The organism is Actinomadura geliboluensis (assembly GCF_043197915.1).
GTDB lineage: Bacteria > Actinomycetota > Actinomycetes > Streptosporangiales > Streptosporangiaceae > Spirillospora > Spirillospora geliboluensis.
Genome location: NZ_JBICUA010000002.1, coordinates 317645 through 374570 on the forward strand (window position 1 = coordinate 317645; position 56926 = coordinate 374570).

The following is a 56926-nucleotide window of genomic DNA, read 5'->3' on the forward strand; positions in this document are numbered from 1 at the left end:
GAGGCCGAGCAGGCGCCCGTCGGCCGCCGCCGCGAACAGGTCGTCCAGGGGCGAGGTGGCCAGGATCGACGTCGCCAGGTACTCGGCCCGGTATGTTTCCGCTGTTTCCGAGACGAGGGTCTGGTTCCACAGGGGCCGCGTCGCGGCGAAGCCCTCGTCCTGGACGGGCGCCCGGTAGTCGGTCCCCGTGATCGCGAACGCGACCGTGTCGCGGTGCGGGACGAGCGTCAGCTCGATCGGGCGGGTGTTGACCGCGAACCGGTGCCGGCCCAGCCGGATCGTCCCGCCGTCGTCCCCGTACAGGTCGAGGCGGTCGCGCAGCGCCCGGCCCGCCTCCTGCCGGGCCGCCTTGACGCGCCCTTCCAGCTCCTCCGCGCGGACGCCGTCGTCCAGGCCGCGCAGCTCCTCGGCGATCGAGCGGAGCCGGGCCACCATCGCGTCGGTCGCGAAGTAGGTGTTGACCTCGTCCGGCGAACCGAGGGCGGCGGCGCGGCGGCGGACGCCCGCCAGGATCCGGTCCGCCGACTCGGTGAGCCGGTCGGTGCGGCGGGCGCGCTCGTCCAGCAGCGACTGCTTGCGGGACGAGAACGCCTCGTAGACCTCGGTCCGCTTGGTCTCCAGCTCGCCGAGGAACTCGTCCAGCTCGGCGAAGCGGGCCTGCAGCGTCTCCAGGCGGAGCAGCAGGCGGCCGAGCTGCTCGTCGCAGTCCTCGGGCGTGGCGGCGGTCGCCAGCGCGCCCGCGATCGACTGGTCCAGGAGGGCGAGTTCGGCGGCGAACGCCGCGCGGCCCTCGCGGCCGAGCAGGTCCCGGCGCCGGTTGTCGAGGACGGCGCGGGCCCGGTTGAGGCCGCCGAGCACCTCGCCGACCCGCTCCAGGATCGCCGTCCGCGCGGTCGCGTCGGTGATGTCGAGGTCCCCGACGACCTCGGTGACGACCTCCAGCCCCTCGTTCTGCGCGGCGAGCAGGTCGCTGAGGGGCGCCGCGTCGGCGGCGGTCTCGATGGCGCCGGCCGCCTCGGTGATGCGCTCGACCTCGGCGTGGTAGCCGGTGAAGGCGTCCTCGCCCTGGAGGAACGCGACCGCGCCCTCGCCCGCCTCGCGCAACTCGGCCTGGACGGTCTCCGACAGCTCGTCCAGCCGGGACGCGTCGACGTAGCGCAGGTCGCGCAGCGTTTCCAGCCGGCCCTGGGCGCGGCGGAAGGAGGCCAGCTGCGCCACCCAGCCGTCGGCCGTGGCCGGCGGCTCCGCATGGGCCCGGCGGATCAGCGCGGCGATGTCGTCCGCCGCCTCGGCGACGGCGGAGACCGCCTGCTCGGTGAGCGCCTGGACCTTCTCGAACTCGTCCAGCACCTGGCCCGCCGTCGCGCGGACGTCCGCCAGCGGCGCCGTCACCGCGCCGAGGTCCTCGTCGGCCAGCCAGTGGTACAGGTCGGCGGCCCGTGTGCAGGCGGAGATCAGCGCTTCGAACACCCGCGCGGACGGCGACATCTCGTCCACCATCCGGGTGACCGACAGGCATTCGGAGATGCCGCGCACGAGCTCGGCGTTCCCGACCCGCTCCAGCGGCCCGGTGCCGACCGGCTGCGCGGCGGCGTAGGCGTCCGAGACGTACGGGGTCGCCCAGATCTGCATGGGGTGCACCCGCGACGGCTCGTCGGAGAACGCCCGCATCACGACGAGCGTCCCGTCCGCGAACAGCGAGTAGCCGTGGCAGGTGATCGGCGTCGCGACCCGCTTGCGGATCACGTTGTACGGCAGCAGCAGCGACCGGCCGTCCTCCCGCGCGTGGAAGGCGTAGAGGACGTCCTCCCCGTTGGGGGAGCGGATGACCCGCTCGTACTCCAGCCCGGCCACGTCGGTGTCGAACGTCTTCGCGGTGCCGGTGTCGAGGTAGTAGCCGCCCGGGAAGATGATCCCGTGGTCGTCCGGCAGCCGCCGGCACGCCTGCGCGATCCCGTCGAGCCGCGTGACCTCCTTCGTGCGGACGTTGAACACCAGGTGCCGCCACGCCCGCTCGTTGTACGGGCGGATCCGCAGCAGGATCAGCGCGCCGACCCGCGCGTGCAGGACGTCGGCGTCCGCGAGCGACTGCAGCGGCTCGTCCACCGGCTCGGAGTAGATCCCCTCGCCGCTGTCGGTGTTGTCCTCGATCTTGACGGTGAGGGTGCCGCCGATCGTCTCGACGAACACCTCGCCCTCGATCGAGATGTGCGGGTGCCGGCCGAGGACGTGGTCGTCCCGGGTGGTCTCGACCCAGTCGACGTCGTGCGCGGGCGGGAACGCGTGGTCGCGCTCGCCCTGGTTGTCCTCGTAGGCGACGCCGCCGTCCGGGGCCGTCCGCCACCGCAGGACGCGCAGGTCCGACAGGCGCGGCCCCGTCTGGAAGACGGCGAGCAGCCGCCCGTCCACCAGCCTCAGCTGGAGCAGCCGCGCCTGCCGGTAGTACCGGTACATGTCGGCGAAGTCGCGCAGGAAGCGCGGGTCGTCCAGCAGCCCCGGCACCGCCTCCGGCCCGGCGGGGACGAACGCGATGCCGTCCTCCGTCCGGGTGAACCGGTGCAGCGAGAACACGTCGTCGACCGTCGTCTCCGGCTTCAGCCCGAGGAAGACGTTGTAGCCGAACAGCATCACCCCGCCGAGCGCCACCACGTCGCGGGGCACGCAGTTGTGCGCCGTGCGGATCCGCTCGGTGCCGGCCAGCCGCAGCTCCGTGCCGCCGAACACCTCCAGCCGCCGCGCGTTCAGCGCCTCCGCGCGCCGCGCCAGCTCGGCGGCCCGCTCGGCGAGCCGCGCCCGCAGCACCTCGTACGTTCCGTGGTCCAGCCCCGCCCGCCCGGCCCCGGCCCCGGCGGTCTCCGCCACGGCGGCGTCCCCGGCGGTCCCGGCGGTCTCGGGGGTCTCCGTCGCGGCGTCCCTGACGACCATGCTCACCCATCTCTCCCGTCTGCGTGTCGCTGTGATGGCGGCGCCTCGCCCGCGCACCGGTCGCGCGAGGGGGTTCGGTGGGCTGCGACGGGTCGCCGGCCTCGGCGGCCCCCGGTGCCGGCGACCCGTCGCAGGTCTTGGATCAATTCGCGGTCACGGCGGTTCCATTGAGCTCCGACAGCGGGGCGTCGGCGACGCCGAGGCGCCGCGCGGCGTCCAGCAGGTCCTGGAGGCCCTGCGCCTCCGGGCCGCCCGACTTGATCAGCCGCAGCAGCAGCGCCGAGAGGGTCAGGTCGCGGACGCCGCCGGTGTCGATCGAGCCGAGCAGCCGGGCCATGTCGTCGGTGAAGGACGACGTCCCGTCCAGCCACGGCCCGGCGAGGGACCGCGCCACCTCCGAGTTCTGCACGAACCCGTCCACGCTCTTGCCGAGCGCGATCGATCCGACGAGCCGGTCGAAGAAGACGCTGTCGCCGCCGACGATGTTGATGTCGGCCTGCTCCAGCCCGGTGGCGAGGACGGTGGCCTGCGCCTCCGCGACCTGCCGCTGCACCTCGATCCCGGCGAGCCGGACGTCCTTCTCCGCCTCCAGCCGCAGCCGGTACTCCTCGTGCTGGCGGGACGCCTCGTCCAGCGCGGCCATCGCGCCGGCCTTCTCGGTGAGGCCCTCGGCCTCGGCGCGCAGCGTCTCGCGGATCCGGGCGGCCTCCGCCGCCGCCATCTCCGTCGCGGCCGCGGCCTCGGCGCGGCCGACCTTCTCGATGGCGTCGGCGTCGCGCTCGCGCACCTGGACCTCGGCGAGCCCGGCCGCGGCGGCCTCCGCGCGCAGCCCCTCGGCCAGCCGGATCTTGGCCTGCGCGTCCATCTCCGCGGCCTCCTGCCGCGCCTGCGCCATCGTCAGCTCCTCGCGGGCGCGGTGCTGCGCGGCGGCCTCGGCCGCCTCCGCGGCCTTGATGTCCTTGACGAGGTTCTCCTGCGCCTCGGCCTCCGCGTGGATGATCACCGACTGGCGGGCGCGCTCGGCCTCCTCGACCGCGCGGAGCCGCTTGATGCCCTCCTCCTGCTCGGCGACGGTCCGCTCGACCGCGATGCGCTCCCGGACGACGTTCGCGATCTCCCGCTTCTCGGCCTCGACCTCCTTGTCGGCGGCGATGCGGGTCAGCTCCGTCTCCCGCTCGCGGCCGATGACCTCCAGCAGCCGGTCCTTCTCGATGCGCTCGCTCTCGATCGCGAGGACGCGCTCCTTGTTCTTCGCCGCGACGGAGATCTCGCGCTCCTTGTTCTCGTGCTGGACGCCGAGCTGCTCGTCGGTGCGGATGTGCGCGGTCTGCGCGCGGAGCCGCTCCTCGGCCTTGACCCGCTCGATCTCCGCCTGCTCGCGGGCCCGGACCGTCTCGATCTCGCGCTCCTGGCGGAGCTCGGCGTCGGCCTGGCGGCGCTCCAGCTCCAGGATCGCCTCGCGCGCCTCCACGTTCTGGCGGGTGATCTCCTTCTCCTCGTTGCGGGTGTACTCGTTGGTGCGGACGTGCTCGATCGCGGTCAGCTCGGTGATCTTCCGGATGCCCTGCGCGTCCAGGATGTTGGACTTGTCGAGCGACAGCAGCGGCGTCTGCTCCAGGTAGTCGATCGCCGCGTCCTCCAGGCTGTAGCCGTTCAGGTCCGTGCCGATGACCTGGATGATGTGGTCGCGGAACTCGTTGCGGCGGGTGTAGAGGTCGGCGAAGTCGAGGTGCTTGCCGACGGTCTTCAGCGCCTCGGAGAACTTCGCCGCGAACAGCTCCTGGAGCGTCTCCTGGCTGCTGGCGCGCTCGGTCCCGATGGCCTGCGCGACCTTGATGACGTCCTCGACGGTCTTGTTGACGCGGACGAAGAACGTGATGCGGATGTCGGCGCGGATGTTGTCCTTGCAGATCAGCCCGTCCCGGCCGGTCCGCTCGATCTCGATCGTCTTGACCGAGATGTCCATCAGCTCGGCCCGGTGCAGGACGGGCAGGACGATCGCGCCGGTGAAGGTGACGTCGACCCTCTTGAGCTTGGAGATGATCAGCGCCCGGCCCTGGTCGACCTTGCGGAACAGCCGGGTCACCATCAGCACGAGGCCGAGGGCGATGAGCAGGGCGAGCGCGAGGAGCACACCGGCTCCGATGGTGATGGTGTCCAAGGGGATCCCTCTCTGCTGGGGGGAACGAGGTCGCGGGGTCGAGGGCGCGGGGAGGCGCGCGGGGTGCGGGGTCAGGGGGACGGGCGGCGGGCCAGGTCGGACGCCGTGCCGTGCGGCATCACCCAGAAGAACCGGCCCTCCGGGTCGAAATCGAAGATCAGTGCGGTGCTGCCGGCGGTGAGGTCGTCGGCGGGGTCCGCGAGGTCCTTCGCCGCGCCGGCCACGGGCAGGTCGGACGCGGGCCGCCGCACCTGGACGATCGCGGACGACCCGTCCGGGGCGATCACCTCGGCCTGGCCGAAGTCGGGGCCGACCCGCCCGGTGCGGATGACGCACGGCAGCCCGACGAAGTCGCGCAGCGACGCACCCGCCTGGTCCTGGAAGACGCGGCGCAGCGGCAGCACGGCGAGGCGCGTCCCGGTCCAGGCCACCACCAGCGCCCCCGTCATGCCGAGGAGCCGCAGGGGAAGGCCGTCGGTGAGCGCCGACGCCGCCAGGCTCACGAACCACGCGAGCGCGATCAGCAGCGACAGCACGACCGTGACCGGGACGCCGCCGAGGCCGACCATCGCGAGCCGCTCGGCGACGAGCCCGTCCCCGTCGGCGTCGCCGCCGTCGGCGCCCCCGGCGCCGGCACCGGCCCCCGTATCGGCATCGGTGCCGGCGCCGAGGAAGTCGACGCCGAGGCCGCCGAGCAGGACGAGCGTCCAGTACCCGGCGACCACCAGGAGAGAGAAGCTGAACAGCGCTGTGGGAAAACCGAACGCGGCGTCGAGGAATTCGCCCATGGAAATGCACGCTCCCGCATCGAGACGTCATTGACCGACCGGGCCGCCGAAAGGGCGTTCCGGTAATGCGAACGGGTTCGCTGAGTGCGCGGGGGAGGTACGCGGTGGAGTACGCGGTGGGTCGTGCTCAGGTATCCGGGAAGGCGTGCGCCCAGGTGATGTGACTCAGGTCATAGGGCCTGACGTCCCGCGGGCGGGCGCGGAACGGCCGCGCCGGCGCGGCCGGCGGGGCATAGAAAAAGTGCCGGGGAGTCATCGAGCACCCTTCTGATCGGAGACACATCCTGTCTCGCCGACCAGGCTTCCCGGCACACCGATAGTTACTTTAGCTTATTTCTCGCCGAGAGGGAAGTCTTTAAACGACGGGTCGTCTGATAAGGCCCGCCGGCCGTGCCGTTCACGGCGAAAGTGATGATCCTCGCGGCACCGCGACGCCCCGGTTTTCGCGCTTCCGGGCCCCGCGAGGCCCCTGCCCGCCGGGGCTCCGCGGATGTTCAGGTTTCCTTGAGCCGCGCTGGAGCTTCGGCTCAGGTCCCGGGGGTACGTTCGCCCGCCATGACCAGGGAGTCCTGCCGGCCGATCATCGTCCTCGGGTGCCCGCGATCCGGGACGACGCTGCTGCAGCAGATGCTGCACTCGCACCCCGGGATCGCGTTCCCGTCCGAGACGCGGTTCGTGCACGTCGCCTACGAGCGCAGGCACGACTTCGGCGACCTGGAGCAGGAGGCGAACCGGCGGGCGCTGGCCGAGTGGATCACCGGCGGCGCCGACACCAAGTTCCCCGTCCTCGACCTGGACGCGGCGCGCGTCGTCGAGGAGATCGTGCACGGGCCGCCGACGCTCGGGTCGGCGCTGGCGGCGGTCTTCCGCGCCTACGCGCGGCGGCACGGCAAGCCCCGCTGGGGCGACAAGCGGCCGAGCTACTTCCGGCGGGTGCCGATGCTCCAGCGGATGTTCCCGGACGCGCAGTTCGTCCACCTCGTCCGCGACGGCCGGGACGCGGTGAGCTCGCTGATGCGGATGCCGTGGTTCAAGGGCGACCTGTACGCGGCGGCGCTGACGTGGCGGGAGGCGGTCGACACCGGCCGGCGCCTCGGCGAGCGCCTCGGCCCGGACACCTTCTACGAGTTCCGCTACGAGGACCTCGTCGCCGAGCCGGAGGACGCGCTGAGGGGCCTGTGCGCGTTCCTCGGCGAGGAGTACGACCCCGTCATGACGCAGGCGTACCGGCACGCGCGCCAGACCGTCCCGTCCTCGCGCAAGTGGCACCTGCGCACGCACGAGGCGCCCAACACCCGCCAGGTCGGCGCGTGGCGCGACCGGATGGCGGACTGGGAGGCGGACCTCGTCGAGCACGTCCTCGCCGACCGGCTGCGCCACCACGGCTACGAGCTGACCGGTGTGCCCCGCCCGGCCGCCGCGCACCTCGCGCGCTTCCACCGGCTCGCGACGCACCGCTGGCGGTCGCGGCACGCGCAGGCCGTCCGGGACCGGCTCGCGGAGGCCCGCGAGCCCAACCCCGTCGTCTCCCGCCTCACCGGCCCGGTGCCCCTGCCCGAGCGGTGACCGGACGGTGACCGCGCGCTGACCGGCCGCAGACCAGACGCCGGCCGGACGGACGGCCGCCGCCCCGGCTCTTTACCGGAAGGTGTGAGGACTGACACGGCGGGGTCAGGTGACCCTGTCTCCGGGGCAAGGGGGCCGTCGCGCGGCCCCGATGGACCCGTCTGGCCGGTTGTCCGAAATTCTCATGGAACGTGCCGGGCGGGCCGGCGCCCCGCCGCGGCGCGCCCGCCGGGGAACCGCGCAGGTGGCGTGCCCCGGTGCGCCCCGCGGGGGAGAAGCGGACCGCTGGGGCGGACGGGGACAGCGTTTTCCGATCATGATCGGCTGGGCCCCTTATCGGCAGGGGTTACCCGGCGGTAGCAAAGCGCCGTTTTTACCGCGCCGCTGACTTAATTTACGCGACGGAGACATGGTCGTGTCCGTTCGTTCACATACCGATCTGAGACACGCCCTGCTTTTGGTTGTATCTTGCGTGTTGCTCGTCACTCGATAGCTATCGCGATTGATTCGAGATCCTCTGACATAAGGAGGAGTGCGGTGACCAGTTCGGAAACAATTTCCCACGGCGAGCTGCAATCGTGGCTTCTTGACAGGATCGCCTTCTACCTCGACAGGCCCCCGGAAAACATCGACCCGGCGGTGGAACTCGCCCGCTACGGAGTGGACTCGGTCTACGCGATCAGCATCATCAGCGACATCGAGGACCATCTGCAGGTCGAGGTCGACGTGGCCGAGGCCCGGCGCCGCGAGACGGTGACCGCCCTCACCGACTACCTGCTCGAACTCGTCGCGTGATGGGCGGCCGGCCGGACGACGGGCCCGCGCTGGTCGTCCTCGGCGACAGCGTGGCCGAGGGCCAGGACGATCCGGACCCCGCCGGCGGGTGGCTCGGCTGGGCCGGGCGATTGGCCGCTCACCTGGGCATCCCCCGGGAGTTGATGCTGAACGCCTCCGATCCGGGCGCGACGGTCGAGGACGTGGTCCGCGACCAGCTGCCGGCCGTCCGGCACCTGCGGCCGGACCTGGTGGTGCTCGGCTGCGGCATGAACGACGCGCTGCGCGGCTTCGAGCGGCCGGCCGCGGCGCGGCGGCTGGACGAGCTGTTCGGCTGGGCGCGCGGGCGCGGCGCGGTGGCGCTGGCGATCCCGGTGCCGCGGCCCCCGCTGCTCGACCTGTCCCCGATCTCGCAGTTCCGCAAGAAACGCACCGTCCAGCGCATTCACGACTTCAACGCCGAGCTCGACCGCGTCTCCCGGGACCACGGAATGGCGTTCCCCGATCCGGAGACGGTGGCGAAAGTCGCTGACCGCGCGATGTGGAGTCCCGACGGAATCCACCTTAATCCGGACGGGCACGCCTATGTGGCGGAGGTGATCGCACAGCTAGCCGGAGACCTGCTCGGTGAGCGGGTGAGCTGAGCCTCGGGGGCCGATTCCAGCAGTGTGGGAAACAGATGAAGAGACCATTCGCGCTCGCGCGCGTCCCCCAGTCGATGATGCTGATTCCGCTGGCTCCCGTGCTGGCCTTCCAGGCGTGGCGGACGGTGCGCCGGACACCGCGGCTCGACCCCGCCGGCGGGGACGAGCACGGCTTCGTGCAGGGCGCGAACCCCGGTACCGGGCGGCCCGCGTTCCGCGTGGTCGTGATCGGGGAATCCACCGCGGTCGGCGTCGGCGCGTCCCGGCACACCGAGGCGCTGCCCGGTTGCCTGGCCGAGGCGCTGCGCGAGCGGCTCCGGCGCAGCGTCGCGTGGTCGGTCACCGGTGAGAACGGCGCCACCGCCCGGCGGATCACCAGCGGGCTCGTCCCGGCGGCCGGCGGCACCCTCAACGGCACCGCCGGCGGCGCGGGCGGCGGGACGGGCGGCGGCGCGGTCAACGGCACGGCCGGCGGGTGCGCGGCGGATCTCGTCGTCGTCACCGTGGGGATCAACGACCTGATCCGGCGGCGGCCGCTGCGCCGCTGGGCGGCCGACGTCAGCGAGCTGGTCGGCGTCCTGCGCGGCCGGTACGCGGGCGCGACCGTGCTGGTCGCGGGCATGCCGCCGGTGCACAGGTTCCCCGCCCTCCCGCAGCCGCTCCGGTACGTGCTCGGCGCCCGCGCGCGGGCCATGGACCGGATCATGCGGGAGGCGGCCCGGGCGGGCGGGGCGGTCCACGCTCCCATGGACGAGGCGATGGCGCGCGACCGCGGGCTGTTCGCCTCCGACGGATTCCACCCGTCGCCCGCCGGCTACCGGGCCTGGGCGCGCGACCTCGCGCACGCCGTGGCCGCTCCCCACTGAGACGACGCCGGACCGACACGACGCCGGCCCGAGACGGCACGGCGAGCGAAGGGAGCAGTTCGGATGACGGCTGCCGGAACGTTCCGAACGGCGGTGGAGGCCAAGGACCTCGCCGCCGTCACCCGCGCCCTGGACCCGGGCATCGAGTTCCGCAGCCCGGTGATGGTGCGGCCGTATCGCGGCCGCGACACCGTCACCGCGCTGATCGCGGTGCTGTTCGAGGTCTTCGAGGACTTCCGCTACCTCGACGACCTGGTCAGCCGCGTCCCGGACGGGCCCGGTCCGCCCGCGCAGGCGCTGATCTTCGATGCCCGGGTGCTGGGCAAGGAGGTGCAGGGGCTCGACTGGCTCAGGTTCGGCGACACGGGACTCGTCACCGGCCTGACGGTCATGGTGCGCCCGCTGCCCGCGGCGATGACGCTCGCCCGGGTGGTGGGGAGGCGGATGGAGGAGGCCGCGGGGGGAGCCGCGGCGAACGCCGCCGGGGTGGGCGGCGCGCACGGCTCGGGGGACACGCACGGCACGGCGCCCTAGGGCGCGCCGATCAGCGGGCGCGGCCGACGGTGCGGCCGGACGCCGCGGCCGCTGGAGCCGACCGAGGATCAAAGGGAGTGGAAGGAAAGATGGACAGTAAGGTCCCCGCACACCCCGTGAGCCCCGCACGCGCGGTTCCGGCGCTCGCGGACCCCGCCCCCGCCGGGCCGGCGTCCACGGACCCGGCACCCGCGCGGCCGGCACCGGCACGGCAGGCACCCGAACGGCAGGCGTCCGCGCGGCAGGCGTCCGGGAGCCCGCCGCCGCCGGGCCGGGCGCCCGCCGGGCTGTCCCCGGCGCACGGGATCGCCGCCGACCTGGACGGCTACCTCGGCGATCCGATGGACGACGAGGCCGGGCCGTTCTCCTACAAGGCGATCGTGGAGGCCGAGGAGCGCGACGAACTGCCGCCGGGCGCGGTGGACGCCGTCCGGGCCTGGGGCTTTCCTGCGTACCTGGTGCCGGCCCCGCTCGGCGGACGGCTGTCGACCCTGGAGGAGCTGTTCTTCGTGACCCGCGGCATCTCCCGCCGCAGCGTCACGGTGGCGGTGATGTACGGGTCGGGGCTGCTCGCGGTGAACCCCGTGTGGCTGTGGGGGAACTCCTGGCAGCGCAAGGCGGTCGCCGACGGGGTGCTGCGCGGCGACCTGGCCTGCTTCGGCGTCTCGGAGGCCGACCACGGCAGCGATGTGATGGCGTCGGAGTCGGAGGCCGAGATCCAGGGCGACGAGCTGGTGCTGACGGGCGTGAAGTGGCCGGTCGGCAACGCCACCCGCGGCCGGTTCGTGACCACCTATGCCAGGACCGGCCCGCGCGACTTCTCCCTCATCCTGGTGGACAAGCGGGAACTGGACCCGGCGGTCTGGTCGACGCTGCCGCCCGTCCGGACGGTGGGGCTGCGCGGCCACGACCTGTCCGGCGTCGCGTTCTCCGGGGCGCGGGTCCCGGCCGACCGGGTGATCGGGCGGCGCGGGTCCGGGCTCGTCCAGACGTTGAAGACGCTGCAGATCACCCGGACGGCGATCGCGGCGCTGTCGGTCGGCACGATGGACGCGGTCGTGCGGATCGGGATGGAGTACGCCCGGCAGCGCACCCTCTACGGCTCGGACATCTACAAGATCCCCGTCATCCGGGACCATCTGCTGAAGGCCCATCTGGACCTGCTGATCGCCGAGTGCGTCGCGATCCCGGTGGCGCGCTGCCTGACGGTGGCGCCGGGGCGGCTGAGCCTGTGGTCGTCGATCGTGAAGTACTTCGTCCCCGTGGTGGGGGAGGAGGTCGTGGCGAGCATCGGCACCGTCCTCGCCGCGCGCGGCTACCTGCGCGAGGGCGTGGCGCACGGGGTGTTCCAGAAGCTCCAGCGCGACCACGCGATCGCGAGCATCTTCGAGGGCACTACGCACGTGAACCTGGCGAACGTCGCCGGGCAGCTCCCCTACCTGATCGAGCCGCCAGAGGAGACCGGGCGCGAGGACGAGCTGCTCGCCGACCTGTTCTGCTGGACGCGCACCCCGCCCGCCTGGGAGCCGGACGGGCGGCTGCTCCAGCTCACCAACGAGGGGCGCGACGAGGTCGGGCAGCGGTTCGAGCAGCTCGCCGAGCAGGTCCTGGCGGCGGCGAACGCGCACGCGGCGCCCGGCGTCGCGGCGGAGCTGAAGGATCTCACGTCCAGCATCGGCGGGCTGCGCGCCAAGGTGGAGGAGGGCATCCGGACGAGCGAGGGCGACATCTCCTCGGTCGCCGCGCTCGCCCGCGCCAAGCGGTACTGCGAGCTGCACGCGATGGCCTCCTGCATGCTGACGTGGCTGCACAACAGGCACGCGTTCGGCGGGGCGTTCGCCGACGGCCAGTGGCTCGTGCTGTGCCTGCAGCGGCTGCTCCAGCGCGCGCAGCCCGACGCCGTCCTGTCGGAGGAGTTCCTCCCGTCGCTGGAGGACGCGATGTTCCGCGGCTTCGACGAACGGCGCTGGTTCTCCCTGCTCTCTCTCGCCGAGGACGAGTGATAGGCCGTGTACACGGATTTCGTGTCGCTGGTCCGGGACAACATCCGGACCCACGGTGACGACCGCTCGTTCACCTTCATCAGCGAGGCGTCTTCTTCCGGGGGGCAACCCCCCGCACCCCCCGGGGCCGGGCGCACCTATAAGGAGAACGTGCTCGGGTTCGCCGAACTCGACCGCAAGGCGCGCGCGCTGGCCCGCCGCCTGGAGGCGCGCGGGCTGCGGGACAGGGCCGTCCTGCTGCTGTATCCGGAGGGCCTGGAGTTCATCTCGGCGTTCCTGGGGTGCCTGTATGCGCGCGTCATCGCCGTCCCGGCGCCGCTGCCCGACCTGGACGCGGGACGGTTCGGGCGCACTCGCCGCATCATCGAGGACGCCGACATCGCGCTGATCCTCACCGACACCGCCCACCGGGGCACGCTCGACGCGTGGCTGCGGGCGGCGGGCCTGCGCAGCCGCCTGCACTGCCTCGACACCCAGGCGGGCAAGGACGTCGATCCGGGCGACTGGTCGCCGCCGGAGTTCGGCCCCGACACCCTCGCGTTCCTGCAGTACACGTCCGGCTCGACCAGCGACCCGAAGGGCGTGATGGTCAGCCACGGCAACCTGCTGTGCAACGGCGAGGAGATCAAGCGCCGGATCGAGGGCTCGCCCGACACGATCGGCGTCGGCTGGGTGCCGCACTACCACGACATGGGGCTGGTCGGTCAGTTCCTCCAGCCGCTCTACCTCGCCTGCCGGTACGTGTTCACCTCGCCGATCACGTTCATCAAGCGCCCCGTGCTGTGGCTGGAGCTGATCAGCCGGTACCGGGGCACGATCACCGTGGCGCCCAACTTCGGGTACGAGCTGGCCCTGCGCCGCGTCACCGACCGGCAGCTGGACGGGCTGGACCTGTCGTCGCTGACGGTGGTGAAGAACGGCGCCGAGCCGGTGCGGGCGGCGACCCTGGAGGCCCTCGCCGAGCGGTTCGGCCCGGTCGGGTTCCGGCCCGAGATGTGGATGCCCTGCTACGGGATGGCGGAGACGACGCTGCTCGTCACCGGCGCGCCGCTCGGCGGCGGCCCGGTGATCCGCGACTTCGACGCCGACGCCCTCACCAAGGACGAGGCCGTCCCCGGCACCGGACCGGGGCCCGTACGGCGGCTGGTGAGCAGCGGCCGGCCGGTCACGCTGGACGTGCGGATCGTCGACCCCGACACCCGCGCCGAGCGCCCGGAGGGGCGCGTCGGCGAGATCTGGGTGCGGGGCGGCAGCGTCGCACGGGGCTATTGGGGAAGCGCGGAGGAAAGCGCCGCGACTTTCCGGGCGAGAACGGACTCCGGGAACGGCCCCTATCTGCGTACCGGTGATCTCGGATTCCAGCTCGGCGGCGAACTCTTCGTCACCGGGAGGATCAAGGATCTGATCATCGTCAACGGCCGCAATATCCATGCCCACGACATCGAGGAGGCGGCGCGGGCGGCCCATCCGGCCGCATTGGTCGGCGCCGCGTTCGCCCTCGACGGCGCGCTGGACGGGGGGCCGGACGGCGGGCTGGACGCGGGCCGGGAGCACGTCGTCCTCGTCCAGGAGATCAGCACGCGGGCGGCCGCGGGCACACCCCTGGACGAGTTGGCGGCGCTCCTCAAGGCCCGTGTGGCACGGGCGTTCGAGCTGCCCGCGGTGAGCGTCGTGCTCACCGCGCGCGGCACCGTGCGCCGCACCACGAGCGGCAAGATGCAGCGCCGGCTGACCCGCGAGGCGTTCCTCGCCGGGGAGATCACCGCACTCGCGGACGACCTCGAACCGGGCGTCGCGGAACTCCGGCGGACCCCCGCATGACCGCCGTCCGCACGGCCGTCATGACCCCCATGACCTGCAATTCCGAAGATCCAGAAATTCCCCTCGACCAATCCTAGTCAAAAGCATGACTAATCATGTCTTTGTCTGATAACGTCGGTCGCAACCCTGAGTCAAGGCGGGGAGAGAAGGCCGATGGCGCTACGTCACGCGGTGCTGGCGGCGCTGCTCGACGGCGAGTACAGCGGCTACCAGCTGGCCAAGATCTTCGATTTGTCGGTCTCCAACTTCTGGCATGCCGTACCGCAGCAGCTCTACTCGGAGCTGTCGAGGTTGGAGACGGAGGGCCTGATCCGCGGACGGCAGATCATCCAGCACGACCGTCCCAACAAGCGGGTGTACACGGTCACGCAGGCCGGCGTCGACGAGCTCGAACGGTTCGCCGAGACGCCCGCGAAACCCGGGATCATCCGCGAGAACCTGCTCGTGATGGTCCAGGCCGTGGACCACATCTCCGCCGCGTCCGTCATCGCGCAGCTCGAGGACAGGGCGGTCGCGGCCGCCGCCAAGGTCGAGGTCTTCGAGCGCACCCTCAAGCACCTGCGCGGCGACATGGACGAGGAGGCGTTCCTGCGCACCGGGACGCCGCTCGGTCCGTACCTCACCTGCCTGCGGGGCCGCCGCTTCGAGCAGGAGAACTACGAGTGGTTCACCAGTACCGCCCGGCTGCTGCGCAGCCGGGCGGGCACCCAGGCCGAGGAGGGCGAGCCGTCATGACGGCCTCCTCGAACACGGCGCCGCAGGCGCCGACCCCCCACGCCCTCACCAGCCCCGCACCCCGGCCGGGCTGGGCCCGGGCGACACGCCTTAGTCAAGGAGGCGTTCACCATGTCGGGCGAACACCACACCATCGAACTCCCTAGCAGCCCACTCCCCAACACACTCCCCGGCGACGCGCTCACCACCGGCACGGCCACGACGACACCGCCGCACGGCCTGCCCACGATCGACGAACCGCCCCCGCTGCTGCTGGGCGAGCTGACGCTGCCCGCCGAACGGGAGTCCGTGCCGCGGGCGCGGCGGTTCAGCCGGTCCGTCACCGCCGCCTCCGGCATCGCGCACATCCGTGACGACGCCGAGGTCCTGGTCTCCGAGCTGGTCACCAACGCCGTCCGGCACGCGACGGGCTCCACGCTGCGGCTGCGGCTGCTGCGCGCCGGCACCCGGCTCCGCGTCGAGGTGCACGACCAGGGCGGCGGCGTCCCCCGGCCGCGCCAGGTCGACCTCATGGAGGAGACGGGACGGGGCTGGTTCCTCGTCGCGGTCATGGCCGACGGGCACGGCACCGAGCACACCCCGGCCGGAAAGTCGGTGTGGTGCGAAGTGCGCGCCTGGCCGCGGGACGAGTACCCCGGGCACTGAGCACCCCTTTCGCAGACCCCCGGTTCGGCGAATGGAAGTGCCATGCCCGAATACGCGCCCGCTGACCGCCGTCCCCCGCGCTACCACCGGTCGGACGGGACCCCGGCCACCGCAGAGGAGGCCCAGCGGCTGCTGCTGGACGTGCGGGGGCGCCTGCTCGCGCAGGACGTCATCCGCGTCGGCGCCGCCGTCGTGGTCGTCTCGACCTGGTTCACCGTCGTCGACCTCGGCATCGCCGCGAACGGCCGGCCGCTGCTGTGGCAGACGCTCGTGTCCGACCACGCGATGCACGCCGACATCGGGCAGTACACGTCCCGGGAGCAGGCGGCGCGCGGCCACGCGGAGGCCGTCGCCATGATCTCCGGCCGGCTGCGCGGGCTGGTCGCCCGCGCGGCCATGGACGAGGTACGCCCCCAAGCGAGGACATGACCCCGCGAGGAGATGACCCGTGAGGACGTGACCTCGTGAGGACCTGACCCCGTGAAGACCTGACCCCGCACCGACGCGAGCACCACGACCCCGCTCTCCGTCCCCGCATCCCCCACGACACGGGCCGGCGCACCCGGCCCGTCCCCGGCATGAGGTTGTGATCAGATGGCCTCGAAGACACCCCGCGACGGCGTCCCCGGCGGCAGGCCCCGCCGGCGGCGCCCGATCCGCCTGCGGATCACGGCGCTGCTGCTGGTGCCGCTGGTGTCGCTCATCACCCTGTGGGCGTTCGCCGCGAACATCACCCTCGGCGACGCCTTCGACAAGTACGACTTCTCGACGACGTACGAGAAGATGGGCCTGCCCGGCCTCTACCTGGTGAACCAGCTCCAGGCCGAGCGGTCGCTCAGCGTCGCCGCGCTCGTCTCCCGCGACGCCGGGGCCAGGCAGAAGCTCGGCGCGCAGCGCGCCCGGGTCAGCGCGGTCGAGAAGTCCTTCCGCGGGACGGCGCTGTCGGCCGACGCGCAGGACGCGGCGCAGCCCGAGACGAAGAAGCGCCTCGCCGAGGCGATCAAGGCGCTGGACGGGCTGCCGCGGCTGCGCGGCGAGGTCGACTCCGGCAGGACCGCGCCGCTCGACGTCATCAACTCCTACAGCACGATGCTCGACCAGGTCATCAAGGTCTTCGACGGCCTGGTGACGGTCAACGACGTCGCGATCCTCACCCAGGGCCGCGCGCTGATCGGCATCGGCAACGCCCGCGCCTACATGCTGCGCCAGGACTCGCTCGTCACCGCCGCGATGGCGCGCAACGGCCGGCTCACCCGGGCCGAGCACACCGCGTTCGTCCAGTGGGCGGCGGAGGGCCGGCGCGAGTTCGAGGCCGGCCTCGCCGACCTCGACGAGCAGATCCGCGCGCCGCTGAGCGCGCTCGCCGCGTCCGAGCAGTTCCGGCGGTACCGGGCCGCCGAGACCGCGATCGTGGACGCGCGCGGCGACCGGCTGCCGCCGGAGGCGGCCGACTGGCAGGCCACCACCCAGCTGCTGTCGCAGGCGTGGGGCCAGCGGGTCCAGCAGGCGAGCCTCGCGCTGAACGAGCTGGCGAAGCCGATCGGCGAGCGGATCGTGATGCGGCTCGTCCTCGCCGGCGGGTTCGGGCTGCTCGCGGTCATCGCCTCGATCGTGCTGTCGCTGCTCGCGGCCCGCAGCCTGTCCCGCGAGCTGCGCGGGCTGCAGCGCGCCGCGCTGGACCTCGCCGAGGACCGGCTGCCCGGCGTCGTCGCCCGGCTCCGGCGCGGCGAGGAGGTCGACGTGGACGCCGAGGCGCCGCCGCTCGTCATCGGCAAGACCAAGGAGGTCGCGCGGGTCGGCGACGCGTTCACCAAGGTGCAGCACACCGCGATCGACACCGCCGTCCGCGAGTCGTACCTGCGGCAGGGCATCAGCCGCGTGTTCCTCAACGTCGCCTGGCGCAGCCAGTCGCTGCTGCACCGCCAGCTCCGGATGCTGGACGAGATGGAGCGCGGCGCGTCCGACCCGAAGGCCCTGGAGGACCTGTTCCGGCTCGACCACCTCACCACCCGCATGCGCCGGCACGCCGAGGGCCTGGTCATCCTGTCCGGGACGACCCCGGGCCGCGGCTGGAGCCGGCCGGTGCACGTCGAGGACGTGCTCCGCGCCGCCGTCGCCGAGGTCGAGGACTACACCCGCGTCGAGGTCGTGGTCGTCTCCGGGCGGGCCGCGCTGATCGGCGAGGCCGTCGCCGACATCATCCACCTGCTCGCCGAGCTGATCGAGAACGCCACCGTGTTCTCGCCCGCGCCGACCGAGGTGCTGGTGCGCGGCGAGATGGGCGCCAACGGGTTCGCCGTCGACGTCATCGACCGCGGCATCGGCCTCGACCAGTCCGAACTGGACGCGCTGAACCTGCGGCTGTCGCGGCCGCCGGAGTTCGACCTCGCCGTCACCGACCGGCTCGGGCTGTTCGTCGTCGCCCGGCTCGCCGGACGGCACGGCATCAGGGTCGCGCTCCAGCCGTCGCTGTACGGGGGCGTCAGCGCGGTCGTGCTGATCCCGCGTGAGCTGATCGTGGACGTCGACCAGCCGGAGGACGAGGACGGGCAGGCCGCCGGACCCGGCGGCGACGTCCCGGTCGCCGGGGGAGCCGGGCGGAACGGGCACGCTTCGCTGAACGGGTCGACGCGGCAGTGGCCCACGCCACCCGCGTCGTCGTCCACGGCGATGCTGAACGCGCCGGTGTACGACGCGCCGCCCGCCCCGCCGCCCGTCCAGGAGACCCCGCCGCCCTATGACCCGGCGCCCGCCTATGAGGCGCCCCAGTACGACCCGGCGCCGACCTACGAGAGCACGGCGCCCGACGCCCCGGCGTCCCCGGAGGACGGGCCGGAGCCCGGCGCGACGGTGGGGTTCAACGCCTACGACGGAACCGAGACCCCGACGTCGTACGGCACCCCACCGTCGTACGGGGCGCGGCCCGGGCCGCCGCCCGCGTTCGACGCGACGCGGCCGTTCCAGGCCGCGGGGCCGCGCATCCCCGCCTACGGGCACGACCCCTACGCCGACGCCGGCCGCTACGAGGCCCCCGCGTCGTTCGGGGACGCGCAGGTCCAGGCGGGCGGCGGGCGCGCCCCGCTGCCGCGCCGCGTGCGGGGCGGCAACCTGGCGCCGCAGCTGCGCGACCAGGACGGCTTCGACGAGCCGCCCGCCGTGCCGCCCGAGGACGCGGTCGCGGCCTGGGAGGAGCGCTCGGCGGAGGCGTCGCGGGACCTGTTCGCCTCCCTGCAGGCCGGCTGGCTGCGGGGCAGGGACGAGGACGAAGGACCGGCCGACGGCATGGAGGGAAGATCATGACCCAGCAGGGAGTCGCCGCCGAGCTCAACTTCCTCCTCGACGACCTCGTCGACCGGGTTCCGCAGATCCGCAAGGTCGTGGTGCTGTCCCGGGACGGGCTCGTGATGGGCAAGTCGCGCGGCGTCGGCCGCGAGGACGGCGAGTACCTCGCGGCGCTGGCCGCCGGGTTCCACAGCCTCGCGATCGGCGCGAAGCCGCAGCTGGAGTCCGGCGAGATCCGGCAGACGCTCATCGAGATGGACCAGGGCCTGTTCTTCGTGGTGCCCGCCGGGGCCAACAGCTGCCTGGCGCTGCTCAGCGAGGTCGGCGCGAACGCGGGCCTCGTCGCCTACGAGATGACGATGCTGGTCAAGCGCGTCGGGCGGCAGCTGTCCACCGGACTCAGGCAGGGCGCCGCCGGACCCGGACCCAGGTGACCCGCCATGGACCCCAGCGACGTGCCCGGAGCTCCCCGGGGTCCCGGGCGGGAATGGGGCCGCGAGCGGTGGCTCGACGCCGCCGCCGGGCCCATCGTCCGCCCCTACGCGGTGACGCGCGGCCGGACCCGGCCGACCGGCGAGCCGCTCGACATCGTGGCGATCCTCGTCGCGACCGGGCGGCGGCCGGCCGATCCGGGCCGGCTGTCGCGCCAGCAGCGCCGGCTGCTGGCGCTGTGCCGCCGCCCGCACGCCCTCGCCGACCTCGCCTCGGACCTGAACCTGCCGCTCGGCGTGATCCGGGTGCTGGCCGGCGACCTGATCGACTCGGGCCTCGTGGACGTCCAGCGGTGGTCCACGCCGTCCTCGCCGACCGGGCAGCCGGCGGCGGTCCCCCCGCACACCGACCAGAACCTGCTCAGGATGGTGCTCGATGAACTCCGTGCACTCTGATTCACCGCCCCCCGCCGCCGCCGAGCCCGCCGACGACCGGGAGGACGGCCCGCGCGTCGCGCTGAAGATCCTCGTCGCCGGCGGGTTCGGCGTCGGGAAGACGACGCTGGTGGGCGCGGTCAGCGAGATCCGGCCGCTGCGCACCGAGGAGGCGCTGACCGACGCGAGCGTCGGCGTCGACGACCTCGACGGCGTCGCCGCCAAGACCACCACGACGGTGGCGATGGACTTCGGCCGCATCACGCTGCGCGACGGCGTCGCGATCTACCTGTTCGGGACGCCGGGCCAGGAGCGGTTCTGGTTCATGTGGAACGAGCTGTCGCGGGGCGCGCTCGGCGCGGTCGTGCTCGCCGACACGCGGCGGCTGACGGCGAGCTTCGCCTCGATCGACTACTTCGAGCGGAAGGGCACCCCGTTCGTCGTCGCGGTGAACTGCTTCGACGACGCCGACCGGTACGACCCGGCGGAGATCCAGACGGCGCTGGACATCGACCCGCACGTGCCCGTCCTGCTGTGCGACGCGCGCCGGACGGTGTCGGCGAAGCAGGTGCTGGTGTCGCTGGTCGAGCACGCGCTGCGGCTCGCCGGCGGGGCGAGCCCCCGCCGGACCGGCTGAGCCGCCGCTACTCCTCCTCGGGGGCGGGCGGGCCCATGACGATCTCGTCCACCCCGACGTCGTGGCCGTCCGCGCACCGGACCTGCGCCGTGACGCGCTCGCCGCAGCGGGCGTGCGTCAGCATGACCTGGCGCCCCTCCTCGTGGGGCAGGTAGGTCTCGCCCCACTCCATGAGGCTGACGAGGGTGGGCGCGAGGTCCAGGCCCATCTTCGTCAGGTGGTACTCGTAGCGCGTGCGCTGGCCGGGCTCCTGGTACGGCTCCCGGGTGAGCAGCCCCGCCTTGACGAGGTGGCGCAGGCGGGCGGTGACGGCGGACTCGGTCATGCCGAGGTTGCGCACGAAGTCGCCGAAACGATTGGTCCCGAAGAACGCCTCGCTGAGCACCAGCACCGCCGACGGGGGGCCGAGCGCGGCGAGGGTCCGGGCGACCGGGCAGTTCTGCATGGACCACGCGTCGCGGTCGGCGAAGTGCCCCTCAAGTGCGATTGTCACGCCTCCACTATAAACCTGCTGACTTTGCTTGACCAAAGTCAGGTCGGGCGCTAGCGTCCCTGACTATGGTGGAACAAAGTCAGGTACGCACCGGTCCCGTCCTCGCGGTGCTCTCCGTCGCCTCCTTCATGGCGGGCCTCGACCTGTTCATCGTCAACGTGGCCTTCGACGACATCGGCCGCGACTTCGCCGGCACCCCGATGGCCGACCTGTCCTGGGTGCTCAACGGCTACGCGATCGTGTTCGCCGCACTGCTCGTCCCACTCGGCCGGCTCGCCGACCGGTACGGGCGCAAGGCCGGGCTCGTCCTCGGCCTGACCGTCTTCACCCTCGCCTCCCAGGCGTGCGCCGCCGCGCCCGACCTGTGGTGGCTCGTCGGCTTCCGCGTGCTGCAGGCCGCCGGGGCCGCCGCGCTCATCCCCACCAGCCTCGGCCTGCTGCTGTCGGCCTTCCCCGCGGCCAAGCGCGGCGGCGCCGTGCGGATCTGGTCCGCCGCGTCCGCGCTCGCCGCCGCGGCCGGCCCCGCCGTCGGCGGCGTCCTGGTGGACGTCTCCTGGCGCTGGGTGTTCGAGGTCAACGTCCCCATCGGGATCGCCGCGGTGCTGCTCGCGCTGCGGCTCGTCCCCGACTCCCGCGAGGGCGCCACCGCCCGCGTCCCCGACCTGCCCGGCACCGCGGTGCTGACCGCCGCGATCGCGCTGCTCGCGCTCGGCCTGGTGAAGATCAACGACTGGCCCGCCGAGCACACCGTCCTCGTCGTGGGCGCCGCCCTGCTCGGCCTGGCCTGGTTCTGGCTGCGCTCGCTGCGGCACCCCGCCCCGGTCATCGAGCCCGCGCTGCTCGCCGTCCGCACCTTCTTCTGGTCGAACGCCGCGGTCCTGCTGTTCACCGTCGCGTTCGCCGCCAACCTCCTGCTCGGCGTGCTGTGGATGCAGCAGGTCTGGCACTACTCGCCCATCAGGACCGGGCTCGCCGTCGCGCCCGGCCCGCTGATGGTGCCCGTCATGGCGCTCGTCGCCGGCCGGCTGGCCGCCGCCCGCGTCCCCGTCGGCCTGATCACCGCCGCCGGGTGCATGCTGTGCGCGTTCGGCGTCGTCATGATCGCGATGAGCCTCGGCCCGGCACCGGCCTACGCCACCCAGCTGCTGCCGGGCTGGCTCATCGGCGGGACGGGCGTCGGCCTCGCCCTCCCCACCATCCTGTCGGCCGCCGCCGTCGAACTGCCGCCGCACCGCTACGCCACCGGCAGCGCCGTGGTGAACATGAGCCGCCAGATCGGCACCGTCCTCGGCGTCAGCCTCGCCGTCGCCGCCCTCGGCACCCCGCGCGGCTGGCCCGACGCCCACACCGCCTACACGAACGCCTGGCTGATGGTCGGCGGGTTCATGGTGATCGCAGCGATCGCCGCCCTTGGCATGACCCCGCGCCGTCCGCAGCCCTCCCCAACCGTCCCCGAGCCAGAGAAGGAAGTGGTCGCCGGTACCTAACCCCCGCCTTGCAGAGAACCGCAGAACCCGGGCATCGGACGAAGCCTTGACCCGGACCGAAAGGCCCGGTTCGCCCGACCGCCCGACACACAGCAGGCACCTCATCCGGAGAGGTGCCTGCTGTATTCATTGTCCTGCCCTTGGCGGTCGGGCCTTGGCGGCCCTCCCTTCGGCGGGCAGAACGTGCGATTGCTGCATCGCTTCGGCTCGCCTTGCGGCTCGCTGCGCGATCAGGTTCTCGCTTCGCTCGAACCTGCCTTCGGTCGCAATCGCGACGGTCCCGGTCTGCGCGGGGTTGAGGTGGTGGCTGGGGTTGTCGGTCTGTTCAGGACTGGAGGGCGGACAGGACGACGAGGAGCAGGGTCGCCACTGCGAAGAGGCCGTGGCCCAGGACCACCGGGACGGGGAAGGCGCGCTCGGGCGGGGTGGCGGCCTGGGCGGAGCCGGGGGCGCCGACGGTGCGGACGGACGGGGTGCGGGTCACCGACAGCCAGCGGAAGAACATCGCGAAGCCGAGCAGCGCCACCGGCAGCAGCAGGCCGAAGGCCGTCCAGGCGAGGGCGGCCGCGTCGGCGAACAGGTAGATGATCCAGACCACCAGGCCGGCGGCGGCGAGCAGGAAGTGGCCGAAGATCACCGGGACGGGGAGGCGGGACGTGCCGCCGCGGACGCCGCCGCGGGCGATCCAGGTGCCCAGCATGTAGAAGCCGCCCAGGGCGGTGATCAGCCAGGTGACGAGTGCGGCGATGCTCATGGTCGTTCTCCTTGGTCGGCGGTGGGACGGGATGTGCGGGCGAAGCCCTCGGACTGGGTCTGCTCGTCGGCGACGCGGACGCCGTAGCGGTAGGCGAGCCTGCCGCCCAGGAAGCCGGACACGGCCAGGGCCGCCAGGGACATCGCCGACAGGGCGATCGGCCCCGGCGCGACGGCTCCGGTGACGTCCCCGTAGCGCCAGCCGAAGCCGCCCGCGTAGGCGGCGGTGACGGCGAGGTTGAGGGACATGTGGACGAGCGCGGTGCGGAAGGCGCGCGTCCCCGGCGGGACGGCGAGCAGGTCGAGGAACCCGGTCGCCGCGGCGGCGAGCGCCCCCGCGATGCCCAGCCCGATGAGCCACAGCGAGCCCTTGGCCAGGAAGTCCGGGTCGCCGACCAGGTGCGAGGCGGCGTCGAACACCAGGCTGCCCACCCACGCCCCGATCGGCACGGTCACGAGGACCGGGTGCAGGGGGTGGCCGTAGCTCCCGGCGAGCGCGCTCACCGGGCGTTTCGACTGCCGCTGCGGATCGTCCATGACGACCTCCTATTTCACCAACAAGTATTGGTGTTATAGCAGGAGCGCGTCAACGGTGGCGAGGTCGGTGGGTATGTCATCTTGGTTTGGACCGGTTTTTGGGTGTTAAGGTGATCGCCGGTTAGGGTGGTGGGGTGACTTCGGACTCCGCCGGGCTGGAGGCCGCCGCGATCCTCAGCGACGACCTGCGGCGCCGGATGTACGCGTTCATCCGCGCGGCGAGGGCGCCGGTGACCCGGGACGAGGCGGCGGCGAGCGTCGGCATCTCCCGGAAGCTGGCCGCCTTCCACCTCGACAAGCTCGTGGACGCCGGGCTGCTGTGCGCCCGCTACGCCAACCCGTCCGGCGTGCGGCGGGTGGGCCGGGCGCCCAAGGTGTACGAGCCGTCCGGGCTCGACGTGCGGGTCAGCATCCCGCAGCGCGAGCACGGGCTGCTCGCGGGCATCCTGCTGGACGCCGTGCGCGGGCAGGAGCCGGGGGAGAGCGGGCAGGACGCGGCGCTGCGGGCCGCCGGCGAGCGGGGGCGCGCGCTGGGCGAGGCGGAGCGCCGGCCCGTCCGCGGCGGGCGGCTCGGCACCGAGCGCGCTCTCACGCGCGCGCAGGAGGTCCTGGAGCGGCACGGGTTCGAGCCCGAGCGGGAGAGCCCGGAGCGGCTGCGGCTGCGCAACTGCCCGTTCCACCCCATGGCGGCGGATGATCCGGGCCTGGTGTGCGGGATGAACCACGCTTTTCTGTCCGGTCTGGTGGACGGCCTCGGCGCGTCCGGCGTCCAGGCCGCGCTCGCCCCGCAGGAGGGCTACTGCTGCGTCGAGTTCGGCCCGCGCGACGAGTAATCTGCCCGGTTCGTATCGGCTTGCGATTGATTCGGACGATAGATCTTGCTTCTCCCGGTTACGCCAGTCAGGAAGGTCTAACCGGAGGAGCGAGCGATGAGCCTGCCGTTGCACGAGAGCCGCGTTCTCGCGCTCATCGAGATGGGACTGTGCCGAGACGACCGGGAGCTCGCGGCCCGGTTCGCGATGTTCAACCGGTTGGCGGCGGGCGAACCGCCGCCCCGCCGGGAGGATCTCGAACCGAACCGGCGGCTGTGCTGGATCCTGACGGCGGTGCTCGTGGTGTCGGTCGCCGTGCTGGGCGCGATCACCGCCGCGGTGGCCGGTTAGCCCCCTTCGAGGGTCTTCAGCTCGGCGGTCAGCCGGTCGAGGATCGGCGCGAGGTCGCGCAGTTCCGCGAGGTGCACGCGGGTCAGCTCGGCCAGGACGCGCTCGGCGGCGCCGGTCAGCCGCACCCGCATCACCCGGTTGTCGTCCGGGTCGCGCTCGCGGACGACGAGGCCGCCGTGCTCGGCCCGGTTGATCAGCTCGACGGCGCTGTGGTGGCGCAGCAGCAGGTAGTCGGCGAGGTCCCCGATGGTGGGCGGGCGCGCGGCGGCGTGCCCCTTGACGGCGAGGAGCAACTGGTGCTGGGCCGGCGTCAGCCCGGCGGCGCGCGCCGCCTCCTCGCTCCAGCGCAGATAGCGCCGCAGCCCGGTGCGGAAGGCGAGCAGCGCCGTGAACTCCTCCTGGCTGAGCTGCTGCACGCGTACCCCGTCCCTGGAGGTGAGAGTCCGGTCTGTGGTGCTCCGATGCTACTTCACCCTGCGTGTTCGGGACTCTGCGTGTTCGGGCCGGGCGGCGTCCGCCGCACTTCGGCCGAACCCGTGACGATCACCGTGGGGGGAAATAGAGTGCCCCTACCGAATTCCCGGGCTGCTCCGGTTCTGAGTGCAACGCCCGAATGGTCGACTCGCTGGAGGTTCGGGGGATGGGCATGGGGCGGACGCTCGCGGCGGTGCTGCTGGCCGCCGGGCTGCTCGCGGGCTGCGGGCGGGGCGCGGACGAGTCGCTGCTCGACAAGTCGACGCTGGTGGTCGGCGTCCGGCCGGACCTGCCGGGGCTCGGGCTGCGGCATCCCGACGGCGAGTTCGAGGGGTTCGACATCGACGTCGCCCGGTACGTCGGGCGGCGGCTCGGGAAGAAGATCGAGTTCACCCAGGTGCTGGCGTCCGAGCGGCTTCCGGCGCTGACGTCGGGCCGCGCCGACCTCGTCCTCGCGACGCTGTCGGTGACGCCCGAGCGCAAGACGCGGGTCGCGTTCGCGGGCCCGTACTACATGTCCTACCAGGACGTCCTCGTGCGGACGGACGAGCGCGGGGTCAAGGGCATCCGCGATCTGAGCGGGCGCCGGTTCTGCGCCGTCGAGGGCGCGGACCCGATCCTGCGGCTCCGCGCGCTGAGCGGGATGACGGCCCGGACCGTCCCCGCCAAGAGCTACGACGAGTGCATGCGCATGATCAAGGCGCGCACGGTGGACGCCATCACCACCAACGACGTGATCCTCGCCGGGCTCATCCGTCGCGAGGGCGGCGGCTTCCGGCTGGTGAACGCCCGGATCAGCGAGCAGAACACCGGCATCGGGATCCGCCAGGGCGACACCGACGGCTGCGAGGCGCTCAACCGGGTCATCACCCGGATGTACCAGGACGGCACGGCGGAGCGGCTGGCGGAGAAGTGGTTCGGCGGCACCGGCCTCGACCTGTCGATCATCGAGGTGCCGCAGTTCGAGGGCTGCGTCTGACCGGCTGCGTCTGACCGGCTGCGTCTGACCGGCGGGGTCTAGCCGGCGGCGGCCAGGATGCCGTGCAGCCGCGCGGCGCGGCCGCCGGCGATGGCGCCCTCGCGGGCGCGGGTGGAGATCTTCCGCCGGAGGGCGGCGACGTCCGCGCGGCGGCGGTCGAGCGGGGAGTGGCGGCGCTCCAGCATGGCGTCGATCACGTTGGCCAGGTCGAGGCCGACGTCGTCGCGGACGTCGCCGGCCGCGACGCCCTGGTCCACCGACGCGCGCAGCCTGACCAGCGCCTCGTCGATGAGGAGGCCGGGCGGGACCCGCTCCCGCGGCGGGCTGCCGGAGGGCGGCTCGGAGGGCGTTCCGGCCGGTGCGGCGGCCGGTGGCGAGGAGGGCGGCGGGGACGGGGTCTTCGTCGCGGGCGGGGAGGCGGCCTGCAGCGGGAGGAGGCGGCCGGTGGAGCCGTCCGGGCCGGCGAGCGCGTCGCCGATCCCGGCGACCAGGACGGCGGCGGCGACGGCCGTGGCGGCGGCGCCCGCGAGCGCCAGCCACGGGACCCGCGGGCCGCGCCGGGGGTGGCGGACCTCCTCCCGGCGCCAGCCGCCGGGCTCCGGCTCGGCGCTCATGCGGCGATGGTCGCGAGGACGCGGTTCAGCTCGTCCGCGAGACCGGGGCTGAGCGCGTTCTCGCGCCGCCGGGTGGCGATCTTGGCGTGCAGCAGGGCGATCCGGCGGCCGACGTCCACGTCCCGGTCGGCGGTGAGGTCGTGCTCCAGGTTCGTGATCACGTTGGTGAGGTCGAGCGCGACGTCGGAGCGGATCTGGCCGGAGGCGTAGCCGCGGCTGACGATCGGCCGCAGCCGGCCGAGCGCGCCGCGCACCCGCGTCCCGGACCGCTCGGCGGGCTCGGCGGCGGGCGGGCGCCGGGGCGCCGTGGCGGGTGGAACGGCGGCCGACCGGACGGGCGGCGCGACGGTCACCGGGGCGCGCGGCGCCGAGGCGAGGACCGCGGCGACCGCGGCCGGGACCGCCGCGGCGACGGTCGCGGCGGCGATGCGGGCGCCGCGGCGGTGGCGCGGGCGCGGCGGGGCGGGCGGGGGCAGGGCCTTCGTCGCCTGCGGGACGGCGGCGGCGGCGGGTGCCATGCGGACGCGGCGCGGCGGCACGTCGCCACCGGCCAGCGCGTCGTCACCGGCCAGCGCGTCGGCGACCTCTCGGGCGGACGGGGCGTCCTCGCTCAGGCAGCGGGCGGCGAGCGCGGGCAGCTCCCCGGACGTCCCGGACGGCAGGCAGGCGGCCAGGACGGCGCCGAGCGCGCGGACGTCGGCCGCCGCCGTGGCCGGCGCGGGGGCGCCCCGGACGATCCCGCCGATGCCGGTGTCGACCAGCCTGACCTCGTCCCGCAGCAGCATGATCTTGCCGGGCCGCAGGTCGCCGTGCGTCACGCCGGCCGCGTGCGCGGCGCCCAGGGCGGCGGCGACCCGGCCGCACACCGACGCGGCCTCGCGGGCGGTGAGCCGGCCGCGGCGAAGCCGGTCCGCGAGGGACTCGCCGTCCAGGAACTCGGTCACCAGGTAGGGGACGAGGCGTCCGGCGGCGTCCCGGGTCAGGTCGCTGTCGTAAACCGTCTCCAGCGCGGGGTGCGACAGCCCGGCGGCGCGGTTGACGCCCTCCTGGAACGCGCGGGGCGGCCCGCCGGGCGCCGGGAGCTTGACCGCGACGGGCCGGTCGAGCAACTCGTCGAAGGCGCGCCAGACCTCCATCGTCCCGCCGTCGCCGAGGCGTTCCACCAGCCGGTAGCGCTCCGTCAGCCGCAAGCCCGATTCCACTGGACGTCACCCTCGTCCGCGCTCGATGTCGGCGTCCGCACGTCGGTGCCCGGGCGCGATCCCCGGCACGTGGGGGAGTACGCGCGGCCGTCCCCGCCCGGTTCGACGGGCGGGCGGGAGCGGGTGATCGCGCTGGTCGGCGCGGTGACCAGCGCGATCACCCGATCATCACACCCGCGCCGCAGCGCGCTCCGCGCGCCACGCCGCGAGCAGCTCGCGGAGGCCCTCCTCGTAGCGGGCGATGTTCGCGGTCTTCACGTCCTCGTAGCCGCGGATCACGTCGGGCAGCTCCGCGATCCGGACGGCGAGGTCGCGGCGGTCCGCGTCCGCCCCGGCGCGCAGGCCCGCGACCAGCTCGTTCACGACGGCGACGTAGCCGGTGACGAGGCGGCGCTCGGCGCGGCGCTGCGCGGCGGCGCCGAACGGGTCGAACGGGGTGCCGCGCAGCCGCCGCATGGCGCGCAGCGCGCGGAACGCCGGGCGGGCCGTCCGGCCGAGCGCGATCTTCCGGTCCAGGCCGACCGCCCGCAGCAGCGGCGGGTGCAGCATGTACGACACGGTCGAGCCGGGCCCGAACTGCTCCTCGACCCGGCGCGCGAGCTCGGGGTCGAGGTGCAGGCGCGCGACCTCGTACTCGTCCTTGTAGGCCATCAGCTTGTACAGGTTGCGCGCGACGGCGACCGCGAGCCGCTGCCCGGTGCCGCCCGCGTCCCGCTCGGCGCGGTCGACGCGCAGGACGGCGTTCAGGTACCGCTCGGCGAGCGCGAGGTCCTGGTAGGCGGCGAGGTCGGGGACGCGGATCCGCAGCACGGGGGCCAGCTCGCCGTCCACGCCGGCCGCCTCGACCAGCGCCGTCGCCGCCGGCGCGGTGGCGTCCAGCGGGCGCGGCGCGACCGCGGCGGCGGCGGCCGGGGCGGGCTCGGCGGCCCAGTCCGGTTCGAGGACGAGGCGCCGCCCCGCCCGGAACGCCTGGACGTTCGCCGCCACCTGGACGCCGTTCAGCGCGAGCGCCTCCTCGATGGCCTTCGCCGACAGCGGCAGCAGCCCCGCCTGGTACGCGGCGCCGACCACGATGAGGTTGGCCGTGGTCGTGCTCCCGAACCAGCGTTCGGCGAGCGCGAGGGCGTCCAGCGCGACGAGGCGGCCCGCGTCGGTGCGGGCGGCGATCCGCTGGACGAGCGACGCGCTCGGCGGCAGCGCCGCCGACGTGTCGGTGATCATCCGGCCGGTGGGGACCTCGCTGGTCGACACGACCGCGGCGGTCCGGCCGGGCGCGCAGCGGCGCAGGTTCGGCTCGGTGGTCGCGGCGAGCGCGTCGAACACCAGGTAGGCGTCGGCGCCGCCCGCGCCGACCATGCCGGGGCGGTCCCGGTCGGCGTCCCCGATCCGCAGGTGCGACACGACCGCGCCGGCCTTCTGGCTGAGCCCGGTCTGGTCGAGCGCGCGGGCGTGCCGGCCGTCGATCAGCGCCGCCGTGGCGAGGACCTGGTTGACGGTCACGACGCCGGTGCCGCCGATGCCGACGAGCAGGACGTCCGCCGCGTCGGGCCGGACCTCGGGCTCGTCCAGCTCGCCGATCTCCGGCAGCGACGGCCGCGCCTTCCGCTCGCCCGGCGTGACGGTGACGAACGAGGGGCAGTCGCCGTCCACGCACGAGTAGTCCTTGTTGCAGGACGTCTGGTTGATCTGCGTCTTGCGGCCGAACTCGGTCTCGACCGGCTCCACGCTGAGGCAGTTCGACTTCACGCCGCAGTCGCCGCAGCCCTCGCAGACCGCCTCGTTGATCAGCACCCGGGTCTGCGGGTCCGGGGCGAGGCCGCGCTTGCGCTTGCGCCGCGACTCCGCCGCGCACGCCTGGTCGTACAGCAGCACGGTCACGCCGGGGATCTCGCGCAGCTCGCGCTGCACGGCGTCGAGGTCGTCGCGGTGCCGGACCCGGACGCCGGGCGCCCAGTCGGTGCCGCGCGGGTAGCGGGACGGGTCGTCCGCCACCACGACGATCTTCGCGACGCCCTCGGCGTGCAGCATCCGGGTGATCGCGGCCGGGTCGGCGCCGCCGTCGGCGTCCTGCCCGCCGGTCATCGCGACCGCCGCGTTGTACAGCAGCTTGAACGTGATGTTCGTGCCCGCCGCGACGGCCTGCCGGACGGCGAGGCTTCCGGAGTGGAAGAACGTTCCGTCGCCGAGGTTCTGGAACAGGTGCCCGGTGCCGCTGAACGGCGCCGCGCCGACCCACATCGCGCCCTCGCCGCCCATCTGCGTCGTGCCGATGCTCCGGTCCTGGAACACCGTCATGACGTGGCAGCCGATGCCGCTCGCGGCGACCGACCCGTCCGGGACGACCGTCGACCGGTTGTGCGGGCAGCCGGAGCAGAAGTACGGGGTGCGCGCCGGCGCGAGCAGGTTGATCGCGGGCTTGCGCGGGGCCAGCACCGGGTCGCGCAGGTCGACGTGCTCGGCGCCGACGCGGTCGGCGAGGAGCCGGGCGAGGGCCGTGACGAGCCGGTCCGCGTCCAGGCCGCCGTCGGGCGGGACGAGGGCGGCGCCGCCGGGCCCGTACTTGCCGTACACGGCGGGGCGTTCCGCCTGGTCGTACAGCACGTCGCGGATCTGCGCCTCGACGAACCCGCGCTTCTCCTCCACCACGACGATCTCGCGGAGCCCCCGCGCGAACGCGCGGATCCGGTCCCGGTCGAGCGGGTGGATCATGGCGAGGCGCAGCAGCCGGACGCCGCGCCGCGCGAGCGCCGCGTCGTCCAGCCCGAGCCGGTCGAGGGCCTCGCGCAGTTCCAGGTAGGTGCGCCCGGCGGCGACGAGCCCGAGGGAGGCGTCGCCGGCGGCGCCCTCGATCCGGTCGAGCCCGTTGGCCGCCGCGTACGCCGCCGCGGCCTGCAGCCGTCCCTCCAGGACCTCGGGCTCCAGGGACGTCGTGTCCTTCAGGTCGACGCCCGGCCTGCGGGTCGGCTTCCACGGACGGCCCCGCCACGCGAACTCCGGCAGCACCGGGTCGGGGACCGGCTCGGCGGCGACGATCTCGTGCGAGTCGGCGACGTCGGTGACGACCTTGAAACCGGTCCAGGTGCCGCTGAACCGGGACATTTCGAACCCGTGCCGTCCCAGCCGCAGCACGTCCGCGACCGAGCCCGGCACCAGCACCGGCATGAACGCCTCCGCCAGCGCGCCCTCCGTCGCCGACGGCAGCGTGGACGACTTGCACGACGGGTCGTCGCCCACCACCGCGAGCACCCCGCCGAGCGCGGACGTGCCGAGCCAGTTGGCGTGCTTGAACGCGTCCAGCGACCGGTCGACGCCGGGCGCCTTGCCGTACCAGAGCCCGAAGACGCCCTCGTAGAGCGGCCCCGGCAGGTGCTCGGCGAGCTGCGACCCGTACACGGCCGTCGCCGCCAGCTCCTCGTTCACGCCGGGGACGAACCGGATGTCGTGGCCCTCCAGCAGCGTCGCGTCCCGCATCAGCTGCTGGTCGAGCCCGCCGAGCGGCGATCCCCGGTAACCGGACACGAACCCGGCGGTCCGCAGGCCGCGCCGCGCGTCCGCCCGCCGCTGGTCGAGCAGCAGCCGGACGAGCGCGTGCACGCCGCCGAGCGCGATCCGGCCGCGCTCCAGCTCCAGCCGGTCCCGGAGCGGGGAGGAAGAAACGGTGGTGCTCATGCTTGCATTGAGCCCCTTTGTCTGAGCGGTGTGCAAGATGTTGAGGCAATACTTGAGCAGATTGCTCAAGTCAGAACCGAGTTACCCGCTGGAGCTGAGCATTGTGACCCGCGCCACCCTCCTCGACCTCCAGATACTCCGCCGCCTGGTGGAGCAGCCCCGCATCGGCGTCACCGAACTGGCCGCCAAGCTCGGCATCGCCCGCAACACCGCGCACGCGCGCGTCGAGCGCCTGGAACGCGAGGGCGTCATCGGGCACCGCGGCCGGGAGGTCGACCTCGGCGCCATCGGCTTCGAGCTGACCGCCTTCGTCACCCTCGAGGTCGCGCAGGGCCGGCTGCGCGAGGCCGCCGTGGCTCTGTCGTCGATCCCGCGCGTCCTGGAGGTCCTCGGCATCACCGGCCAGGGCGACCTCCTCGTCCGCGCGGTCGCCCCGAACGGCCGGCAGCTCCACGAGGTCATCGACTCGATCCTCGCCTGCCCCGGCGTCCGCCGCAGCACCACCTCGATCGTCCTCACCCACCAGGTCCCGTTCCGCCTCGGCCCGCTCCTGGAGGACGAGGAGCGCCGCGCCCGCCAGGCCAAGGACGGCAAACCGAACGCATAGTCGGTGCTGGTCAGCCGGGAGCACCGGCGGCGTCCCCGAGCCAGCGCAGCGCCTCGCCCTGGAAGGGGACCTCCGCGTTGAGCTGGCAGAGCACTCCTATGCCGACGCCGAGGGCGCGCTGAGCCTGGACGTATTCGGGTGGGAACGCGAGGCTGAGGCCGACTGGCAGCGACGCGGTCATGCCCTGGAGGGCGTCGCGCAGGAAGGCGCCGTCGAAGTGGAACGTCTCGGACCGGACGGCCGCTCCGGAACGCTCGAAGAGCGCCCTGAGGCGCGTGCCGTCGGCCTGGACGCCGGGCCGCAGGAATCCGATCTCGCGGAGGACGGCGACGAGCTCGTCCGGGTCCTCGGCGAGATGGATCAGCATCCACTTGTGGAGCGGGCTCATGGCGCCGGGGGCGTGGCGGTACATCGCGCCGAAGTCCAGGACGCCGAGGCGGCCGTCCTCCAGCAGGCGGAGATTTCCGGGGTGCGGGTCGCCGTGCATCATGCCGGTCCTGGGGATCCCGGCGAACATCAGCCTGGTCAGGAGCAGCCCGGCCCGGTCGCGCTGCTCGCGGCTCCCGGCGGCGATGATCCGCGCCAGCGGTGTGCCGCCGACCCATGCGGAGACCAGGACCCGCCCGTCCTGGCGGAGCACTTCGGGAACGACGACATCGGGATCGTCCGCGAACCCCGCTCTGAACGCGGCCTGCGCCTCCGCCTCCCGCGCGTAGTCGAGTTCCGCGGCCAGGCCGTCCATCAGCTCGGTCGCCAGCGCCCGGCCGTCCAGCCCGGGCGCGACCGCGGAGGTGAACAGCCGCATCGCGAGGATCGTCAGGTCCCGGTCGGCGAGGAGCTGCTCCGCGGCGTCGGGGTACTGCACCTTGACCGCGGCCGGACGGCCGTCCGGCAGGACGGCGCGGTGGACCTGGCCGAGCGAGGCGACCGCGACGGGCTCCGGGTCGAACGACGCGAAGAGGCGCTCCCAGCCGGAGCCGAGGTCGTCCTCCAGCACCCGCCGCACCCGGGCGGCGTCCTCCGGCCGCGCGGCCTCCTGGAGCCCGGCCAGCCGCTCCCGGTAGACCGCCGAGATCGACGGCGGCAGCACCGCCTCGTACACCGACAGCACCTGGCCGAACTTCATCACCCCGCCCTTGAGCCCGCCGAGGACGTCGAAGAGCTGGTCGGCGGTGCGCTCGTGGAGTTCCAGCGAGGTCTCGTCGGTGAGCCTGCCGAGGGCCTTGAGCCCGCCGGCCACGGCCATCCGCCTGCCGGCGCCGAGCGGGAGCGCCGACATCCTCGCCAGCCGGGTGAGTGCCTGGATTCGCATGCCGACAGCGTCGCCGCCGGGACGCCGCGGGCGCATCGGCCCGAGGTCCCCGCCCGGCCTCTGACCGCGGTCATGGCGGGGGTGCGACCGTGGTCTGATGACGGGAAGGGCGGGCGATCTTAGGATCTGCCCATGCGCTGGACGACCCCGCCCTGGCCGCTGCTGCGGCTGCTCGCTCTGGTGGGGGCGTTCTGGGCCCTGCTCGCGATCGCGCTCGCCCCGGAGCCGTCCGTCCGGACCGCCCTGATCGCCGAGTATGCCGCACTGTGGGCCTGGCAGGCGGTGCGCCCCTGGAAGCCCCCGGTGAACGCGGTCCCCGTGCTCGCGCCGTTGCTGCTGCTCGTCATCGTGTCGGCGCCGGACGCCGGATCGGACGGGTTCCGGCCGTTCCCGTTCGCCGAGGGCAGCTACGCCGACGGGGCCCTGGCCGTCGCCGCCGCGCCGATCTGGATCCATCTCATCGTGCTCGCGCGGGGCCGCGACCTGGCCTGGGCGGTTCCGATGGCCCTGGCGTTCGCGCCCGCCCGGCACGCGCTGGCGGGCGGGCTGCCGCTCTGGCCGACCTGGATCATGTGGGGCGTCGGGTTCATGGTGCTCGGCTCGGCGTTCCGGATCCACGGGATGCTGTACGAGGCGCGGCTCAGGCTCGCCGGGGAGGCCGTGGCCGAGGAACGCAGGAGGATCGCCCGCGAGGTGCACGACCTGGTCGGGCACGGGCTCGGCGTGGTCATGCTGAACATCACGGCCGCCCGCCTCGCCACCGGCAGGGGCGACGCGGAGGCCGCCGCCGGGGCGCTGGCGGAGGCCGAACGGGTCGGGCGGCAGAGCGTCCGGGACGTCCACCGGGGACTGGTGCTGCTCCGCGACTCCGACTCCGCCGCCCGGCTCATGCCCGCCCCGCCCACCGCCGAGGACATCGGCGCCCTGGTCGCCGACCTGCGGTCCGGCGGCCTCCCGGTCGAGCTCACCACCCGGGGCGACCTCGGCGCGCCGGACCCGGCGGTCGGGCTCGCGCTCTTCCGGGTCGTGCAGGAGGCCCTGTCCAACACCGCCCGGCACGCGCCCAGCGCGGCGGCCGACGTCACCGTGGCGGTCGGCGGCGGCGTCGCCGAGGTGACGGTGACCGACCGGGGACCGGCGCGTGGGAGGCCGTCCGCCGGCGGGCTCGGGCTGGTCGGGATGCGCGAGCGGGTCACCGCCCTCGGCGGCGCGCTGCGCGCCGGGCCCGACGGCGCCGGCTGGACGGTCCACGCCGCCATCCCGCTCACCGGGGCGGCGCGGTGACCGGGCTGCTGCTCGTCGACGACCAGCAGCTCGTCCGCGCGGGGCTGGCGCGCATCTTCGACGGCGAACCCGGCCTGAAGATCGTCGGCGAGTGCGCGGACGGCGACGAGGTCGGGCGGGCCGTCGCCCGCTGCGCCCCGGACGTCGTCCTGATGGACATCCGGATGAAGCGCGTGGACGGCGCCGAGGCGACCCGGCTGCTGCGGTCCCGGCCCGGCGCGCCGCCCGTGCTCGTCCTCACCATGTTCGACGACTCCGAGGTCGTCGCCGCCGCGCTCGCGGCGGGCGCCGCCGGGTTCGTGCTGAAGGACGCCCCCGGCGAGGAGATCATCCAGGCGGTCCGCGCCGTCGCGGCGGGGAAGGGCTGGCTCGACCCGGCGATCACGCCGCACGTCCTGGACGCCTACCGGAGCACCGTCCGCCCGCGTCCGGCGCCGCCCGGCGCGCTGTCGATCCGCGAACGCCAGGTCCTCGCCCTCATCGGCGCCGGCGCGACCAACCCGGAGATCGCGGCCCGGCTCGGCATCGCCGAGGGGACGGTCAAGACCCACGTGGGCAGCATCTTCACCAAGCTCGCCCTCCGCGACCGTGCCGCCGCCGTGATCTACGCCCTCCGGCACGGTCTCACTCCCGAGGACGGGCCTCCATAGCGGAGCGGACGCCGGCGGCTATCTCCAGGTCTTCGCGGGCCTCGATCACCAGGGTGCGGACGGCGGCGCCGGGCGCGGTGACGTCGGTGTCGCCGTCCGCGGCCGCGTTGCGGCCGGGGTCGATGGAGACGCCGAGGTGGGCGAGGTCCTCGGCGAGGCGCATCCGGACGGACGGGTCGTGCTCGCCGACGCCGCCGGTGAAGACGAGGGCGTCCAGGCCGCCGAGGGACGCGGTCATGGCGGCGGCGCAGGCGCGCAGGCGGTGGTGGTAGACGTCGAGGGCGGCCAGGGCGTTCACGTCGCGCGCCTCGGCCAGTTCGCGGACGCGCCGCATGTCGCCGGTGCCGGTGAGGCCGCGCAGGCCGGAGTCGCGTTCCAGGGCACGGTTGACGTCGGCGGGGTCGAGGCCGTGCTTGATCAGCCACAGCGGGATGCCGGGGTCGATGCTGCCCGCGCGGGACGCCATGACCAGCCCTTCGAGGGGCGTGAACCCCATCGTGGTGTCGATCGAGCGGCCCTCGGCGACGGCGCACAGGGACGCGCCGGAGCCGAGGTGGCAGATCACCGCCCGGGGCGGGACGGCGCCGAGCATCCCGGCCGTCCTGCGGGCGGCGTAGGAGAACGACAGGCCGTGGAAGCCGTAGCGGCGCAGCCCGAACCGCTCGCGCCAGTCGGCGGGGAGCGCGTACGTCGCGGCGGCGTCCGGCATCGTCGCGTGGAACGCGGTGTCGAAGCAGGCCACGGCCGGGACGCCCGGCAGCGCCTCGGTGATCTCGGAGAGCGCGTGCAGGGACGCGGGCTGGTGCAGCGGGGCCAGGTCCGCGAGGGCGTGCAGGCGCTCGGTGACGGCGGCGTCGACGCGGACGGGCTCGGTGTAGTCGGTGCCGCCGTGGACGAACCGGACGCCGATCGCGTCGGGGCGCGGCATGTCCGCGACCAGGCCCGCCATCTCGTGGCCGGCGCCGGAGTCCTCGGCGAGGACGGTGTCGCCGGCGTCGAGCAGGCTCACCTTCAGGCTGCTCGACCCGGGGTTGACCGTGAGGACGCGCATCGGATGGCCCTCCCTAGTACGGCCAGGTCCAGTCGCGGACCTCCGGCGCGTCCTCGCCGTGCTCGCGCGTGTAGGCGCGCATCGCGAGCCGCTGGTCGGCCATCCGCTGCCGGACGTGCGCGACCCGCCCGCCGAGGGACGGGACGCGGTCGATGACGTCCATGACCAGGTGGTACCGGTCGAGGTCGTTCAGCATGACCATGTCGAACGGCGTGGTCGTCGTCCCCTCCTCCTTGTAGCCGCGGACGTGCAGGTTGGGGTGCCCGGCGCGGCGGTAGGTGAGCCGGTGGACGAGGTACGGGTAGCCGTGGAAGGCGAAGATGACGGGCTTGTCGGTGGTGAACAGGGCGTCGTAGTCGCGGTCCGGCATCCCGTGCGGGTGCTCGCTGGGCGGTTGCAGCCGCATGAGGTCCACGACGTTCACCACCCGGACGCGCAGGTCGGGGAAGAGGCGGCGGAGCATGTCGACGGCGGCGAGCGTCTCCAGGGTGGGGATGTCGCCCGCGCAGGCCAGCACGACGTCCGGGTCCTCGCCGCCGTCCGTGGAGGCCCACTCCCAGATGCCGATGCCGCGGGTGCAGTGCGCGATCGCGGCGTCCATCGGCAGCCAGTTCAGCGCGGGCTGCTTCCCCGCGACGACCACGTTGACGTAGTCGCGGGAGCGCAGGCAGTGGTCGCCGACCGACAGCAGCGTGTTCGCGTCCGGCGGCAGGTACACCCGGACGATCTCCGGCTTCTTGTTCATGACGACGTCGAGGAAGCCGGGGTCCTGGTGGGTGAAGCCGTTGTGGTCCTGCCGCCACACGTGCGACGACAGCAGGTAGTTCAGCGACGCGATCGGCCGCCGCCACGGCAGGTGCCGGGTCACCTTCAGCCACTTCGCGTGCTGGTTGAACATCGAGTCGACGATGTGGACGAACGCCTCGTAGCTGTTGAACAGCCCGTGCCGCCCGGTGAGCAGGTAGCCCTCCAGCCAGCCCTGGCACAGGTGCTCGCTCAGCACCTCCATGACCTGCCCGGACGGCGCCTGGTGCTCGTCGGTCGGGAGCCGCTCGCCCTCGAAGACGCGGTCGGTCGCCTGGAACACGTCCCCGAGCCGGTTGGACGCCGTCTCGTCCGCCCCCATGATCCGGAAGTTGGACGGGTTGGCCTTGACGACGTCGCGCAGCCAGGTGCCGAGCGTCCGGGTCGGTTCGGTGGTCGTCGTGCCGGGCTTGTCGACGGGCACGGCGTAGTCCCGGAAGTCGGGCAGGGCGAGCGGCTTCAGCAGCAGGCCGCCGTTGGCGTGCGGGTTGGCGCTCATCCGCCGCCCGCCCTCGGGGGCGAGGGCCCGCAGCGCCTCGACCGGGCGGCCGTCGGCGTCGAACAGCTCGTCCGGGCGGTACGAGAGCAGCCACTCCTCCAGCTGCGCCAGGTGCTCGGGGTTGTCGCACACGCCCGCGAGCGGGACCTGGTGGGAGCGCCACGTGCCCTCGACGGGGAGGCCGTCCACCTCCTTCGGGCCCGTCCAGCCCTTCGGGGAGCGCAGCACGATCATCGGCCAGCGGCGCCGCTGCGACGTGCGCCCCTCCCGCGCGCCGCGCTGGATCGCGGCGATCTCGTCGAGGGCCTGGTCGAGCGCGGCGGCCATCTTGCGGTGCATGGACGCCGGCTCGTCGCCGCTGACGAGCAGCGGCCGGTACCCGTACCCGTCCAGCAGCTGGACGAGCTCCTCCTCGGGGATCCGCGCCAGCACCGTCGGGTTCGCGATCTTGTAGCCGTTGAGGTGCAGGATCGGCAGGACGGCGCCGTCGCGCACCGGGTCCAGGAACTTGTTGGAGTGCCAGCTCGCCGCGAGCGGCCCGGTCTCGGCCTCGCCGTCCCCGATGATGCACGTGACGACGAGGTCCGGGTTGTCGAACGCCGCGCCGAACGCGTGCGCGAGCGAGTACCCCAGCTCGCCGCCCTCGTGGATGGAGCCCGGCGTCTCCGGCGCCACGTGGGACGGGATGCCGCCGGGGAAGGAGAACTGGCGGAACAGCCGCCGCATCCCCTCGCCGTCCCGCGAGACGTCCGGGTACACCTCGCTGTAGGTGCCCTCCAGCCACGCGTTCGCGACCGCCGCCGGCCCGCCGTGCCCCGGCCCCATGATGTAGATCATGTCGAGGTCGCGCGCCCGGATGGCGCGGTTGAGGTGCGCGTAGCAGAAGTTCAGGCCGGGGGAGGTGCCCCAGTGCCCGAGCAGCCGCGGCTTGATGTGCCGTCGCGCGAGCGGCTCGCGCAGCAGCGGGTTCGCGAGCAGGTAGATCTGCCCGACGGACAGGTAGTTCGCGGCTCTCCAGTACGCATCGATCGCCCGTACCTCGTCGTCGGACATCACGGACTCGGCCATGGCGCGTCCCTCCGCTGTCGGTCCCGTCTCAGGGGGATCACGTCCCCCGCATCGGCGGGCTGAACCGTCACGGAAACCCCATCACGCGGGGGATGGCGCGCCCAGGGCCCAAGGTCCCGGAGTGCCGCCGGCGCCCCCGGTGGCGGACGGCTCGGCGTCCGCGCACCGGAGGCGCCGCGGTATCAGGGTGGACGCGACCGGTTACAGAGGCGGTGCCCGCGCGGGCTCCGCCCCGCCCCCCAGCGAACCGGTGGAGGCGTCTCCTGGGCGTGTTGAAGCCTGCCTCGTACTCGTCCGTAGGTTCACGGGTCGGGGCGTGCGGTCGGCCGGCGGTAGGAGGGCTGCGACAAATGGCTCACGCAGAGCGACCAATTGCGGACAGACCGCTACGAAGGGTGGCTCGGCTTGTCCCGCGCGGGCCCCGGTGTGCTAGGCAGTGCGGGACGGCTGATCAGGTAGGAGGCGGTATGGGCGGGTTCTTCACCGGGCGGACGCTGGCGGACCTCGGGCGGGGGCTGCGGTCCGGGACGGAGACGGCGCGGGACCTCGTCGCGGGCGCCCTCGACTCGGTCGATCCCGACCTGAACGCGTTCGCGCACCTGGACCCCGAGGGCGCCGCGGCCGCGGCCCGGAAGGCGGACGAGGAGCTGGCGTCCGGCACCGACCGGGGCCCGCTGCACGGGATCCCCGTCGCGGTGAAGGACATCATCGATGTCGCCGGGCTGCCGACCGGGATGGGGTCCGCGCACTTCGCCGGGCACGTCGCCGAGGCGGACGCGGCCTGCGTTGCGGCGCTGCGGGACGCCGGCGCCGTGATCGTCGGGAAGACGGGGACGCAGGAGTTCGCGTTCGGCGCCACCGGCGACGTGTCGGCGAGCGGCCCGGTCCGCAACCCGCGCGACCGGGAGCGGATGTCGGGCGGCTCCAGCAGCGGCAGCGCCGCCGCCGTCGCGGCCGGCACGGTCCCGCTCGCCCTCGGCACCGACACCGGCGGGTCGGTGCGCATCCCGTCCGCGTTCTGCGGGGTCGCCGGGTTCAAGCCCGCGCACGGCGCCGTCCCGGCCGGCGGCGTGTTCCCGCTGTCGCCCTCCCTGGACCATGTGGGCGTCCTCGCCGGGACCGCCGCCGACTGCCTGCTCGCCTACGAGGCCCTGACCGGCGGCCCCCTTGCGCGGGACGGCGCCGAAGGCGCAGGCGAACCGCTCGGGCGCGCCGCCTGGATCGAGCCGCCCGCCGCCGACCCCGAGGTGGTGCGGACCGTCCGGGCCCTGGTCCCGGACGCCCCGGCCGAGCCGCTCGACTTCGCCGGGCTGCGCGAGGTGTTCCTCGCGATCGAGTTCAGCGAGGCGTACGACGTGCACGCCGAGCGGATCGCCGCCGCCCCCGACCGGTACCTGCCGGTGACGCGCGGCCGGCTGGAGGAGGCGGGCCGCATGCCGGGCTGGCGGCTCGTCCGCGCGCTGCGCGAGCGGGACCGGTACGCCGCGGAGATCGCGGCGCTGCTGGACCGCTACGACCTGCTCGCGATGCCGACCATGCCGATCACCGCCCCGAAGATCGGCGCGACCGAGTGCGAGTTCGGCCCGCTGACGGCGCTGCTGGTCAGCCTCACCTCGCCGTGGAACGTGCTGGGACTGCCCGCGCTGACCGTCCCCGCCGGGACCGTGGGCGGTCTGCCCGCCGGCGTGCAGCTCGTCACCCGGCGCGGCGCGGAGGACGTGCTGTTCCGCGCCGCCGAGCGCCTCGCCCGCGGCTGACCCGCCGCTACAGGTAGAGCCCGAAGAACTCCTCCGGGTGGTCGAGGAGCGGGGGCAGGTCGTCGGCGGTGAGGGTCACCAGGTCCTCCTTCGAGGGCGCCGCCGGCGGCTCGCCGCCCTCCTCGCCGCCCGCCTTCGCGCCCTGCACGGCCTTCCTGGCGTGCACGGCGGCGGACGCGACACGGTCGGCCTGGTTGGCGACGGCGACGTCCAGCATGTTGCGCATCAGCCGCCCGTTGCCGAACGACGGACCGCGCGGCGCGCGGCGCAGCATCGCCCGCAGCACCTCCTCGGTGCCGGCCGCCAGCTCGAACCCGTCCGCGGCGGCGAGCTGCCCGAACACGGTGATCAGCTCGTCGTCGCTGTAGTCGGGGAAGTGGATCTGCTTGGGGAACCGCGAGTCCAGGCCGGGGTTGGCGGCGAGGAACTCCGCCATCTCCTGCTGGTAGCCCGCGACGACCACGACGAGGTCCTCGCGGTGGTCCTCCATCAGCTTCACCAGCTCGGCGATCGCCTCGTGCCCGTAGTCGCCCTTCAGCGGCGACTGCGTCAGCGTGTACGCCTCGTCGATGAACAGCACGCCGCCGAGCGCCCGCTCGACCAGCCGGCGGGTGCGGGGCGCGGTCTGCCCGATGTACTCGCCGACGAGGTGCGCGCGGGACGCCTCGACCAGGTGCCCGGACGACAGGACGCCGAGCCGCTTGTAGATCCGGCCGAGCAGCCGCGCGACCATCGTCTTGCCGGTGCCGGGGTTGCCGGTGAACACCATGTGCCGCGTCGGCGGGGTGATCTTCAGGCCGTTCTCGCTGCGCAGCCGCGCCGCGTGCGTCCCGGCGACGAGCAGCGCGATCTCGTGCTTGACGGTGTCGAGCCCGGTGAGGTCGTTCAGCTCGGCGAGGGGGTTCCCGGCGGCCCGCGCGGTGTCCAGCGCCGCGGGCAGGTCCTGCTTGCGGACGACGATCTCGGCGTCGGGCGCCGTGCCCGCCGCCTCCTGCCGCGCCCGCGCCGCCGCGACGACCTGGTCGGCGAGGTGCGGCGCGAGCCGCGCGTTGCGCAGCGTCTGCATCGGCGGCGTCGCGGCCAGCAGCGCGCCCGCCGCGGCGACCGCCGGCCGGGTGCCGCGGGCGCCGCGGGCGGCCAGCGCCCGGCGGAACAGCTCGGCGTGCCCGTCCGCGGTGAACGGCCGCGTCCGCGCGACGCGGAACAGCTGCGGCAGCACCGGGTTGATCTCCCGGATCCGCTCCTCCCCGCCCGCGTCGCACAGCGCCACCAGGTGCAGGTCGGGGTGGACGGCGAGGAGCCGGTGCAGCTCGGCGGCGAGCGCCTCCCCGTTGCCGGGGTCGGCGACGATCCCGTCCAGGCCGTCGATGACGAGCAGCCGGTCGCCGGCGCAGTCGCGGGCGTCGGCGTGCAGCCGGGCGACGGCGTCCGGCAGCCGCTGGCCCGCGAACAGGTTCTCGGTGATCCAGTGCGGGTCGCGGCCGAGCGCGAGCGCCCGGCCGAGCTCCTGCGCGGCGTCGCGCTTGCCGGTGCCGTCCGGGCCCGCCAGCAGGAGCCGGACCGGCGCGCCGGTGCCGCTGCCGCCGGTCAGCTCCGCCAGCGCCGCCGCCGCCTCCGGCTGCTCGACCAGCGCGGACGCGATGTCGGGCCGGGCACCGCGCGCCGCCCCGGCGGCCCCGGCGCCCTCGCCCGGCACGCTCCGCAGCGTCTCGGTCAGCGGGTTCACGACCCGGCGGCGCGGCGCGTACAGCCGCCGCAGATCGGTCTGGAACTGGCCGACCGGGATCCACTCCGCCTTCGGGAACCACGGGTCGCCCGGCAGCCCCTGCACGGTCGCGATGAACCGCATCGCCATGTCGAGCCACCCGCGGCACGCGTCCGCCGCGCCCGCGACCAGCGCCTCGGCCAGCCACGCCCTCGTCCGCTCCTGCCACGCGCCCGCCTTGAACCCGCGGCGCTCGGCGGCGAACCGCTGCCGCAGCTCGCCGTACCGATCCTCGCCGAGCGCGACCGCCAGCTCCGCCGGGACGTGCTCCATGCTGCCCTGCAGCAGCAGATGGAGCAGGTGGACCTCGACGCTCTCGTCCCGCGGCGCCGCCTCGAGCACGCGCTCGAAGGCCGCGAGCAGCCCCGCGCACACCCACTCCAGGTAGCCGACCGGGCCGAGCAGCTCCGGCACCGCCGCGACGATGTCGTCGCCGGCGTGAGCGTGCCAGTGCTCGCGCAGCTCCTGCTTCGGCAGGCCGATCTCGCACTCGGGCGGGTCGTCGTAGAGCCGCAGCAGCGCCTTGCGGCGCTCCTCCAGCGGCTCGATGCCCTCCAGCACCGACAGGCAGTCGCGCGCCAGCTCGATCGCGAGGCCCCGGTCGGGGGCCTCGATCAGCCAGTCCACCGGCGGCCGCCACCGGCCGCCGGGCGCGTCCCAGCGCGTCATCCGGGTGCTGAGCGGCCCCGGCCCGGACAGGTGCCGGTACAGCAGCCGCTCCGGCAGCTGCGACCACGACCCCGCCTTGATCGCGCCGCCGCCCGGCAGGAACGCCAGCATGCCGAAGATCTCCGCGGTGACCAGCGACGCCGGCAGCGTGAGCAGCTTGTGCTCCTCCGTGGTCAGCGCCACCGCGCGCGGATCGGCCGCGAGCCCGTCGATCCGCGCCGCGATCTCCTCGAACAGCCCGTCCGGGACCCGCCACGGACCGTGCGAGTAGACGTCGAGCACCGGCTCGTCGGTGAGCAGTAGCTCCAGATGCTCCGGCAGCCGCAAAGAACACTCCCCAAGAAGTCAAAACCGGGGTACAGCCTACGTTTACCGGAGCGGTGGTGGCTTAATAGTCCGACCCTTCCGAGGTATCGGATGCAACACGTTCCACCGGGGCCAGTGCACCCCGGGGTCAAGGCCGGCGGAGAAACTCAATGGCCAGCCGCGCGGTGGTGCCGATCACGGCGTCCGCGCGCGGCAGCACGGCGGTCGGCAGCAGAGACCGTGTGAAGACCGCCACGGCGTAGCGGGCGCCGTCGGGGTACTCGACCGCGCCGACCTCGTTGCGGACGGTCAGCAGCGTCCCGGTCTTGCCGCTGACCACGACGTCGTCGTAGGGGAAACCGGACGACAGCCGGTGCGGCCACACCTGCAGCCCGAGCAGCCGCCGCATCGCCGCGCAGTCCGCGGCGGGCGCGGCCTCGTCCCGCCAGATCATCGACAGCAGCCGGGTCATGTCGCGGGGCGTGCTGCGGCTGGTGCGGGCCGGGTCCAGCGCGCGCAGGCGGCCGAGCAGGCCGGGGTCGTCCAGCTTCGCCCACACGTCCGCGAAGGTGTCCGCGCCGGCGTCGGCGAGCAGGCCCTCGTGCAGTTCGCGGCCGGTGACCTCGACGACCGTGTCGCGCAGCCCCAGCGCGGCGGCGGCCGCGTTCACCGCGTCCCGGCCGCCGACCCGGTCCAGCACGGTGTCGGCTGCGGCGTTGTCGCTCACGGTGATCATCAGGCAGGTGAGGTCGCGCAGCGACATGCGCACCTCGTCCAGCAGGGCGGACACCCCGGTCGGCCCGGCGGTGCGGTCCTGCGGGCGGAGCGTGACCTGCTCGGCCGGGTCGAGGGCGCCCGCGGCGGCCAGCCGGTGGAACGCCACCAGCAGCGGCACCTTGAACACCGACGCGAGCACCACCGGCTCGGCCGCGCCGATCGCGACCTCCCGCCCGGTGTCGATGTCGACGACGTGCAGCACCCCGGTCACCCCGGCCGACCGGAACTCCTCCTCGATCCGCCGGACCGCCCCGCCCGCACCGCGCGCCGCGCTCATGCCAGGAATCCGGAGGACGGGCGGGGCACGACCCGGCGGACGGGCGGCGCGTCCAGCGGCGCCATGCCCGCCTCGCGGCGCAGGACGGCGGTCGCGACCGCGCTGAAGTCGGCGATCGCGCGGGCGTGCTCGGGGTCGCGGGCGCGCCGCCACGCGCAGGACGTCCGCCAGGCCAGCGGCTCGCCCACCAGCGGCCGCCAGACCGTCCCGGCGGCGTCGCCGGTGCGCGGGACGAGCGCCACGGCCGTGCCCGCGAGCACGAGGCCGAGCGCGAACTCCGGGTCGCGCGCCTCGTGCACGGCGGCGGGCGCGTACCCGTGCCGGCGGCAGCCCGCGAGGAGTTCGTCGTGCGCGCCGGGCGCCTCCTCGCGCGGCGCCACGGCGAGGTCGCGGCCGCCGAGGTCGGCGAGGTGCACCTCCGGGGCGGCGGCGAGGTCGGAGCCGGCGGGCAGCAGCACGCCGAGCGGCTGCCCGAGCATCGGGCCGAGCTCCAGGTCCCGGGAGTCGCACGGGTGCCGCACCACCCCGGCGTCCAGCGTGCCGTCGGCGAGCGCGCGCACCTGCTCGTCCGTGCCCGTCTCGCGCAGGTCGAGCCGCAGGTCGGGGCGGCGGTCCCGGAACGCGGCGATCAGCGCGGCGACGACCCGGCCGCCGAGGCCGCCCGGCAGGCCCGCGCGCACGGCGCCGACCTCGCCGAGCCGGGCGCGCTCGGCGACGGAGTAGACGCGTTCCACGCGGGTGAGGATGTCACGGGCCTCGTCCAGCAGCAGCCGGCCGGGCGCGGTCAGCTCCACCTTCCGGCTGGACCGGTCGAACAGGCGCACCCCGAGCTCCCTTTCCAGCCGCTGGATCCGCTGGCTGAGCGGCGGCTGGGCCATGCCGAGCCGCTCCGCCGCGTGCCCGAAGTGGAGTTCTTCGGCGACGACGACGAAGCACCGCAGATGCCCGACGAGGTTCACGACCAGGAATGATATCGAATCGGATATATCTGTGACATTGATATCAATCTTGGACTTTCCGGGCGATGCCTGGTGTCCTTGTGCCTCCATACCAGGGGGAAGGGAGATCGACGATGCGCCGATCCCGTGTGCTCACCGCCGCCGCGATCGCGGTGGCGGTGCTGATCGTGGGGGCGGGGGCGGTGTGGTTCCTGCGCGACGGAGAGGGCCCGGAGGACACCGCCGGACGCTACCTCGCGGCGTGGAGCGGCGGCGACCTCGCCGCGATGCGGAAGCTGACCGACGGGCCGCCCGCCGACTTCGAGCAGCGGCTCACCAAGATGCGCGAGGAGCTCGGCGTCACCGCGCAGCGCTTCACCGTCGCCTCGGTGGGCGACCCGGACGGCGGCGAGGCCGGCGGCGCCTACACCGCCGAGCTGACCCTCGCCGGCGACCGGAAGTGGACCTACGATGGCGCGCTGCCGATGGTCGAGCGGGACGGGAAATGGCTCGTCCAGTGGTCGCCGAAGGTGCTGTACCCGGAGCTCGCGGAGGGGCAGCGGCTGCGCGCCGCCCGCGCCTGGCCCGACCGCGCTGCCGTCCTCGCCGCGGACGGCAGCGACCTGAGCGCCTCGCCGTCGGGGTCGGCGCGGCAGCTCGCCGGGCCGGTCGCCGCCGCGTCGGCGGAGGCCGCCAAGCAGTTCGGCGCGCCCTACGAGAAGGGCGACCCGGTCGGCGCGGACGGCCTGCAGAAGCAGTACGAGCGGCGGCTCGCCGGCACGCCCGCGCTCGCCGTCCAGATCGTGGACGCCGACGGCAACGCGGTGAAGACGCTGAAGCGGTTCGGCGGCACCGAGGGACAGCCGCTCAAGACGACGATCGACCCGAAGGTCCAGGCCGCCGCGGGCAAGGCGCTGACCGGCGCGAGCAAGCCGGCGTCGATGGTGGCGCTGCGCCCGTCCACCGGCGAGATCCTCGCCGTGGCGAACAAGCCCGGCGGCTACAACCGGGCGCTGATGGGCCAGTACCCGCCCGGCTCCACGTTCAAGGTCGTCACCGCCGCCGCCCTCGTCGCGGACGGCGTGTCCCCGTCCACGAAGGTCGGCTGCCCCGCCACCACGACGGTCGGCGGCCGGTCCTTCCACAACTACCAGCACGAGGACTTCGGGACGGTCCCGTTCCGCGAGGCGTTCGCGCACTCCTGCAACACCACGTTCGCGCGGCTCGCGGTCGACAAGCTCGGCGAGAAGCGGCTCGCCGAGGTCGCCGCCCAGTTCGGGTTCAACGCCCCGATCGTCTCCGGGCTGCCCTCCGTCCGCGCCGCGTTCCCCGCCAACAAGGACGACACCGCGTTCGCGGCCGCGTCGTTCGGGCAGGGCCAGGTGCTGACCAGCCCGCTCAACATGGCGAGCGTCGCCGCCGCCGCGGCCGACGGCACCTGGCGGTCGCCCCGGGTGGTCGACGCGGCCCTGGTGAGCCAGGCCGCCGACGCGCGCGGCCGCAAGGCGGAGCGGCCGAAGAAGCTGGAGCCCGCCGTCGAGAAGGCGCTGCACGCCCTGATGCCCGCCGTCGTCAGCGAGGGCACCGCGTCCGGCGTCGGCTTCCCGGCCGGCACGGCCGGCAAGACCGGCACCGCCGAGTTCGGCGAGGGGAAGAACCCGCCCACGCACGCCTGGTTCATCGGCTACCGCAAGGACGTCGCGTTCGCGGTGATCGTCGAGGACGGCGGCACCGGCGCCGAGGCGGCCGCGCCCATCGCCGCGACGTTCCTGCGCTCCCTCTGACGCGGCGGCCGGGGTCACGGCGCCGTCCGGGGGCGGGCGGCGGCGGCGCCGAACCCGAGCACGGCGAGTCCGGCGAGCGCGGCCGCCGCGCCGCCGGAGCCGAGGTCGAACAGCGCGCCGACGGCGAGGCCGCCGCCGAACGCCGTCATCCCGGCCAGGAACGACGACGCCCCGAGGTAGGCGCCCACCTGCTCGGGCGGCGCGTACCGGGCGACGGCCTGGAAGATCGGCGGCTGCATCAGCCCCTGCCCGGCCCCGGTGAGCACGGCCGCGCCGAGCAGCCCCGCGACCTGCCAGGGGCCGTCCGCGTCCCCGTCCAGCGGGACGAGGGCGAGGAAGCCGGCGCCGGAGAGCAGCAGCCCGGCCCGCAGGACGCCGGGCCGCCCCGCCCTGGACGCGCACCACGGCTGGACGGCGGCGACCACGGCGGCGGCCAGGCAGAGGAACGCGGTCGTCCGGCCGGAGCCGAACCCGCGCAGCGGCACGACCGTGGCGGCCGCCGTCACGAGCAGCGTGGACGGCGCGACGATCACGGCGAAGCGGACGAAACCGCGGTCCTGCGCCACCGCGCGGATGCCCTGCAGCATCGTCCTCGGGGCGCGCGCCGCGGGCTGTGCGTGCCGTGCGGGCAGTAGCGGGAAGAGGACGGCGGCGGCGCACCAGGCCGCCGCCGCACCTGCCGCGAGCAGGGGGAAGCCACCGAGCGCCAGCAGCGCCAGCCCGGCGGACGGGCCGAGTACGGCGGAGATGTGCCCGCTCACCAGGTACACCGCGAAACCGCCAGGCCGGCGCCTGGGGGACAGGCCGGCGAGCAGCGACTGGGCGGCCGGGTGGTACAGCGCCCCGCCGACCCCCACCAGGACAGCGGCGGCGGAGAGCCCGACGGGGCCGTCGGCCGTGCCGAAGACGGCGAACCCGGCGGCGCGGACGACGCAGGCCAGCACCCCGGTGCGCGGTGCGCCGAGCGCGTCGGTCAGCGCGCCGACCGGGAGCAGCAGCGAGTACTGGACGAGCAGGCGGGTGCCGAGCACCAGCCCGATGGTCCCGGCCGCGAGCCCCACGCCGTCCCGCAGATGGGCGACGACGTGCCCGAACACCGCGTAGTAGCCGAGCCCGATCGCCACCTGGACGGCGGCGAGCACCGCGATGACCCGCCGGTCACGGGACGCGGCCCTGACCGGGGCGGCGGGAGAGGCGGGAGCGGAGGCGGAGGCGGGGGCGGTCGCGCGGCCGGGGAGCATCGTGCCGCTAGCCCGCCGGACGCAGGGCGCGGGACAGGATGCCGGCGGTCAGCGCGATCGACTTCTCGTCGGCGTCGGCCTCCGCGCCCTTCCGGGTCGTGGTGACCACGATGATCAGCGGGGCGCCGCCGGGCTTCGGGTAGGCGATCGCGATGTCGTTGGCGCTGCCGTAGGTGCCGCCCGTGCCGGTCTTGTCGCCGACCGTCCAGCTCTTCGGCAGCCCGGCGCGGATCCGCTTGTCCCCGGTGACCGTCGCCTTCAGCCAGTCGATCAGCCGCGCGCGGTCGGCGGGGACGAGCGCGTCGCCCGCGGTGAGCGCGCGCAGGTCGTTCGCCCAGGGGCGCGGCGCCGTCGTGTCGCGCTTCTCGCCCGGCTTCCAGTCGTTCAGGCCGGGCTCGATGCGGTCGCTGCGGCTGACCGTGTCGCCGAGGGAGCGGAGGAAGGCGGTGAGGCCGGCGGGCCCGCCGATCTCCTTCAGCACGAGGTTGCCGGCGGTGTTGTCGCTCTGGGTGATCGTCGCGTGGCACAGCTCCGCGACCGTCATCCCGGTGTCCACGTGCTTCTCGGTGACCGGCGAGAACTCCTGCAGGTCGTCCTTCGTGTAGTGGATCACCTTGTCGAGCAGGCCCGGGGCGCTCTGCCGGGCCTTGCGCAGCACGGCGCCGCACGCCATCGCCTTGAACGTGGACGCGAACGGGAACGTCTCGTCCGCCCGGTGCCCCACGGCCCGCCCGCTGCCGGTGTCGATCGCGTACGCGCCGATGCGCGTGCGGCGGGTCGTCTCAAGGCGGGTCAGCTGCTTCGTCACCTCCGCCTGCGTCGCGGCGGTCTGGACGGCGGCCTGCGAGGCGGTCCGGGACGCGTTGCTCTGCGGTGCCGCGCTCTTGACGGCCGGGTCCGCGTCCGCGCCGCAGCCTGCGGCGGCGGACACGGCGAGGACGGCGGCGGCGACCGCCCGGAAGACGGGAGCGTGTTTCGTCATGCCGGTGAGCAGACCAGAGGCGCGAAGCCGGTGTCCAATATTGATATTGGTCGGCGAGCGATATCGGCCGTCATATGGATGCGGCCTGACCTGGCCGCTCGTCCGCTGTCACAGCCAGTCCCGGAGCTTGAAGACCGTGTAGAGGATGAGGCTGCAGACCACGATCACGGCGGTGCTGGCGATGAACCCCGCGTGCTGCGAGAAGCCGGGGTAGGGGACGTTCATCCCGTAGAACCCGGTGACGGCCGTCGGCACCGCGATGATCGCCGCCCAGCTGGTGACCTTCTTCATCACCTCGTTCATCCGGTTGCTCTGCAGCGCCAGCCGGGTGTCGAGCAGGTCGGCGACCAGGTCGCGCAGGCCGTCGGTCCACTCGCCGACGCGCAGCGTGTGGTCGTAGACGTCCTGGAAGTAGGGGACCAGCGGCGGCGGGACGATCGGCAGGTCGCGGCGCAGCAGCGTGTTCAGCACCTCCCGCATCGGCAGCGCGATCCGCCGCAGCGCGGCGAGGTTCTTGCGCAGCGCGTAGCTGCGCCGCTGGATCTCCTTGACCGGGAACGCGTCGGCGAACACCAGGTCCTCGACCGCGTCGGCCTCCTCGTCGAGCGCCTGCACGGCGGCCAGCTGCAGGTCGACGACGAGGTCCAGCATCCCGTAGAGCAGGAACGCGGCGGTCGGCTCGGCCAGGCCGGCGTCCGGGCTCGCGTCCCACCGCGCGATGAGCGCGTCGACGTCGAGATCGGGGTCCTGCCGGACGGTGACCAGGGCGCGCTGGGCGACGAACGCCGACAGCTCGTGCAGCGTCAGGTGCCCGCCGGCGACGTACGGGACGTAGACGTTCAGGAACGCGTAGCCCCGGTACCGGTCGAGCTTCGCGCGCTCGTGCCGGGAGACGGCGTCCTCCACGGCGACGTGGTCGAGGCCGAGCTCGTCGCTGATGACGCGCAGGTCCTCGTGGCGCGGCGCGCACAGGTCGAGCCACACGACGACGTCCGGGCGGGCCAGGTACTCGCTCACCTCCCCGACGGGGAAGCCCTCGGCCACGAGTTCGCCGCCGCGCCACGCCCGCGTCCTCGGCGGCGCGCTGCCGATCCGGTTCTCCGGATGCCCCTCGACGTCGGTCTCGGACGGATGGGATCCCACGGCTCACACCTCCTTCGCGCGCGACCCGGCCCGGGGCGGGGCCGTCGACGCGCGCACGACGAGATCGCCCGGCAGCACCCGGGCGGCGGGGCGGCGGCCCGCGAGCAGGTCGAGCAGCGCGGCCATGCCCTGCGCGCCCAGCTCCTCGGCGGGCAGCCGCACGGTCGTCAGCTCCGGCTCCAGCGCGGTCGCCAGCAGCACGTCGTCGAACCCGGTGACCGACAGCTCGGACGGGACGTCCAGCCCGAGCGCCCGCGCCGCCTTGTAGGCGCCCGCGGCGATCAGGTCGTCGTCGCAGACGAGCGCGGTCGGCGGGTCGGCGGCCGACAGCAGCCGCAGCGCGGCGTCCTTCGCGGACGCGACGTCGATCGCGCACTCCTCCCGCAGCAGGGCGCCGCCCGGGAGGCCCGTGACGACGGCGGCCAGGGCGGCGGCGCGCGCGCGGAACGTCCATTGGTCGACGGCGGCTGCCACGTGCCCGAACCTGCGGTGGCCGAGGCCGGCGAGATGCCCGGCGATCGCGCGCATGCCGTCCGCCACGCCGAAGTCGATCGTGGGGACGGTGCCGCCGGTCCGCGGGTCGGGGCCGCTGTCGAGCATGACGGCGGGGGTCTCGCCGAACCGGCCGAGGGCGTCCACCGCCATCGAGGACGCGAGCACCCCGTCGATCGCCTCCTCCGACCCGAACGGGCTGTCCGCCGGGCCCTCCGCGTCGTCCGGCCACGTCGACACCACCACGCCGAAGCCGTGCCGGGCGGCGACCCGCGCCGCGCCCGTGTAGACGGGGCCGAAGAACGGCGCGGTGAGGGTCGGGACCATCAGCAGGACGGTCCGGGTGGTGCCGAGCCGCAGGTTCCGGGCCGCCTGGTTCGGCCGGTAGCCGAGCCGCTCGGCCGCGTCCCGGACGCTGCGCGCGGTGGCGGGGGAGACGCGCCCGCTCCACTTGCCGCCCAGCACGAGCGAGACCGTGGACTGCGAGACCCCGGCCTCCTGGGCCACGTCTTTGCTGGTGGGACGGCTGATGGCCGGCACCCGGTCCTCCCTGTGCGGACATTGGGACGAAAACAGACTAGAGCCGAGGGCCCCGGAAGTGGTACGTATGACGGGTTCAGTAATACGTATGACGAGAGTGCGTACGACGGGGATCTCCGGGGGCCATCGAATGCGCGGCTATGTCGTCTTCCTGCGGAGGCCGTACGCGGCGCGGCTGCTCGGCGGGACCCTGCTCGGCCGGCTGCCCAACGGGATGGGCATGCTCGCGGTCGTGCTGCACGTCCGCGCGGACGACGGCGGCTACCCGCTCGCCGGGACGCTCGCCGCGCTGTTCGGCCTCGCCACCGCCGCCGGCCAGCCCGTCCTCGGCCGCGTCATGGACCGCTACGGCCAGCCGCCCGTGCTGGTCCCCGCCGCCTGCGCCGCCGCGGCCGGATTCGTTCTCCTCGCCCTCGTCGGCGCCCACCCGCTGCCGGTCGCCGTCGCCGCCGTCGTCCTCGCCGGGTTCGCCACCCCGCCGCTGGAGGCCGGGCTGCGCGCCCTCTGGCCGGACGTCCTGGACGGCCAGGAGCAGGTCGACGCCGCCTACGCGCTCGACGCCGCCGCCCAGGAGATCCTCTTCACCGTCGGGCCGCTGCTCGTCGTCGCGGCGGCGGCGCTGAACACCGAGGCCGCGCTGGTGCTCACCGGCGCGCTCGGCATCGCCGGGACGCTCGTCGTCGCGCTGTCCGGGCCGTCCCGCCGGTGGCGGAGCGCGCCGCGCGCCGCCGACTGGGCCGGGCCGCTGCGCTCCCCGGGCCTGCGGGTGCTGCTGCTGTCGCTCGGCTTCGCCGGGATCGCGCTCGGCGTCTACGCCGTCGCCGTCGTCGCCTACGCCGAGGAGCAGGGCAGCGACATCGCCTCCGGGCTGCTGCTGGCGTGCATGGCGGGCGGCGCCCTCGCCGGCGGGATCGGCTACGGCGCCCGGCCGTGGCCGGGCGAGCCGCACCGCCGGCTGCGCTGGCTGCTCGCCGCGCTCGCCGCCGGGTACGTCCCGCTCGTCCTCGCGCCGTCCCTGCCGGTCATGTCGGTGCTGGCGTTCGTGTCCGGCGTCTCCCTCGCCCCCGTGCTGGCGTGCAGCTTCGCGCTCGTCGACCGGCTCGCGCCCGCCGGGACCGTCACCGAGGCGTTCGCCTGGGTCGTCGCCGCGATCGGCGCGGGCGGGTCGCTCGGCTCGTTCGTCGCCGGCGTCGGGCAGGACGCGGCGGGCGTCCCCGGCGCGTTCGCGGGCGCCGGCGTGGGCGGCGCGCTCGCGCTGGCCCTCTTCCTGGTCGGCGGCCGGACCCTGCGCCCCGGCCGCAGCGCGGCCGTCACCGCCTAGCCGTACTGCCTGGTGAGATTGGGGACGCCGGCGGGACCGGGGGTCACACCCAGGACTGGAACCAGATCCGCTCGTGCCAGTCGTCGTAGGGAAGGGTCTGCGCCGACAGGATCGGGTGGAAGTACGCGAAGTTCGCCAGCACCACCAGCAGGAACGCCCCCGCGGCGGCGGCGCCGACCAGCCTCCGCACCCCCGGCCCCTGGGCCGGGACGGGCGCGTACGCCCCGCTCTCCCCGTAGGCGCCGTCCTCGTAGGCGTCGTCCCCGTAGGGCCCGGCGGGGACGTCGGGCACGGAGCCGCCGGACTCCCAGGGACGGGCCGCGTGCGCGCCCGCCGCCCAGGCCGGCGCCGGGCCGATCAGGTAGCCGAGCACCAGCACCACCGCCAGCACCATGAACGGGATCAGCGGCGTCGCGTAGAACAGGAACATCGTCCGGTCCGCGAACGCCGACGGGAACCAGGTCGCCCAGCCCGCGAGGAAGCCCAGCAGGATCGCGCCGGCCCGCCAGTCCCGCAGGATCAGCCAGAGGAACGCGACGACGACCAGCGCGACCAGCGCGCCCCACCACAGCGCGGGCGTGCCGATCCCGAGGATCTCCCGCGAGCAGCGCGCCGCGCCGCAACCGCCCTTCGGCTCTGTGTAGAAGAACGCGACCGGGCGGCGCAGGATCGGCCAGTCCCAGGGCCACGACTGGTACGGGTGCTTGGCGTGCAGCCCCGTGTGGAAGCCGAGGATCTGCGAGTGGTAGTCCCACAGCTTCGGCATCGCCTCGAACGGCCGCCACAGCACACTTCCGGACGCGTCGCCGCGGCCCCAGCCGCCCGGCTTGAAGATCCACCCCGACCAGGTCGCCAGGTAGGTCACCAGGCCCACCACGACGAGCTGCACGAACGCGGGGACGGCCTCCAGCAGCAGCGTCCCGGTGAACGGGGCGCGCACCCCGGCCGCGCGGCGGGCGCCGTAGTCCCACAGGACGACCATCAGCCCGAACGCGGCCACGTAGAAGACGCCCGTCCACTTGGTGGCGCAGGCCAGGCCGAGGCAGATCCCGGCGGCCCACCGCCATCCGTGCGCGAGGAACGGGCCGTACACCGAGATCTCGCCGCGGCCGATCCGGTCGGCGAGGACGCGGCGGGACCGGTCCCGGTCGTTCACCAGGCACGCGAACCCGGCGAGGACCCAGAACATCACGAAGACGTCCAGCAGCGCGGCCCGGCTGGTCACGAACGCGAGCCCGTCCAGCGCGAGCAGCAGCCCGGCGGCGCAGCCGAGCAGCGTCGAACCCGTCATCCGGCGGGCGACCCGGCACAGGATCAGCACCGACAGCGTCCCGACCAGCGCGGGCATGAACCGCCAGCCGAACGGCGTCGCGCCGAACATCCACTCGCCGATGGCGATCATCCACTTGCCGAACGGCGGATGGGCGACGAACGCCGGCCCGTTCGCCCAGATGTGCGCGTCCGGGTCGGCGATCAGCATCTTGTCGGCGTTCTCGACGGTGTTGTGCTCCCAGCCGAACTTCAGCAGGGCGAGCGCGTCCTTGGCGTAGTACGTCTCGTCGAAGACCACCGCCTTCGGCGAGCCCAGCCCGTCGAACCGCAGGAACCCGGCGAGCGCCGTCACCAGCAGCGGGCCCAGCCAGGACAGCAGCGCGCTGCCCGGGATCGCGGGCGCGAGCCAGTCCCGCAGCGGGGACGTCCGGCGCCCGGACGCGGTGGCAGGAGCGGGGGCCGTATCCGTCGTCGCCATCCCGTCATCGTACGGGCGGCCCCGCCCCGCACGGCCCCTCCGTGCGCGCCGGGGGCGCGGTCGGGTGGGACAATGATCCGCGTGACCGGGACCTTGCTGCTGGCGGCGGCGCCCATCGGGCGGGCCGAGGACGCGTCGGCGCGGCTGCGCGCGGCGCTCGCGGCCGCGCCGGTGATCGCGGCCGAGGACACCCGGCGGCTGCGCCGGCTGGTGGCCGACCTCGGGGTGCGGACCGCCGGCCGCGTCGTGTCCTACAACGACCTGAACGAGCGGACGCGGGCCGAGAGCCTGGTCGAGGAGCTGCTGGCCGGGCGGGACGTGCTGGTGATCACCGACGCGGGCATGCCGGGGGTGTCCGACCCCGGCTACCGGCTGGTGCGCGCGGCCGTCGCCGCGGAGGTGCCGGTCTCGGTGCTGCCCGGGCCGTCCGCCGTCACGACCGCGCTGGCGGTGTCGGGGCTGCCCACCGACCGGTTCTGCTTCGAGGGCTTCCCGCCCCGCAAGCCGGGCGAGCGGGCCCGCCGGTTCGGCGCCCTGGCGGACGAGCCCCGCACGATGGTCTTCTTCGAGTCGCCCCGCCGGCTGGCCGACACCCTCGGCGCGATGGCCGAGTCGTTCGGCGCCGACCGTCCCGCCGCGGTCTGCCGCGAGCTGACCAAGACCTACGAGGAGGTCCGGCGCGGGACGCTCGGCGAGCTGGCCGGCTGGGCCGCCGGCGGGGTGCTCGGCGAGATTACGCTGGTGGTCGGGGGCGCGCCGGAGCCGTCCGGGCTGCGCGAACCGGCCGAGCTGGCCGCGGCCGTCGCCGCCCGCGAGGAGGCCGGGACGCCCCGCAAGCAGGCGATCGCGGAGGTCGCGAAGGAGAACGGCGCCCCGAAGCGCGTGGTTTACGACGCCGTTGTGAAGTCCAGGGCGTAGGCGCGGCATCAGACCGGTCCAACCGGTTCTTTCTGGGAATAACCCCTATCGGTGGCCGCACGGCGGGCGCACTATGGGCACGTTGGGGCCACCATGGAACTGGGACGCGGTCAGCGGGACGCGCCCGAGACGGTCTCCGAGGGGGTGAGTGCCGTGCTGGACACATGGACGAGCCACGAAGTATGGGTCTTGGAGTGCCTCAACTGCACGACGACCTGGAACGAGGAGTTCGAGGTCCGCCACGCGGGCGACGGGCACGGCAACGAGGCCGTCATCTACGAGCGCGGCGGGCAGCCCTGCACGACGCCCTGGACGGACCGCACCTGCCCGAAGTGCGGCAGCCAGAACGTCAAGGCGCTGTCGGCGATGCGCGGCAAGGAGGGCGAGCTCCCGCAGACCCGCGCGGGCAGCGACGTGGCGATGGTCTTCCACCTGCGCCGCATGCACGCCTGGTAGCGGATCCCGGCCGTCACCCGGGCGCGGGGCGCCCGGGTGAGGGCCGGGTTCACTTCGCGGCGACCTCGGGGACCTTGGTCTCGATCTCCGGCGCGTCCGCCGCCGGCGCGGCCGCCGCGGCGGGCCCGCGCCGCAGCCGGCGCCCCCACCCGGCGACGGTCACGCGGACGTCGGGTGCGAACGCCGCCCCGGCGGCGAGCGCCGCCAGCGGGACGGCGGGCAGCACGTACCGGTAGTCGAACTCGGCGGTCGCGGCCGGGGCGAGCAGCAGCCCGGTCGCGAGCGTCCACGGCAGCAGCGCCGCGCCGCCGAACCGCCGCCACAGCGGGACCAGCCCGGCCAGGCCGAGCAGCAGCACGCCGCCGAGCATCGTGCCGCGCAGGTAGAAGACGTCCTGGTAGCCGCGGGCGATGCCGGCGAACGGCTCCACCACCTGCGTCCGGGCGTTGCCGCGCTCGTACGCCTTGGCCTCCTGGGAGGCGACGCCGCCGCCCGGCATGTGCCAGTCCGGCAGCGGGCGGCTGGTCTTCTCGAACTCGTACTGCGAGTAGGTGGCCGGGTCGGGGAAGACCGTCCGGTCCCACCGGAAGACGCGGAAGAAGTCGTGCGCGACGACCTTCAGGTAGTCGCCGGGCTGCGCGATGATCGCCCGCTTGGCGAAGTCGTTGCCGAGCGCGTTGTTCTCGGGGCTGAACCGGGTGCCGGTGTAGCGGTTGAGCGGGGACTGGGCGTTCCAGATGCCGTCCTGGGAGTTGGGCAGCCGGTTCGCGGGCTCGGTGCACAGCGGGTACTCGCGGACCGGCAGGTCCTTCATCTGGTGGCAGTCGGCGAACTTGTAGACCCGCGCGTACAGGAAGATCCCGTTGCTCTCGGTGATCGCGAACTTGCCGCCGTCGACCTTGTACCAGCCCATGTAG

General features: G+C 74.2%; 48 protein-coding genes (2 of these 48 cut by a window edge). 26 read left to right on the plus strand and 22 right to left on the minus strand.

Annotated features, from left to right (window positions below):
• From ACGFI1_RS07065 to ACGFI1_RS07075, 3 genes are all read right to left on the minus strand, one after another.
• Positions 1–2925, minus strand: the 5' portion of a protein-coding gene (locus ACGFI1_RS07065; RefSeq protein WP_392784556.1) for a DNA repair ATPase. Its footprint begins 2001 nt before the window's first position; 2925 of the gene's 4926 nt are visible here — the first part of the coding sequence; it begins with the start codon at positions 2923–2925; its stop codon lies off the left edge, out of view.
• A gap of 142 nt (positions 2926–3067) precedes the next feature.
• Positions 3068–5086, minus strand: coding sequence for a flotillin family protein (locus tag ACGFI1_RS07070; protein ID WP_392783876.1), 2019 nt, complete (start codon positions 5084–5086; stop codon positions 3068–3070).
• 71 nt (positions 5087–5157) lie between these two features.
• Positions 5158–5874, minus strand: a complete 717-nt coding sequence (locus ACGFI1_RS07075) for a hypothetical protein (RefSeq protein ID WP_392783878.1) — start codon at positions 5872–5874, stop codon at positions 5158–5160.
• Positions 5875–6429: 555 nt separating this feature from the next.
• On the opposite strand from ACGFI1_RS07075, the gene ACGFI1_RS07080 reads away from it, so the two are divergent.
• From ACGFI1_RS07080 to ACGFI1_RS07145, 14 genes are all read left to right on the plus strand, one after another.
• Positions 6430–7440, plus strand: a complete 1011-nt coding sequence (locus ACGFI1_RS07080; RefSeq protein WP_386872869.1) for a sulfotransferase family protein — start codon at positions 6430–6432, stop codon at positions 7438–7440.
• Between the two features lie 537 nt (positions 7441–7977).
• A complete protein-coding gene (locus ACGFI1_RS07085) occupies positions 7978–8235 on the plus strand; it encodes an acyl carrier protein (protein WP_089326922.1) in 258 nt (85 codons plus the stop codon).
• Positions 8235–8858 (plus strand): SGNH/GDSL hydrolase family protein, encoded by a 624-nt coding sequence (locus ACGFI1_RS07090; RefSeq protein ID WP_392783880.1) that lies wholly within the window; start codon positions 8235–8237, stop codon positions 8856–8858. The genes ACGFI1_RS07085 and ACGFI1_RS07090 overlap by 1 nt, the downstream gene beginning before the upstream one ends.
• A 35-nt stretch (positions 8859–8893) precedes the next feature.
• On the plus strand, positions 8894–9724 hold the full coding sequence (locus ACGFI1_RS07095) for an SGNH/GDSL hydrolase family protein (RefSeq protein ID WP_392783882.1): 831 nt from the start codon (positions 8894–8896) through the stop codon (positions 9722–9724).
• Between the two features lie 63 nt (positions 9725–9787).
• Complete coding sequence (locus tag ACGFI1_RS07100; protein WP_386872863.1) at positions 9788–10258, plus strand: nuclear transport factor 2 family protein; 471 nt, start codon at positions 9788–9790, stop codon at positions 10256–10258.
• A gap of 116 nt (positions 10259–10374) precedes the next feature.
• Positions 10375–12261, plus strand: a complete 1887-nt coding sequence (locus ACGFI1_RS07105; protein ID WP_392783884.1) for an acyl-CoA dehydrogenase family protein — start codon at positions 10375–10377, stop codon at positions 12259–12261.
• Positions 12262–12267: 6 nt separating this feature from the next.
• Entirely contained in the window at positions 12268–14082 is a 1815-nt protein-coding gene (locus tag ACGFI1_RS07110) for a fatty acyl-AMP ligase (protein ID WP_392783886.1), read from the plus strand.
• A 153-nt stretch (positions 14083–14235) separates the two neighbouring features.
• Positions 14236–14817 carry a PadR family transcriptional regulator gene (locus ACGFI1_RS07115; protein WP_392733031.1) on the plus strand — a complete coding sequence of 194 codons (582 nt, stop codon included), beginning with the start codon at positions 14236–14238 and terminating at the stop codon, positions 14815–14817.
• A gap of 111 nt (positions 14818–14928) precedes the next feature.
• The gene (locus ACGFI1_RS07120) at positions 14929–15462 is read left to right on the plus strand and encodes an ATP-binding protein (RefSeq protein ID WP_392783888.1); all 534 of its coding nucleotides are present in this window, start codon (positions 14929–14931) and stop codon (positions 15460–15462) included.
• 42 nt (positions 15463–15504) lie between these two features.
• Entirely contained in the window at positions 15505–15891 is a 387-nt protein-coding gene (locus ACGFI1_RS07125) for a hypothetical protein (RefSeq protein ID WP_138641136.1), read from the plus strand.
• 165 nt (positions 15892–16056) lie between these two features.
• Positions 16057–18762: a nitrate- and nitrite sensing domain-containing protein gene (locus ACGFI1_RS07130; RefSeq protein ID WP_392783890.1), complete on the plus strand. Its 2706-nt coding sequence runs from the start codon at positions 16057–16059 to the stop codon at positions 18760–18762.
• Positions 18759–19178 (plus strand): roadblock/LC7 domain-containing protein, encoded by a 420-nt coding sequence (locus ACGFI1_RS07135; RefSeq protein ID WP_138641134.1) that lies wholly within the window; start codon positions 18759–18761, stop codon positions 19176–19178. Before ACGFI1_RS07130 ends, ACGFI1_RS07135 begins: the two co-directional genes overlap by 4 nt.
• 6 nt (positions 19179–19184) lie before the next feature.
• Positions 19185–19631, plus strand: a complete 447-nt coding sequence (locus ACGFI1_RS07140) for a DUF742 domain-containing protein (protein WP_138641133.1) — start codon at positions 19185–19187, stop codon at positions 19629–19631.
• Positions 19612–20247 carry a GTP-binding protein gene (locus tag ACGFI1_RS07145; protein WP_138641131.1) on the plus strand — a complete coding sequence of 212 codons (636 nt, stop codon included), beginning with the start codon at positions 19612–19614 and terminating at the stop codon, positions 20245–20247. Before ACGFI1_RS07140 ends, ACGFI1_RS07145 begins: the two co-directional genes overlap by 20 nt.
• A gap of 7 nt (positions 20248–20254) precedes the next feature.
• Here the strand turns inward: ACGFI1_RS07145 and ACGFI1_RS07150 are convergent, their stop codons facing one another.
• Positions 20255–20740, minus strand: a complete 486-nt coding sequence (locus ACGFI1_RS07150) for a winged helix-turn-helix transcriptional regulator (RefSeq protein ID WP_205719629.1) — start codon at positions 20738–20740, stop codon at positions 20255–20257.
• Positions 20741–20805: 65 nt separating this feature from the next.
• Between ACGFI1_RS07150 and ACGFI1_RS07155 the strand changes: the two genes are divergently transcribed.
• Positions 20806–22227, plus strand: a complete 1422-nt coding sequence (locus tag ACGFI1_RS07155) for an MFS transporter (protein WP_392783893.1) — start codon at positions 20806–20808, stop codon at positions 22225–22227.
• 325 nt (positions 22228–22552) lie between these two features.
• Here ACGFI1_RS07155 and ACGFI1_RS07160 read toward each other — a convergent pair whose 3' ends face one another.
• The gene (locus ACGFI1_RS07160; protein WP_392783895.1) at positions 22553–22981 is read right to left on the minus strand and encodes a hypothetical protein; all 429 of its coding nucleotides are present in this window, start codon (positions 22979–22981) and stop codon (positions 22553–22555) included.
• Positions 22978–23517: a DUF2231 domain-containing protein gene (locus ACGFI1_RS07165; protein ID WP_392783896.1), complete on the minus strand. Its 540-nt coding sequence runs from the start codon at positions 23515–23517 to the stop codon at positions 22978–22980. Before ACGFI1_RS07165 ends, ACGFI1_RS07160 begins: the two co-directional genes overlap by 4 nt.
• A gap of 134 nt (positions 23518–23651) precedes the next feature.
• On the opposite strand from ACGFI1_RS07165, the gene ACGFI1_RS07170 reads away from it, so the two are divergent.
• Both ACGFI1_RS07170 and ACGFI1_RS07175 read left to right on the plus strand, forming a co-directional pair.
• Positions 23652–24350: a helix-turn-helix transcriptional regulator gene (locus ACGFI1_RS07170; RefSeq protein WP_386872849.1), complete on the plus strand. Its 699-nt coding sequence runs from the start codon at positions 23652–23654 to the stop codon at positions 24348–24350.
• 96 nt (positions 24351–24446) lie between these two features.
• Positions 24447–24680 carry a DUF3040 domain-containing protein gene (locus ACGFI1_RS07175; protein ID WP_301177002.1) on the plus strand — a complete coding sequence of 78 codons (234 nt, stop codon included), beginning with the start codon at positions 24447–24449 and terminating at the stop codon, positions 24678–24680.
• On the opposite strand, the gene ACGFI1_RS07180 is transcribed toward ACGFI1_RS07175, so the two are convergent.
• The gene (locus ACGFI1_RS07180; protein ID WP_138642119.1) at positions 24677–25096 is read right to left on the minus strand and encodes a MarR family winged helix-turn-helix transcriptional regulator; all 420 of its coding nucleotides are present in this window, start codon (positions 25094–25096) and stop codon (positions 24677–24679) included. The genes ACGFI1_RS07175 and ACGFI1_RS07180 overlap by 4 nt on opposite strands.
• A 224-nt stretch (positions 25097–25320) precedes the next feature.
• On the opposite strand from ACGFI1_RS07180, the gene ACGFI1_RS07185 reads away from it, so the two are divergent.
• Positions 25321–26133: a glutamate ABC transporter substrate-binding protein gene (locus tag ACGFI1_RS07185; RefSeq protein ID WP_392783898.1), complete on the plus strand. Its 813-nt coding sequence runs from the start codon at positions 25321–25323 to the stop codon at positions 26131–26133.
• Positions 26134–26171: 38 nt separating this feature from the next.
• Here the strand turns inward: ACGFI1_RS07185 and ACGFI1_RS07190 are convergent, their stop codons facing one another.
• The 3 genes from ACGFI1_RS07190 to ACGFI1_RS07200 all read right to left on the minus strand — a co-directional run bounded on the left by ACGFI1_RS07190 (position 26172) and on the right by ACGFI1_RS07200 (position 31618).
• Positions 26172–26747 carry a hypothetical protein gene (locus tag ACGFI1_RS07190; protein ID WP_392783900.1) on the minus strand — a complete coding sequence of 192 codons (576 nt, stop codon included), beginning with the start codon at positions 26745–26747 and terminating at the stop codon, positions 26172–26174.
• Positions 26744–27949 (minus strand): protein kinase domain-containing protein, encoded by a 1206-nt coding sequence (locus tag ACGFI1_RS07195; protein ID WP_392783901.1) that lies wholly within the window; start codon positions 27947–27949, stop codon positions 26744–26746. The genes ACGFI1_RS07190 and ACGFI1_RS07195 overlap by 4 nt, the downstream gene beginning before the upstream one ends.
• 168 nt (positions 27950–28117) lie before the next feature.
• Entirely contained in the window at positions 28118–31618 is a 3501-nt protein-coding gene (locus ACGFI1_RS07200) for an indolepyruvate ferredoxin oxidoreductase family protein (protein ID WP_392783903.1), read from the minus strand.
• 52 nt (positions 31619–31670) lie between these two features.
• Between ACGFI1_RS07200 and ACGFI1_RS07205 the strand changes: the two genes are divergently transcribed.
• The gene (locus ACGFI1_RS07205) at positions 31671–32225 is read left to right on the plus strand and encodes an Lrp/AsnC family transcriptional regulator (protein ID WP_301177190.1); all 555 of its coding nucleotides are present in this window, start codon (positions 31671–31673) and stop codon (positions 32223–32225) included.
• A gap of 10 nt (positions 32226–32235) precedes the next feature.
• On the opposite strand, the gene ACGFI1_RS07210 is transcribed toward ACGFI1_RS07205, so the two are convergent.
• Positions 32236–33537, minus strand: a complete 1302-nt coding sequence (locus ACGFI1_RS07210) for an ABC1 kinase family protein (protein WP_392783905.1) — start codon at positions 33535–33537, stop codon at positions 32236–32238.
• Between the two features lie 132 nt (positions 33538–33669).
• On the opposite strand from ACGFI1_RS07210, the gene ACGFI1_RS07215 reads away from it, so the two are divergent.
• Positions 33670–34821 (plus strand): sensor histidine kinase, encoded by a 1152-nt coding sequence (locus ACGFI1_RS07215; RefSeq protein ID WP_392783907.1) that lies wholly within the window; start codon positions 33670–33672, stop codon positions 34819–34821.
• The gene (locus ACGFI1_RS07220) at positions 34818–35471 is read left to right on the plus strand and encodes a response regulator (RefSeq protein WP_392783909.1); all 654 of its coding nucleotides are present in this window, start codon (positions 34818–34820) and stop codon (positions 35469–35471) included. Before ACGFI1_RS07215 ends, ACGFI1_RS07220 begins: the two co-directional genes overlap by 4 nt.
• On the opposite strand, the gene ACGFI1_RS07225 is transcribed toward ACGFI1_RS07220, so the two are convergent.
• Together ACGFI1_RS07225 and ACGFI1_RS07230 are read right to left on the minus strand one after the other, a co-directional pair.
• Entirely contained in the window at positions 35446–36522 is a 1077-nt protein-coding gene (locus ACGFI1_RS07225; RefSeq protein ID WP_392783911.1) for an acetate/propionate family kinase, read from the minus strand. The two genes, ACGFI1_RS07220 and ACGFI1_RS07225, sit on opposite strands and share 26 nt — an antisense overlap.
• 13 nt (positions 36523–36535) lie before the next feature.
• Positions 36536–38893, minus strand: a complete 2358-nt coding sequence (locus tag ACGFI1_RS07230; protein WP_392783913.1) for a phosphoketolase family protein — start codon at positions 38891–38893, stop codon at positions 36536–36538.
• Between the two features lie 467 nt (positions 38894–39360).
• On the opposite strand from ACGFI1_RS07230, the gene ACGFI1_RS07235 reads away from it, so the two are divergent.
• Entirely contained in the window at positions 39361–40650 is a 1290-nt protein-coding gene (locus ACGFI1_RS07235) for an amidase (protein WP_392783915.1), read from the plus strand.
• Between the two features lie 7 nt (positions 40651–40657).
• Here ACGFI1_RS07235 and ACGFI1_RS07240 read toward each other — a convergent pair whose 3' ends face one another.
• From ACGFI1_RS07240 to ACGFI1_RS07250, 3 genes are all read right to left on the minus strand, one after another.
• Positions 40658–43411 carry an AAA family ATPase gene (locus ACGFI1_RS07240; protein WP_392783917.1) on the minus strand — a complete coding sequence of 918 codons (2754 nt, stop codon included), beginning with the start codon at positions 43409–43411 and terminating at the stop codon, positions 40658–40660.
• Positions 43412–43538: 127 nt separating this feature from the next.
• Positions 43539–44444, minus strand: coding sequence for a serine hydrolase (locus tag ACGFI1_RS07245; RefSeq protein ID WP_392733019.1), 906 nt, complete (start codon positions 44442–44444; stop codon positions 43539–43541).
• Positions 44441–45403: a LysR family transcriptional regulator gene (locus ACGFI1_RS07250; RefSeq protein ID WP_138638406.1), complete on the minus strand. Its 963-nt coding sequence runs from the start codon at positions 45401–45403 to the stop codon at positions 44441–44443. Before ACGFI1_RS07250 ends, ACGFI1_RS07245 begins: the two co-directional genes overlap by 4 nt.
• 113 nt (positions 45404–45516) lie before the next feature.
• On the opposite strand from ACGFI1_RS07250, the gene ACGFI1_RS07255 reads away from it, so the two are divergent.
• Positions 45517–47166, plus strand: coding sequence for a penicillin-binding transpeptidase domain-containing protein (locus tag ACGFI1_RS07255; RefSeq protein WP_392783919.1), 1650 nt, complete (start codon positions 45517–45519; stop codon positions 47164–47166).
• Positions 47167–47180: 14 nt separating this feature from the next.
• Here ACGFI1_RS07255 and ACGFI1_RS07260 read toward each other — a convergent pair whose 3' ends face one another.
• From ACGFI1_RS07260 to ACGFI1_RS07275, 4 genes are all read right to left on the minus strand, one after another.
• Positions 47181–48407 (minus strand): MFS transporter, encoded by a 1227-nt coding sequence (locus ACGFI1_RS07260; RefSeq protein WP_392783921.1) that lies wholly within the window; start codon positions 48405–48407, stop codon positions 47181–47183.
• A gap of 7 nt (positions 48408–48414) precedes the next feature.
• Complete coding sequence (gene bla / locus ACGFI1_RS07265) at positions 48415–49389, minus strand: class A beta-lactamase (protein WP_392783923.1); 975 nt, start codon at positions 49387–49389, stop codon at positions 48415–48417.
• 108 nt (positions 49390–49497) lie between these two features.
• Complete coding sequence (locus ACGFI1_RS07270; protein WP_386872821.1) at positions 49498–50532, minus strand: magnesium transporter CorA family protein; 1035 nt, start codon at positions 50530–50532, stop codon at positions 49498–49500.
• Between the two features lie 3 nt (positions 50533–50535).
• Positions 50536–51564 carry a LacI family DNA-binding transcriptional regulator gene (locus ACGFI1_RS07275; protein ID WP_301177183.1) on the minus strand — a complete coding sequence of 343 codons (1029 nt, stop codon included), beginning with the start codon at positions 51562–51564 and terminating at the stop codon, positions 50536–50538.
• Positions 51565–51652: 88 nt separating this feature from the next.
• Between ACGFI1_RS07275 and ACGFI1_RS07280 the strand changes: the two genes are divergently transcribed.
• Positions 51653–52885, plus strand: a complete 1233-nt coding sequence (locus ACGFI1_RS07280; RefSeq protein ID WP_240808363.1) for an MFS transporter — start codon at positions 51653–51655, stop codon at positions 52883–52885.
• A gap of 43 nt (positions 52886–52928) precedes the next feature.
• On the opposite strand, the gene ACGFI1_RS07285 is transcribed toward ACGFI1_RS07280, so the two are convergent.
• Positions 52929–54635, minus strand: a complete 1707-nt coding sequence (locus ACGFI1_RS07285; protein WP_386872817.1) for a dolichyl-phosphate-mannose--protein mannosyltransferase — start codon at positions 54633–54635, stop codon at positions 52929–52931.
• A 72-nt stretch (positions 54636–54707) separates the two neighbouring features.
• On the opposite strand from ACGFI1_RS07285, the gene rsmI reads away from it, so the two are divergent.
• Both rsmI and ACGFI1_RS07295 read left to right on the plus strand, forming a co-directional pair.
• The gene (rsmI, locus tag ACGFI1_RS07290; RefSeq protein WP_387069763.1) at positions 54708–55553 is read left to right on the plus strand and encodes a 16S rRNA (cytidine(1402)-2'-O)-methyltransferase; all 846 of its coding nucleotides are present in this window, start codon (positions 54708–54710) and stop codon (positions 55551–55553) included.
• 93 nt (positions 55554–55646) lie between these two features.
• Positions 55647–56009: a hypothetical protein gene (locus ACGFI1_RS07295; RefSeq protein ID WP_386872815.1), complete on the plus strand. Its 363-nt coding sequence runs from the start codon at positions 55647–55649 to the stop codon at positions 56007–56009.
• Between the two features lie 49 nt (positions 56010–56058).
• Here the strand turns inward: ACGFI1_RS07295 and ACGFI1_RS07300 are convergent, their stop codons facing one another.
• A protein-coding gene (locus ACGFI1_RS07300; RefSeq protein WP_387069759.1) for a hypothetical protein crosses the window boundary here: on the minus strand, positions 56059–56926 show its 3' portion. It continues 572 nt past the right edge of the window; the window shows 868 of its 1440 coding nt (coding positions 573–1440); its start codon lies beyond the right edge, outside the window; it ends in the stop codon at positions 56059–56061.

Bases quoted from the DNA above. Each gene is read 5' to 3' on its own strand.
- ACGFI1_RS07075 (WP_392783878.1), bottom strand. From the start codon at position 5,874: ATGGGCGAATTCCTCGACGCCGCGTTCGGTTTTCCCACAGCGCTGTTC.
- ACGFI1_RS07140 (WP_138641133.1), top strand. From the start codon at position 19,185: ATGGACCCCAGCGACGTGCCCGGAGCTCCCCGGGGTCCCGGGCGGGAA.
- ACGFI1_RS07100 (WP_386872863.1), top strand. From the start codon at position 9,788: ATGACGGCTGCCGGAACGTTCCGAACGGCGGTGGAGGCCAAGGACCTC.
- ACGFI1_RS07165 (WP_392783896.1), bottom strand. From the start codon at position 23,517: ATGGACGATCCGCAGCGGCAGTCGAAACGCCCGGTGAGCGCGCTCGCC.
- ACGFI1_RS07130 (WP_392783890.1), top strand. From the start codon at position 16,057: ATGGCCTCGAAGACACCCCGCGACGGCGTCCCCGGCGGCAGGCCCCGC.
- ACGFI1_RS07210 (WP_392783905.1), bottom strand. From the start codon at position 33,537: ATGCGAATCCAGGCACTCACCCGGCTGGCGAGGATGTCGGCGCTCCCG.
- ACGFI1_RS07215 (WP_392783907.1), top strand. From the start codon at position 33,670: ATGCGCTGGACGACCCCGCCCTGGCCGCTGCTGCGGCTGCTCGCTCTG.
- ACGFI1_RS07190 (WP_392783900.1), bottom strand. From the start codon at position 26,747: ATGAGCGCCGAGCCGGAGCCCGGCGGCTGGCGCCGGGAGGAGGTCCGC.
- ACGFI1_RS07080 (WP_386872869.1), top strand. From the start codon at position 6,430: ATGACCAGGGAGTCCTGCCGGCCGATCATCGTCCTCGGGTGCCCGCGA.
- ACGFI1_RS07115 (WP_392733031.1), top strand. From the start codon at position 14,236: ATGGCGCTACGTCACGCGGTGCTGGCGGCGCTGCTCGACGGCGAGTAC.
- ACGFI1_RS07145 (WP_138641131.1), top strand. From the start codon at position 19,612: ATGAACTCCGTGCACTCTGATTCACCGCCCCCCGCCGCCGCCGAGCCC.
- ACGFI1_RS07245 (WP_392733019.1), bottom strand. From the start codon at position 44,444: ATGAGCGCGGCGCGCGGTGCGGGCGGGGCGGTCCGGCGGATCGAGGAG.
- ACGFI1_RS07120 (WP_392783888.1), top strand. From the start codon at position 14,929: ATGTCGGGCGAACACCACACCATCGAACTCCCTAGCAGCCCACTCCCC.
- bla (WP_392783923.1), bottom strand. From the start codon at position 49,389: ATGACGAAACACGCTCCCGTCTTCCGGGCGGTCGCCGCCGCCGTCCTC.
- ACGFI1_RS07235 (WP_392783915.1), top strand. From the start codon at position 39,361: ATGGGCGGGTTCTTCACCGGGCGGACGCTGGCGGACCTCGGGCGGGGG.
- ACGFI1_RS07285 (WP_386872817.1), bottom strand. From the start codon at position 54,635: ATGGCGACGACGGATACGGCCCCCGCTCCTGCCACCGCGTCCGGGCGC.
- ACGFI1_RS07260 (WP_392783921.1), bottom strand. From the start codon at position 48,407: ATGCTCCCCGGCCGCGCGACCGCCCCCGCCTCCGCCTCCGCTCCCGCC.
- ACGFI1_RS07135 (WP_138641134.1), top strand. From the start codon at position 18,759: ATGACCCAGCAGGGAGTCGCCGCCGAGCTCAACTTCCTCCTCGACGAC.
- ACGFI1_RS07225 (WP_392783911.1), bottom strand. From the start codon at position 36,522: ATGCGCGTCCTCACGGTCAACCCCGGGTCGAGCAGCCTGAAGGTGAGC.
- ACGFI1_RS07125 (WP_138641136.1), top strand. From the start codon at position 15,505: ATGCCCGAATACGCGCCCGCTGACCGCCGTCCCCCGCGCTACCACCGG.
- ACGFI1_RS07255 (WP_392783919.1), top strand. From the start codon at position 45,517: ATGCGCCGATCCCGTGTGCTCACCGCCGCCGCGATCGCGGTGGCGGTG.
- ACGFI1_RS07175 (WP_301177002.1), top strand. From the start codon at position 24,447: ATGAGCCTGCCGTTGCACGAGAGCCGCGTTCTCGCGCTCATCGAGATG.
- ACGFI1_RS07185 (WP_392783898.1), top strand. From the start codon at position 25,321: ATGGGCATGGGGCGGACGCTCGCGGCGGTGCTGCTGGCCGCCGGGCTG.
- ACGFI1_RS07295 (WP_386872815.1), top strand. From the start codon at position 55,647: ATGGAACTGGGACGCGGTCAGCGGGACGCGCCCGAGACGGTCTCCGAG.
- ACGFI1_RS07160 (WP_392783895.1), bottom strand. From the start codon at position 22,981: ATGAGCATCGCCGCACTCGTCACCTGGCTGATCACCGCCCTGGGCGGC.
- ACGFI1_RS07090 (WP_392783880.1), top strand. From the start codon at position 8,235: ATGGGCGGCCGGCCGGACGACGGGCCCGCGCTGGTCGTCCTCGGCGAC.
- ACGFI1_RS07200 (WP_392783903.1), bottom strand. From the start codon at position 31,618: ATGAGCACCACCGTTTCTTCCTCCCCGCTCCGGGACCGGCTGGAGCTG.
- rsmI (WP_387069763.1), top strand. From the start codon at position 54,708: ATGATCCGCGTGACCGGGACCTTGCTGCTGGCGGCGGCGCCCATCGGG.
- ACGFI1_RS07155 (WP_392783893.1), top strand. From the start codon at position 20,806: ATGGTGGAACAAAGTCAGGTACGCACCGGTCCCGTCCTCGCGGTGCTC.
- ACGFI1_RS07095 (WP_392783882.1), top strand. From the start codon at position 8,894: ATGAAGAGACCATTCGCGCTCGCGCGCGTCCCCCAGTCGATGATGCTG.
- ACGFI1_RS07230 (WP_392783913.1), bottom strand. From the start codon at position 38,893: ATGGCCGAGTCCGTGATGTCCGACGACGAGGTACGGGCGATCGATGCG.
- ACGFI1_RS07280 (WP_240808363.1), top strand. From the start codon at position 51,653: ATGACGAGAGTGCGTACGACGGGGATCTCCGGGGGCCATCGAATGCGC.